Source organism: Streptomyces sp. NPDC058877 (assembly GCF_042742855.1).
Lineage (GTDB): Bacteria > Actinomycetota > Actinomycetes > Streptomycetales > Streptomycetaceae > Streptomyces.
In genome coordinates, this window is the sequence record NZ_JBHYMF010000041.1 from 1 (window position 1) to 47,059 (window position 47,059).

At 71.7% G+C, this 47,059-nt stretch carries 41 protein-coding genes and 1 pseudogene; 23 read left to right on the forward strand and 19 right to left on the reverse strand.

Annotated features, from left to right (window positions below; all coding sequences use genetic code 11):
* Positions 1 to 12 precede the first annotated feature (12 nt).
* A complete protein-coding gene (locus tag ACFW2Y_RS12655; protein WP_384877075.1) occupies positions 13 to 828 on the reverse strand; it encodes a pentapeptide repeat-containing protein in 816 nt (271 codons plus the stop codon).
* Positions 829 to 939: 111 nt separating this feature from the next.
* Here ACFW2Y_RS12655 and ACFW2Y_RS12660 point away from each other — a divergent pair, with 111 nt between their 5' ends.
* Complete coding sequence (locus tag ACFW2Y_RS12660) at positions 940 to 2,460, forward strand: alpha/beta fold hydrolase (protein WP_384877077.1); 1,521 nt, start codon at positions 940 to 942, stop codon at positions 2,458 to 2,460.
* A 99-nt stretch (positions 2,461 to 2,559) separates the two neighbouring features.
* On the opposite strand, the gene ACFW2Y_RS12665 is transcribed toward ACFW2Y_RS12660, so the two are convergent.
* Positions 2,560 to 4,242, reverse strand: a complete 1,683-nt coding sequence (locus ACFW2Y_RS12665; RefSeq protein ID WP_384877079.1) for an acyl-CoA synthetase — start codon at positions 4,240 to 4,242, stop codon at positions 2,560 to 2,562.
* Positions 4,243 to 4,415: 173 nt separating this feature from the next.
* Here ACFW2Y_RS12665 and ACFW2Y_RS12670 point away from each other — a divergent pair, with 173 nt between their 5' ends.
* The 8 genes from ACFW2Y_RS12670 to ACFW2Y_RS12705 all read left to right on the forward strand — a co-directional run bounded on the left by ACFW2Y_RS12670 (position 4,416) and on the right by ACFW2Y_RS12705 (position 13,321).
* Positions 4,416 to 5,216: a crotonase/enoyl-CoA hydratase family protein gene (locus tag ACFW2Y_RS12670; protein WP_384877081.1), complete on the forward strand. Its 801-nt coding sequence runs from the start codon at positions 4,416 to 4,418 to the stop codon at positions 5,214 to 5,216.
* 208 nt (positions 5,217 to 5,424) lie between these two features.
* The gene (locus tag ACFW2Y_RS12675) at positions 5,425 to 6,393 is read left to right on the forward strand and encodes a Zn-ribbon domain-containing OB-fold protein (RefSeq protein ID WP_384877083.1); all 969 of its coding nucleotides are present in this window, start codon (positions 5,425 to 5,427) and stop codon (positions 6,391 to 6,393) included.
* On the forward strand, positions 6,390 to 7,457 hold the full coding sequence (locus ACFW2Y_RS12680; protein WP_384877085.1) for a thiolase domain-containing protein: 1,068 nt from the start codon (positions 6,390 to 6,392) through the stop codon (positions 7,455 to 7,457). The genes ACFW2Y_RS12675 and ACFW2Y_RS12680 overlap by 4 nt, the downstream gene beginning before the upstream one ends.
* Positions 7,450 to 8,616, forward strand: coding sequence for a thiolase domain-containing protein (locus ACFW2Y_RS12685; RefSeq protein ID WP_384877087.1), 1,167 nt, complete (start codon positions 7,450 to 7,452; stop codon positions 8,614 to 8,616). The genes ACFW2Y_RS12680 and ACFW2Y_RS12685 overlap by 8 nt, the downstream gene beginning before the upstream one ends.
* A 31-nt stretch (positions 8,617 to 8,647) precedes the next feature.
* Positions 8,648 to 9,058, forward strand: a complete 411-nt coding sequence (locus ACFW2Y_RS12690; protein ID WP_384877089.1) for an ACT domain-containing protein — start codon at positions 8,648 to 8,650, stop codon at positions 9,056 to 9,058.
* A 565-nt stretch (positions 9,059 to 9,623) separates the two neighbouring features.
* Positions 9,624 to 12,383, forward strand: a complete 2,760-nt coding sequence (locus ACFW2Y_RS12695) for an ATP-binding protein (protein WP_384877149.1) — start codon at positions 9,624 to 9,626, stop codon at positions 12,381 to 12,383.
* Positions 12,384 to 12,439: 56 nt separating this feature from the next.
* The gene (locus tag ACFW2Y_RS12700; RefSeq protein WP_024757478.1) at positions 12,440 to 12,940 is read left to right on the forward strand and encodes a hypothetical protein; all 501 of its coding nucleotides are present in this window, start codon (positions 12,440 to 12,442) and stop codon (positions 12,938 to 12,940) included.
* Positions 12,941 to 12,955: 15 nt separating this feature from the next.
* Positions 12,956 to 13,321, forward strand: coding sequence for an RNA-binding S4 domain-containing protein (locus tag ACFW2Y_RS12705; RefSeq protein WP_384877091.1), 366 nt, complete (start codon positions 12,956 to 12,958; stop codon positions 13,319 to 13,321).
* 91 nt (positions 13,322 to 13,412) lie between these two features.
* Here ACFW2Y_RS12705 and ACFW2Y_RS12710 read toward each other — a convergent pair whose 3' ends face one another.
* The 3 genes from ACFW2Y_RS12710 to ACFW2Y_RS12720 form a co-directional block, all read right to left on the reverse strand.
* A complete protein-coding gene (locus tag ACFW2Y_RS12710) occupies positions 13,413 to 15,611 on the reverse strand; it encodes a germacradienol/geosmin synthase (protein ID WP_384877093.1) in 2,199 nt (732 codons plus the stop codon).
* 159 nt (positions 15,612 to 15,770) lie between these two features.
* The gene (locus ACFW2Y_RS12715; protein WP_384877095.1) at positions 15,771 to 17,744 is read right to left on the reverse strand and encodes an N-acetylmuramoyl-L-alanine amidase; all 1,974 of its coding nucleotides are present in this window, start codon (positions 17,742 to 17,744) and stop codon (positions 15,771 to 15,773) included.
* A gap of 297 nt (positions 17,745 to 18,041) precedes the next feature.
* Positions 18,042 to 19,169 carry an aminoglycoside phosphotransferase family protein gene (locus tag ACFW2Y_RS12720; protein WP_384877097.1) on the reverse strand — a complete coding sequence of 376 codons (1,128 nt, stop codon included), beginning with the start codon at positions 19,167 to 19,169 and terminating at the stop codon, positions 18,042 to 18,044.
* Between the two features lie 233 nt (positions 19,170 to 19,402).
* On the opposite strand from ACFW2Y_RS12720, the gene ACFW2Y_RS12725 reads away from it, so the two are divergent.
* On the forward strand, positions 19,403 to 20,893 hold the full coding sequence (locus ACFW2Y_RS12725; RefSeq protein WP_384877099.1) for a hypothetical protein: 1,491 nt from the start codon (positions 19,403 to 19,405) through the stop codon (positions 20,891 to 20,893).
* Positions 20,894 to 20,968: 75 nt separating this feature from the next.
* Here ACFW2Y_RS12725 and ACFW2Y_RS12730 read toward each other — a convergent pair whose 3' ends face one another.
* The gene (locus ACFW2Y_RS12730) at positions 20,969 to 22,432 is read right to left on the reverse strand and encodes a PP2C family protein-serine/threonine phosphatase (RefSeq protein WP_384877101.1); all 1,464 of its coding nucleotides are present in this window, start codon (positions 22,430 to 22,432) and stop codon (positions 20,969 to 20,971) included.
* A 253-nt stretch (positions 22,433 to 22,685) separates the two neighbouring features.
* Between ACFW2Y_RS12730 and ACFW2Y_RS12735 the strand changes: the two genes are divergently transcribed.
* Together ACFW2Y_RS12735 and ACFW2Y_RS12740 are read left to right on the forward strand one after the other, a co-directional pair.
* On the forward strand, positions 22,686 to 23,915 hold the full coding sequence (locus ACFW2Y_RS12735; protein ID WP_384877103.1) for a hypothetical protein: 1,230 nt from the start codon (positions 22,686 to 22,688) through the stop codon (positions 23,913 to 23,915).
* A gap of 119 nt (positions 23,916 to 24,034) precedes the next feature.
* Entirely contained in the window at positions 24,035 to 24,556 is a 522-nt protein-coding gene (locus tag ACFW2Y_RS12740) for a GNAT family N-acetyltransferase (RefSeq protein ID WP_384877105.1), read from the forward strand.
* 11 nt (positions 24,557 to 24,567) lie between these two features.
* Here ACFW2Y_RS12740 and ACFW2Y_RS12745 read toward each other — a convergent pair whose 3' ends face one another.
* On the reverse strand, positions 24,568 to 25,119 hold the full coding sequence (locus ACFW2Y_RS12745; RefSeq protein WP_384877151.1) for a YdeI family protein: 552 nt from the start codon (positions 25,117 to 25,119) through the stop codon (positions 24,568 to 24,570).
* 359 nt (positions 25,120 to 25,478) lie between these two features.
* Here ACFW2Y_RS12745 and ACFW2Y_RS12750 point away from each other — a divergent pair, with 359 nt between their 5' ends.
* On the forward strand, positions 25,479 to 26,423 hold the full coding sequence (locus ACFW2Y_RS12750) for a PfkB family carbohydrate kinase (protein ID WP_384877107.1): 945 nt from the start codon (positions 25,479 to 25,481) through the stop codon (positions 26,421 to 26,423).
* On the opposite strand, the gene ACFW2Y_RS12755 is transcribed toward ACFW2Y_RS12750, so the two are convergent.
* From ACFW2Y_RS12755 to ACFW2Y_RS12765, 3 genes are all read right to left on the reverse strand, one after another.
* Positions 26,401 to 27,690, reverse strand: coding sequence for an ATP-binding protein (locus ACFW2Y_RS12755; protein ID WP_384877109.1), 1,290 nt, complete (start codon positions 27,688 to 27,690; stop codon positions 26,401 to 26,403). The two genes, ACFW2Y_RS12750 and ACFW2Y_RS12755, sit on opposite strands and share 23 nt — an antisense overlap.
* A 187-nt stretch (positions 27,691 to 27,877) precedes the next feature.
* Positions 27,878 to 28,234 (reverse strand): DUF805 domain-containing protein, encoded by a 357-nt coding sequence (locus ACFW2Y_RS12760; RefSeq protein ID WP_384877111.1) that lies wholly within the window; start codon positions 28,232 to 28,234, stop codon positions 27,878 to 27,880.
* 211 nt (positions 28,235 to 28,445) lie between these two features.
* Complete coding sequence (locus ACFW2Y_RS12765) at positions 28,446 to 28,805, reverse strand: SPW repeat protein (RefSeq protein ID WP_384877113.1); 360 nt, start codon at positions 28,803 to 28,805, stop codon at positions 28,446 to 28,448.
* A 366-nt stretch (positions 28,806 to 29,171) separates the two neighbouring features.
* Between ACFW2Y_RS12765 and ACFW2Y_RS12770 the strand changes: the two genes are divergently transcribed.
* The 4 genes and pseudogenes from ACFW2Y_RS12770 to ACFW2Y_RS12785 all read left to right on the forward strand — a co-directional run.
* Complete coding sequence (locus ACFW2Y_RS12770) at positions 29,172 to 29,543, forward strand: cupin domain-containing protein (RefSeq protein WP_384877115.1); 372 nt, start codon at positions 29,172 to 29,174, stop codon at positions 29,541 to 29,543.
* A gap of 204 nt (positions 29,544 to 29,747) precedes the next feature.
* Positions 29,748 to 30,356, forward strand: a complete 609-nt coding sequence (locus ACFW2Y_RS12775) for an NADPH-dependent F420 reductase (protein WP_384877117.1) — start codon at positions 29,748 to 29,750, stop codon at positions 30,354 to 30,356.
* Between the two features lie 248 nt (positions 30,357 to 30,604).
* Positions 30,605 to 31,243: a flavin reductase family protein gene (locus ACFW2Y_RS12780; protein ID WP_384877119.1), complete on the forward strand. Its 639-nt coding sequence runs from the start codon at positions 30,605 to 30,607 to the stop codon at positions 31,241 to 31,243.
* Between the two features lie 444 nt (positions 31,244 to 31,687).
* Positions 31,688 to 31,777, forward strand: a pseudogene (locus ACFW2Y_RS12785) (flavin reductase); the annotation flags it as partial.
* Here ACFW2Y_RS12785 and ACFW2Y_RS12790 read toward each other — a convergent pair.
* The 3 genes from ACFW2Y_RS12790 to ACFW2Y_RS12800 form a co-directional block, all read right to left on the reverse strand.
* The gene (locus tag ACFW2Y_RS12790; protein ID WP_384877121.1) at positions 31,767 to 32,366 is read right to left on the reverse strand and encodes a hypothetical protein; all 600 of its coding nucleotides are present in this window, start codon (positions 32,364 to 32,366) and stop codon (positions 31,767 to 31,769) included. The pseudogene ACFW2Y_RS12785 and the gene ACFW2Y_RS12790 overlap by 11 nt on opposite strands.
* A 45-nt stretch (positions 32,367 to 32,411) precedes the next feature.
* Entirely contained in the window at positions 32,412 to 33,101 is a 690-nt protein-coding gene (locus ACFW2Y_RS12795) for a recombinase family protein (RefSeq protein WP_384877123.1), read from the reverse strand.
* Between the two features lie 169 nt (positions 33,102 to 33,270).
* The gene (locus ACFW2Y_RS12800; protein ID WP_384877125.1) at positions 33,271 to 33,801 is read right to left on the reverse strand and encodes an ArsR/SmtB family transcription factor; all 531 of its coding nucleotides are present in this window, start codon (positions 33,799 to 33,801) and stop codon (positions 33,271 to 33,273) included.
* A 105-nt stretch (positions 33,802 to 33,906) separates the two neighbouring features.
* On the opposite strand from ACFW2Y_RS12800, the gene ACFW2Y_RS12805 reads away from it, so the two are divergent.
* Both ACFW2Y_RS12805 and ACFW2Y_RS12810 read left to right on the forward strand, forming a co-directional pair.
* The gene (locus ACFW2Y_RS12805; RefSeq protein ID WP_384877127.1) at positions 33,907 to 35,163 is read left to right on the forward strand and encodes an MFS transporter; all 1,257 of its coding nucleotides are present in this window, start codon (positions 33,907 to 33,909) and stop codon (positions 35,161 to 35,163) included.
* Between the two features lie 3 nt (positions 35,164 to 35,166).
* Entirely contained in the window at positions 35,167 to 35,721 is a 555-nt protein-coding gene (locus ACFW2Y_RS12810) for a GNAT family N-acetyltransferase (RefSeq protein ID WP_384877128.1), read from the forward strand.
* Positions 35,722 to 35,806: 85 nt separating this feature from the next.
* Here ACFW2Y_RS12810 and ACFW2Y_RS12815 read toward each other — a convergent pair whose 3' ends face one another.
* From ACFW2Y_RS12815 to ACFW2Y_RS12825, 3 genes are all read right to left on the reverse strand, one after another.
* Entirely contained in the window at positions 35,807 to 38,851 is a 3,045-nt protein-coding gene (locus ACFW2Y_RS12815; RefSeq protein WP_384877130.1) for a Tn3 family transposase, read from the reverse strand.
* 42 nt (positions 38,852 to 38,893) lie between these two features.
* Positions 38,894 to 39,298 carry a hypothetical protein gene (locus tag ACFW2Y_RS12820; protein ID WP_384877131.1) on the reverse strand — a complete coding sequence of 135 codons (405 nt, stop codon included), beginning with the start codon at positions 39,296 to 39,298 and terminating at the stop codon, positions 38,894 to 38,896.
* 204 nt (positions 39,299 to 39,502) lie between these two features.
* Positions 39,503 to 39,868, reverse strand: a complete 366-nt coding sequence (locus tag ACFW2Y_RS12825) for a hypothetical protein (RefSeq protein WP_384877133.1) — start codon at positions 39,866 to 39,868, stop codon at positions 39,503 to 39,505.
* A gap of 201 nt (positions 39,869 to 40,069) precedes the next feature.
* Between ACFW2Y_RS12825 and ACFW2Y_RS12830 the strand changes: the two genes are divergently transcribed.
* Together ACFW2Y_RS12830 and ACFW2Y_RS12835 are read left to right on the forward strand one after the other, a co-directional pair.
* Entirely contained in the window at positions 40,070 to 41,506 is a 1,437-nt protein-coding gene (locus tag ACFW2Y_RS12830; RefSeq protein WP_384877135.1) for a carboxylesterase/lipase family protein, read from the forward strand.
* A 219-nt stretch (positions 41,507 to 41,725) separates the two neighbouring features.
* Entirely contained in the window at positions 41,726 to 42,418 is a 693-nt protein-coding gene (locus ACFW2Y_RS12835; protein ID WP_384877137.1) for an RraA family protein, read from the forward strand.
* Positions 42,419 to 42,462: 44 nt separating this feature from the next.
* Here the strand turns inward: ACFW2Y_RS12835 and ACFW2Y_RS12840 are convergent, their stop codons facing one another.
* The 3 genes from ACFW2Y_RS12840 to ACFW2Y_RS12850 form a co-directional block, all read right to left on the reverse strand.
* Positions 42,463 to 42,900: an OsmC family protein gene (locus tag ACFW2Y_RS12840; protein ID WP_384877139.1), complete on the reverse strand. Its 438-nt coding sequence runs from the start codon at positions 42,898 to 42,900 to the stop codon at positions 42,463 to 42,465.
* A gap of 94 nt (positions 42,901 to 42,994) precedes the next feature.
* Positions 42,995 to 43,678 carry a class I SAM-dependent methyltransferase gene (locus ACFW2Y_RS12845; protein WP_384877141.1) on the reverse strand — a complete coding sequence of 228 codons (684 nt, stop codon included), beginning with the start codon at positions 43,676 to 43,678 and terminating at the stop codon, positions 42,995 to 42,997.
* Positions 43,675 to 43,983 (reverse strand): class I SAM-dependent methyltransferase, encoded by a 309-nt coding sequence (locus ACFW2Y_RS12850; protein ID WP_384877143.1) that lies wholly within the window; start codon positions 43,981 to 43,983, stop codon positions 43,675 to 43,677. The genes ACFW2Y_RS12845 and ACFW2Y_RS12850 overlap by 4 nt, the downstream gene beginning before the upstream one ends.
* A gap of 125 nt (positions 43,984 to 44,108) precedes the next feature.
* Here ACFW2Y_RS12850 and ACFW2Y_RS12855 point away from each other — a divergent pair, with 125 nt between their 5' ends.
* Together ACFW2Y_RS12855 and ACFW2Y_RS12860 are read left to right on the forward strand one after the other, a co-directional pair.
* Positions 44,109 to 46,523, forward strand: coding sequence for a molybdopterin cofactor-binding domain-containing protein (locus ACFW2Y_RS12855; protein ID WP_384877145.1), 2,415 nt, complete (start codon positions 44,109 to 44,111; stop codon positions 46,521 to 46,523).
* Positions 46,524 to 46,537: 14 nt separating this feature from the next.
* A complete protein-coding gene (locus ACFW2Y_RS12860; RefSeq protein ID WP_384877147.1) occupies positions 46,538 to 47,017 on the forward strand; it encodes a (2Fe-2S)-binding protein in 480 nt (159 codons plus the stop codon).
* The last annotated feature ends 42 nt before the right edge of the window (positions 47,018 to 47,059 follow it).

The window sequence follows — 47,059 nt, forward strand, 5'->3', positions numbered from 1 at the left end:
GGGTCGGACGCCTCAGGCAGGCCAGTGCGCCGGGCGGTCAAAGCCCTCGGGAAGGCGGGTAGCGGCGTTCCCGCGTGCCGAGTTCAGCTGCGGCTGCGTCAGGAAGAGAGCGTCGGTGAGGTCCGCGCCCGACAGGTCGGCGTCCCGCAGGTCAGCACCGATCAGGTCGGTGAGGGAAAGGTCCGCCCCGGTCAGGTCCGCCGCGATCAGCAGCGCCCCGCGCAGGTCCGTGCCGCGCAGCTTCGCCCCGCGCAGCCGCTTCCCCATCAGGTCCGCCCCGCGCCGGCTCTTCGGGCGGCCACCGGCCGTGGCCCGGACCAGTTCGCTCGTCCTGAGGAGCAGCGGATTGACCTGCGTCCGAACGGCAGCCACGTCAAGCCGTTCCAGGTCCGCCGGGGTGCCCGCGGCCAGCCCTTCGACCCGGGCGAGCGCGGCCCGCAGCTCGGGGTGGACCGGGCGGGCCGTGCGCAACGCCAGGGCCCCCGTGAGGTAGCGCAGCAATTCGTGCAACTGGCGCACCACCGGAAACACCTCGTACATCCGGCGGGCCGTCTCCGGCGCCTCCCGCCAGGACACCCCGCCGAAGGTGACCTGGGAGACCCGCTGGCCGGCACCGAAGCAGTCGTACACCGTGCACCCCTGGTAGCCGCTCGGTCGCAGCCGCTCGTGGATCCCGCAGCGGAAGTCCTCCCGGAGGTTGCGGCAGGGTTCGCCCGAGGCCTTGCTCACGGGGAAGTCGGCGGACCTGGCGAAGGGGAGTGCCACGCAGCACAGGCCGAAGCAGTTCGCGCAGTCGCCGCGCAGTGCGGATTCCCGGGTGTCGGGCACGGTGAAACGGTTCCTTTGCGTCGGGGGAACACTCACCGTATCGCGCCCCGGTGACGTGCTCTCGGCGAAACCGTTTGCGGAGGCCCCGAGGGCCCGGTGAAGATCCGGAACATGCCGACGTTCACGACCCATGACGGAACCGAACTCTCCTACCGGCTGCGAGGAGAGGGGGAACCGCTGCTCTGCCACGCGGGCGGGCCGATGCGTGGTGCCGCGTACCTCGGAAACCTCGGAGGACTCGACGCCCACCGCACCCTCGTCCTGCTCGACGCCCGCGGCACCGGGGCGAGCGCCGTGCCCGTCGATCCCGGGACGTACCGCTGTGACCGCCAGGTCGGCGACGTCGAAGCCCTGCGCCTCCACCTCGGCCTGGAGCGGATCGACCTCCTCGGCCACTCGGCGGGCGGAAACCTCGCCCTCCTGTACGCCGCGGTCCACCCCGAGCGGATCCGCTCCCTCGTCCTCGTCACCTCCGCCGGGCGCGCCCTCGGCGTCGAGACCACCGACGAGGAGTGGGACGAGGCCGCCGAGGTCTTCGCCGACCGGTCCTGGTACCCGCGGGCCCGGGCCGAACTCGACGCGATCGGCCCGGACACCCCGCTGCCGCGGGTCCACGAGATCGCCGCCCCCTTCGCCTACGGCCGCTGGGACGCCCCCGCCCGCGAGCACGCGGCGGCTGCCGTGCGGGAGACGAACTGGGAAGCCGCCTCCCGCTACCACGGCGAGGGCGCCTACCACCCGGAGGAGGCCCGTCGCGCGCTCACCGCGCTCACCGCGCCGGTCCTGGTCATGGCGGGCGAGTACGACGCCGGACCGACGCCCGCCAAGGCCGCCGAAGCGGCGGCCTTCCTCCCGGACGCCCGGCTCGTCGTCCAGCGGGGCGCCGGACACCACCCCTGGGTGGACGACGCGAACGCCTTCGTCCGCGCGCTCGCGACCTTCCTCGACCCCGCCGTCCGCACGGTGTCCGTGGACGGGGTGCGGCTCGCGTACCGAGTCGCGGGACCCGAGGAGGCCCCGCCCGTCGTCCTCGTCCACGGTCGGGGCGAGGACGGCGGGTCCTGGGCGGGGATCACCGCGGACCTGGCCGCCGACCACCGGGTGTACGCGATCGACCTGCGGGGGCACGGACTCAGCGACCGGCCCGGCCGTTACGGCTTCGAGGACTTCCGTGACGAGCTCGGCGGCTTCCTCAAGGCCCTCGACCTCACCGGTGCCTCCGTCGTCGCCCATTCGATGGGCGCCGCCGCCGCGTACCTCCTCGCCGAGCGCGAGCCGGGTCTCATCGGCCGTCTCGTCCTGGAGGAGCCGCCCGCCTTCGTCCCGCTCGATCCGCCCCGGCCGGTGCTCCGGCGCCCCGAGGGCCCGCTCCCCTTCGATTGGGAGGTCGTCCCGACGACCGACGCCCAGTTGAACGCCCCCGATCCGGCCTGGCGTGCGGGGCTCTCCGCGATCACGGTGCCCACGCTCGTCCTCGCGGGCGGTCCGACCAGCCACATTCCGCAGGAGCAGCTGACAGGACTCGTCGAGGCCGTTCCCCGCGCCCGTCTCGTGACGGTCGGAGCCGGGCACCTGGTCCACCGTGACCGCCCGGCCGACTTCCTCGCCGCGATCAGGGAGTTCGGGGTCTAGTCGGCCGGTCGATCCTCCGGCTCCGCCGACCGGCGGAGCCGTGGTCCGGGAGCTGTGGCTTTTCGTCCGGGTCGGGTTCCCGCCGCCCGTCCGGTTCCGTCAGGCACGTCCTTCGGCGTCCGCCTCGATCGCCGTCGTACGGGCCCAGCGGTAGTCCGCCTTGCCACTGGGGGAGCGCTGGATGCTTTGGGTGAGGACCAGTTGGCGGGGGACCTTGTAGCCCGCGAGTTGTTGCCGGCAGTGGTTCTGGAGGTTCTCCAGGTCCAGTGGCGGTGCGTCCGGACGGAGTTGGACGACCGCGGCCACGTGGTTGCCCCAGCGGGCGTCGGGGACCCCTGCGACGAGGGCGTCGTACACGTCGGGGTGGGACTTCAGGGCCTGCTCCACCTCCTCGGGATAGACCTTCTCGCCACCGGTGTTGATGCACTGGGAGCCCCGGCCGAGCACCGTGACCACTCCGCTTTCGTCCACGGTCGCCATGTCGCCGAGGAGGACCCAGCGCACGCCGTCCCGTTCGAAGAAGGTCTCGGCGGTCTTGACGGGGTCGTTGTAGTAGCCGAGCGGGACGTGGCCGCGCTGGGCGAGGCGGCCGGTTTCGCCCGCGGCGACGGGGGAGAGGGCGACCGGGTCGACGACCTGGGTGCGTTCGTTGACGTGCAGGCGGAAGCCCTTGGCGGGGCCCGCGTCGTCGGTGGCGCGACCGTTGGAACCGGATTCGGTGGAGCCGAAGTTGTTGAGCAGCAACACGTGCGGCATGAGCTCCTGGAGCTGGGCCCGCACGGTCTCGGACATGATCGCCCCGGAGGACGAGAGGCTGAAGAGCGCGGACAGGTCCGTGTCCCTGAGCGGCCCGCGCAGCGCGTCCACGAGCGGACGCAGCATCGCGTCGCCGACCAGGGAGATGCTGGAGACCCTCTCCTTCTCCAGGGTGCGCAGCACCTCTTCGGGCACGTACTTGCGGTGCAGGACCACCCGCTGCCCGTAGTTGAGGGCGATGAACGCGGTCAGCGTGGAGGTTCCGTGCATGAGGGGCGGTGCGGGGAAGAAGGTGATGCCCGAACCGCCCGCCGCGACCCGCTCCGCCAGCTCCTCGGGGCGCTTCACCGGCTCGCCCGAGGGGTCACCGCCGAAGAGGCCCGCGAAGAACAGGTCCTCCTGGCGCCACAGGACTCCCTTGGGCATGCCGGTCGTGCCGCCGGTGTAGATGATGAAGAGGTCGTCGCCGGATCGGGCGCCGAAACCGCGCTCCGGCGAACCGGCGGCCTCGGCCTCCGTGAACGGCACGCAGTCGAATGCCGGAGCACCCTCGATGACGGAGCCCTGCCGTGCGGGCGCGTCCCCGGGGGGCGGGCGGTGGTCGGGCGGGGTCCCCACCCGCACGAGGTGTCGCAGCTTCTCCGTCTGCGGCACGGCCGCCGCGACCCGGTCGGTGAACTCGGCGTCGAAGACGAGTGCGGCGAGGTCGGCGTCCCGGTAGAGGTAGACGAGCTCTTCCTCCACGTACCGGTAGTTCACGTTGACCGGCACGATCCGCGCCTTGAGGCAGGCGAGGAGGGTCTGTAGGTATTCCACGCCGTTGTACAGGTGGAGTCCGAGGTGCTCGCCGGGGCGGATGCCCGCGCCGGTCAGGTGGTGCGCGATGCGGTTGGCGGAGGCATCGAGCTCGGCGTAGGTCAGGCGGCGTTCCGCTCCGGTGCCCGGATGGTCGACGTACACCAGCGCTTCGCGGTCGGGGACCACGTCGACGACGGATTCGAACAGGTCGGCAAGGTTGTACTCCACCGTTCCTCCTGACCCCGGTTCGCGCTGGTTCGCATGGACTCGGCGGTCATTAGAGCGTCGACGGGGCACCAGGGGAAGGGGGTGTGCAGAAGAATCTGACTGTCTGTCAGAAAACTATTGAACTGACCCCCACACTCCTGCAACCTGTTCCAGAACTGGAGACGGGAGACCCCATGGGCGGTACCGAACACCTCGATGTCCGACGCGAAGGCGCCACGCTCGTCCTCACCCTGAACCGGCCCGAGGCCAAGAACGCGCTCTCGCTGCCGATGCTCGTCGGCCTCCACGACGCCTGGTTGGAAGCCGATGCCGATGACGAGGTCCGCTCCGTCGTCCTCACCGGCGCGGGCGGGTCCTTCTGTGCGGGCATGGACCTCAAGGCCCTCGCCGGCAAGGGCATGGACGGCGAGCGGTACCGGGACCGCTTGAAGGCGGACCCCGACCTGCACTGGAAGGCCATGCTCCGCCACCACCGCCCCCGCAAGCCGGTCATCGCCGCCGTCGAGGGGTACTGCGTCGCCGGTGGCACCGAGATCCTCCAGGGCACCGACATCCGGATCGCGGCGGCCTCCGCCACCTTCGGCCTCTTCGAGGTGCGGCGCGGCCTCTTCCCCATCGGCGGCTCCACCGTCCGCCTGCCCCGCCAGATCCCCCGCACCCATGCCCTTGAAATGCTCCTCACCGGTCGCCCGTACGGTGCCGAGGAGGCAGCCCGGATCGGCCTCGTTGGCCGCGTCGTCCCCGATGGCACCGCACTGGACGCGGCCCTCGACCTCGCCGACCGGATCAACGCCTGCGGACCGCTGGCCGTCGAGGCCGTCAAGGCGTCCGTGTACGAAACGGCCGGGATGACCGAGGCGGACGGGCTCGCCGCCGAGCTGAAGAGGGGCTGGCCGGTCTTCGACACGGCGGACGCGAAGGAAGGGGCGAGGGCGTTCGCGGAGAAGAGGGCGCCGGTGTACCGCCGGGAATGACGCCCTCCCCACACCCTCCCTCCCCTCCGCGTCCGGCCGTGCGGAAACCAGCCCCGGGAACGGCGGCGAGCCGCCCGAATCCCCGTGCCGCGGGATTCGCCCCGCCGACCCGTCCGGTACACGGGGCCGGCCGTGGAAGGGACGGGGGCAGTCCCGCGCAGCGGACCGCCGCCGCCCCCACGCCCGCCCGCCAGGAAGGAACCGTCCCGTGAACGCTGCCGCACCCCCGCCGGAGGCGCTCCGTGCGCCCCTCGTCGTCGAGTTCCCCTTCACCCGCTCCCTCGGCCCCGTCCAGTCCGCCTTCCTCACCGGACTCCGCGACCGCACGGTGCTGGGCGTGCGGACCGAGGAGGGGCGGGTGCTCGTGCCGCCCGTCGAGTACGACCCCGCCACCGCGGCCGAACTCCGCGAGCTCGTCGAGGTCGCCGCCACCGGCACCGTCACCACCTGGGCCTGGAACCCCGACCCCCGCCCCGGGCAACCACTCGCGACCCCCTTCGCCTGGGTCCTGGTCCGCCTCGACGGCGCCGACACCGCCCTCCTGCACGCCCTCGACGCGCCCGGCCCCGAAGCCGTCCGCACCGGGCTGCGGGTCCGGATCCGCTGGGCCGCGGAACGCTCCGGTGCCATCACCGACATCGCGTGCTTCGAACCGTACGGCAGCGGGGCCGCGCCGGAAGTCGAACCTGCCCCCCACGAAGGCCGGTTCGACGAACCGGTGACCGGCATCGTCGTCCCCGCGCGCCTGGACTACACCTACGGCCCCGGCCGCGCCCAGAGCCGCTATCTGCACGCGCTCGCCGAACGGCGCACCGTCGGCGAGCGCTGCCCCTCCTGCGCCAAGGTGTACGTGCCGCCCCGCGGCGCCTGCCCCACCTGTGGCATCGCCACCACCGACCAGGTCGAGGTCGGACCCCGCGGCACCGTCACCACCTTCTGCATCGTCAACATCAAGGCGAAGAACCTCGACATCGAAGTGCCCTACGTCTACGCCCACATCGCCCTCGACGGGGCCGGCCTCGCCCTCCACGGACGCATCGCCGGCATCCCCTACGAGCAGGTCCGGATGGGCCTCCGGGTCGAACCCGTGTGGAGCGAGGACGGCCGCTACCCCGACCACTACCGGCCCACCGGCGAGCCCGATGCCGACTACGACGCCTACAAGGAGCTGCTGTGACGCCGCACCAGCCGGACCGGGAGGTGGCGATCGTCGCCTTCGCCCAGAGCGACCACCGACGGCACACCGACGAACTGTCCGAAGCCGAGCTGATCATGCCCGTCCTGCACGAGGTGCTGCGGCGGACCGGCCTCACGACCTCCGACATCGGCTTCACCTGCTCAGGATCCTCCGACTACCTCGCCGGGCGTGCCTTCTCCTTCACCATGGCGCTCGACGCCGTCGGGGCCTGGCCCCCGATCTCCGAGTCCCACGTGGAGACGGACGGCGCCTGGGCGCTGTACGAGGCATGGGTGAAACTGCTGACCGGCGAGGCCGACACGGCCCTCGTCTACTCCTACGGCAAGTCCTCGTCCGGCTCCGTCCGTGACGTCCTCACCCGCCAACTCGATCCGTACTACCTCGCCCCCCTCTGGCCGGATTCCGTTGCCCTCGCCGCCCTCCAGGCCCAGGCCCTCGTCGACGCGGGAGTCACCGACGAACCCGCCCTCGCCGCCATTGCCACCCGCAGCCGCACGGACGCGACGACGAACCCGCACGCCCAGGTACGGGGCGCCCGCCCACAGGGCGGATACGTGGTCCGCCCCCTCCGCGCCGGCGACTGCCCGCCCATCGGCGACGGCGCCGCCGCCGTGATCCTCGCCGCCGGCGACCGGGCCCGCGAGCTGTGCGGGCGCCCCGCCTGGATCCGTGGCATGGACCATCGGATCGAGGCCCACTCCCTCGGCGTCCGCGACCTCACCGACTCGCCCTCCACCCGCCTCGCCGCCGAACGCGCCGGAGCCTTCGAAGGACCCGTCGACACCGCTGAACTCCATGCTCCCTTCACCTCCCAGGAGGTCGTCCTGAGACGGGCCCTCGACCTCGACGACGGCGTGACGATCAACCCGTCCGGCGGAGCGCTCGCGGCCAACCCGGTGATGGCCGCCGGTCTCGTCCGGCTCGGCGAAGCGGCAGCCCGCATCCACCGCGGGGAATCCGACCGCGCCCTCGCCCATGCGACCTCGGGCCCCTGCCTCCAGCAGAACCTGGTCGCCGTCCTGGAAGGAGACCGCCGTGCCTAAGGAGCCCGTCGCCGTCGTCGGCATCGGCCAGACCAAGCACGTCGCCGCCCGCAGGGACGTGTCGATCGCCGGGCTCGTCCGCGAGGCCGCGCTCCGCGCCCTGGAGGACGCCGCCCTGACCTGGGCGGACATCGACGCCGTCGTCATCGGCAAGGCCCCCGACTTCTTCGAGGGCGTCATGATGCCCGAGCTCTACCTCGCCGACGCGCTCGGGGCCGTCGGCAAGCCCGTGCTCCGCGTGCACACCGCCGGCTCCGTCGGCGGCTCCACGGCGCTGGTCGCCGCCAACCTGGTCTCCGCACGCGTCCACCGGACCGTCCTCACCCTCGCCTTCGAGAAGCAGTCGGAGTCCAACGCGATGTGGGGACTCTCCCTCCCCGTCCCCTTCCAACAGCCGCTCCTCGCCGGCGCCGGAGGATTCTTCGCCCCGCACGTCCGGGCCTACATGCGCCGCACCGGCGCCCCCGGGAACATCGGATCCCTCGTCGCGTACAAGGACCGGCGCAACGCGCTCAAGAACCCGTACGCCCACCTCCACGAGCACGACGTCACCCTGGAGAAGGTCCAGGCGTCCCCGATGCTCTGGGACCCCATCCGCTACTCCGAGACCTGCCCCTCCTCGGACGGCGCCTGTGCCATGGTCCTCACCGATCGCGCCGGCGCCACCCGTGCGCCGCGACCGCCGGCCTGGGTGCACGGCGGTGCCATGCGCAGCGAGCCCACCCTCTTCGCCGGCAAGGACTTCGTCTCCCCGCGGGCCGGCCGGGACTGCGCGGCCGACGTCTACCGGCAGGCCGGCATCACCGATCCCCGGCGCGAGATCGACGCCGTCGAGATGTACGTGCCGTTCTCCTGGTACGAACCGATGTGGTTGGAGAACCTCGGGTTCGCCGAAGAGGGCGAGGGCTGGAAGCTCACCGAGGCCGGGGTGACCGAACTCGACGGCGACCTGCCCGTGAACCCGTCCGGCGGGGTGCTGTCCACCAACCCCATCGGGGCCTCGGGAATGATCCGCTTCGCCGAAGCGGCCCTCCAGGTACGCGGGGACGCCGGCGCCCACCAGGTCGACGGAGCCCGTCGGGCGCTCGGCCACGCCTACGGCGGCGGCGCCCAGTTCTTCGCCATGTGGCTCGTCGCCGACGCCCCGCCCACCGGCTGAGCCCTCCGGGGAGGACCTCTAGGCTGGGCCCATGACAGCGGAACGTGACCTGACCCGGCTCCTCGCCGGGATGCGCCCGGAACTCGACCCCGGCCGCTACGTCTTCACCACGGTGGACGGCCCCGCCCCGGCCGGGGTCGCCCCCGTCGTCACCGTCGTCGAAGACGAGGGCCTCACCCTCGTCGTACGGCAGGAGGAGGCGGACGCCGCCGCCCTGCCCTACGCGTACGTGGCGGGCAGGATCACCCTCCGGGTCCACTCCGCGCTCGACGCGGTGGGACTCACCGCAGCCGTCGCGAGCGAGCTCGCCGCTGCAGGCATGAGCTGCAACGTGGTGGCCGGATTCCATCATGATCACCTCTTTGTCGAACACGACCGGGCCGAGGAGGCGTTGGCCGTCCTGAACCGTCTCGCACGGCGGACGGCCGGCTTCGGTGAATGACGGTCACAAGCGGCGCCGACGGGCGTACGCTGAGGCCTTCGCGGGGCCAACCGCCCGGTGCCCCTGATCGCGCGCCGGGTGTGCGCCCTCGACCTGGGGGTGCAACGTGGCACGTCAAGGCGACCGGCCGACCCGACAGGGGGACAGCCTCTTCGAACGCGAAGCGGCACTCGACACAGCCGAAGAAGCCCTTGACCTCCTGATGGGCACGGCCGAAGAGCCACCCTGGTCCGTGCCCGCGCCCCGCACTCCCCGCGGTCCCCACCTCGTTGCGGTGCCGAACCGGCGACCAGCCGGGGACCGCACGTCGGGCCCCACCTCCCCTCCCGTACCTCCTGCCCGTCCGGAAACCGATCCTGCGCGCCGCCCCGGCAGGGTGCCGGGTCCCCGACCCGTGCCCGACCCCTCCCGCACCCAGGGGCCCGGTCCGCATCCGACGGACCGCGGTCGCGGCGCCGGCAGCCCCGTCGCCCCGGACCCCTCCGACGGCACGGGAGCTCCCGGCCCCTCCGTCGGGAACGGTGCCCCTCGCCGCTCCCGTCCCCCCGTCGCACGGCGCGGCGGAGTGCTCGCCTATGCCGCACCCGGCGGGCTCGGCAAAACCACCCTGCTCGCCGAGGTCCGCCGTCGAGCCGCCGCACGGGGCTGCACCGTGCTCTCCGCCCGCGGCGGCGACCAGGAGCAGCGGGTCGCCTTCCACGTCGCCCGACAGCTGCTCCAGCCGCCGCTGGCCCACGCCTCCGGCGCCGAGCTGCGCGAACGCCTCGGGTCCTGGTACGACATCGTCGGCCCCGCCCTGGGACTCCGGGTCGCCGGGGAGGGGGCGCCGCCTGACCCGCAGGGGCTGCGCGACGGCCTCGACTGGGTCCTCACCCACCTCGCCGTGCGGCGCGACCCGCTCGTCGTCGTCCTCGACGACCTCCACTGGGCCGACCCCGAGTCCCTCGGTTGGCTCGCCGCCTTCGCCCCCCGCGCGGAGGAACTGCCCATGCTGTTCGTCGTCGCCTATCGGCCCGACGAACTCCCGCTGGAAGGAATGGAGTTCACAGGGCGTCGGTCCGGTCGGCGACCCCTCGGGCTGGACCCGCTCACCTCTTCCGCCGTCGCCCACCTCGTCCGCGCCCACGTCGGCGCCCACGCCGACGACGCGTTCTGCCACGACTTCTGGGCCGCGACCTCCGGAAGCCCCTTCGAAGCGGTCGAGCTCGCCGCGAAGGTGCGTGCCCGCGGCCTCGCCCCCACCGCCGGCAGCGCCGGAGAGCTGCACGACCTCGCCGCCGCCCTCAAAGGCAGCGGACTTGTCGCCCGCCTCGAACGACTGGGCGCCGCCACCGTGCGCCTGGCCTGGGCCTGTGCGGTCCTCGGCGCCGAGATCTCGCCGCAGCTGGCCGGGGCCGTCGCCGGGCTCGGCAGCGAGGCGGTCGTCGACGGCGCCGCGCTTCTGCGGGAGGCCAGGGTCCTCGCCGAGGCCGAAGGGCCGGACGGACCGCTGGAATTCGTCCATCCGCTCATCGCCACCACCGTGTACCGGTCCATCCCCGCCGCCACCCGTGTCGCCCTGCACGGCCAGGCCGCCTGGTGCGTCGTGGACGCCGGCCTCGGTTCCACCGCCGCCGCCCGGCACCTCCTGGAGACCCACCCCGAGGGCGACCCCTGGGTCGTCCACCAGCTCCGCGCCGCCGCCGGGGAGAACCTCCGCGCCGGAGCCCCCGATGCGGCCCGCCGCTTCCTGGCCCGTGCCCTGCGCGAACCCCCCGCCCCCGACGACCGGGCCGCAGTCCTCTACGAACTGGGTTGTTCCTCCCTCCTCACCGAACCCGCCACGACCGTCAACCACCTGCGCGCTGCCCTGGAGGAGCCCGTTGCCGATCCGGCCCTCCGCCACGGCATCGTCTACCGCCTCTCCCAGGTCCTCGCCCACAGCGACCGCCTGGCGGAGGCGTCCGAACTCCTCGCCCGTGAAGCGGGCCGGACCACCGATGCCCGCAGCCGCCTGCGGATGCAGGCGGAGAAGTTCATGTGGGACGCCTTCCGCGCCGACGAACCCGATTCGCCCGCCCGCTCACGCCGCCTCGCGGCCCTCGCCGACCGGCTCACCGGACGCGACCTCACCGAGCGGTACGTCATCGGGCTGCGCGCCTGGGACGCCACCCTTCGCGCCGAGCCCTCCGCAGTGGCCCTCCGCCACGCCGAGCGCGCCCTCGAAGGAGGGCTGAGCTGGGCCGACGAAGGGCGGGGCTTCGAGGTGCCGGTCCTCGTCGCCCTCACCTTCCTCTATGCCGACCGTCCCGGTCGAGCAGAGGAACTCTTCGCCGTCGGCACGGCCGAGTTCGAGCACCAGGGCTGGCGCGGCGCCCACCTCTCCTTCGCCTACACCCTCCTCGGCTACATCCGTTACCGGCGCGGTCGGCTGGTCGAGGCGGAGGACTTCGTCCGTTCCGGGCTGCGCCTCGCCGAGCGCGTCGGCCCCCGCACCCCCGCACAGTGGTACGCGGTGGGGGTCCTCATCGAGGTCCTCCTCGCCCGCGGACGCCCCGAGGAGGCCGCCCGTATCGCCCACGGCCACGACTTCGGCGAACCCTTCCCCGCGGCCGTCACCTTCCCCGACTCCCAGACCGTCCACGCCGAGCTGCTCCTGGCCCGGGGACGCCCCGAGGAGGCCGCCGCGGAGCTGGCCTCCGTCGGTCGCCGCCTCGACCCGCGCGGCATGCGCAATCCGGCCTGGTGCCCCTGGCAGCTCCACCTCGCCCTCGCCGAGGCCGCCACTCCCTTCCAGGCCCGTCGCACGGCAGAGGGCGCGGTCGCCCGCGCCCGTCAGTACGGTGCGCCGTCCATGATCGGGCAGGCGCTCCGGGTGGCCGCGGAGGTGTCCGAGCCCCCGGCGCGCGTGAAGCTCCTGGAGGAGTCCGTGGACTGGCTCGACCAGTCGCCCGCCGCCTACGAGCTCGCCCGCTCCCTCGTCGCCCTGGGCGCCGCCCTGCGCCGCACCGAACGCTCGGGAGAGGCCGCCGAGCACCTCTACCGGGGACTGGAGGCGGCACAGGACTGCGGCGCCGACGGTCTCGTCGACGAGGCGCGGGCCGAACTGGCCGCGGCCGGGCTGCGTCCCCGTACGCTGCACCCGGCCGACACGGACGCGCTCACCACCCGTGAGCGCGTCGTCGCCGAGCTCACCGTCCGTGATCGGGACGCGGTCGCCGTGCTCGGTATCGATGCGACCACCGTCGGGCGGGCCCTGTCGTCGGTCTACCGCAAGCTCGGCACCGATCGCACGGGCCTCGACCGGGCCCTGGCGAAGGCGAAGGGGGCCGTCGAGCGGGGTTGAGCGGAGGTGGGCGCCCGGCGCGTCGCGCCGTGCGTCGGGGCACGTACCATGGCCCTATGTCCTTCCTCCGCCGCCGTAGCGCCGCCACACCCGCGGGCCCGGACTTCGACGTCCTGGCCATGGACCCGGGGGACTGGCCCGGCAATCTCGGCGCCGGTCTGCTGCCCGCACCCGACGGTTCCTGCCAGGGCGTCTTCCTCCGGTACGACCTGTTCGGCGGTCGTGGACCCGCGATGATCATTGGCAACCTCCCGGAGGGCTCCCCCGCCCGTGAGCTCGCCGACGGTCAGATCCCGTTCGAGGTGGCGCAGCTCCTCGCGGCTCTGGAGAACGACGAGCCGGTCGAGGTCCTCGACACCGAGGACGTCCCCGTCATGCAGGGCGACAACCTCCTCATCGTGCGCCGGCTGAAGCTCTCCGAGAGCAGGATCTCCTGCGTCCAGTTCGACCGCAGCGACAACGTCCTGGTGACGATCGCCAGTTGGGACCGACCGATCACCGATGACCTGTACGCACTGCTGAAGCCGCTGCCCGCCGAACTGTTCCAGCAGGGCTGACGGGGAGCGGGGCCGATGAGCGCGCGCGTCGACAGTTGGATCTGGGCGGTCCGCCTGACCAAGACCCGCTCGCAGGCGGCGGCGGCGTGCCGGGCCGGACACGTCAAAGTGAACGGCGAGCGGGTCAAGCCCGCGCAGGCCGTGAAGCCGGGTGATGAGGTCCGGATCTTCCACGCCGGTCGCGAGCGGATCGTCGAGGTCAAGGAACTCCACACCAAGCGGGTCGGTCCGCCGGTCGCCGTCGAGGCCTACGTGGACAACAGCCCGCCCCCGCCGCCGCGCGAGCACGTGGCGGTGGCCGCCGTGCGCGACCGCGGCGCCGGCCGCCCCACCAAGCGCGAGCGCCGCGAACTCGACGGACTCCGCGGCCGACGCTCCTGACGCACCCCGAGGCCCGTGCGTTCCGCACCTGTCCGGGCACGGGGACCCGGGCGCGCCCGAGGTCCCTCGGGTGCGCCCTCGTCCCGTGCCATCAGTGCGGGGCGGAGCCGATCAACCCGGCCACGCGTGCGGCCGAGGTCCCGATTCCGGTCGGTCCCCGACCGAGCAGCGGGGTGCCGCTGCCCGCGTGGACGTCCTCGGCGCCGTAGCGCCGCACGCTCCGATGCCAGTTGAGGATCCCGGCGAGCCAGTCCTCCAGTTCCCGCAGATACGCTTCGAAGGCCTTCCGGCCCGTCGCGTCGAGCGCGAAGTGTTCGTGGAGGAGCGGGACCTCACGTTGCTTCAGGTGCTCGTACTGGCGCAGCCGCCCCCGCATCAGGTCGTCGACCATCGACACCGCCGTCGGGTAGTCGCAGTCGAAGAACGTCTGCAACACCAGGACTCCGTTGTGCACTTCGCCCTCGACCTCGACCTCCTTCTGGTAGGAGAAGAGGTCGTTGAGCAGGGTGGCGTAATCCATGACGGCGTGTTCGAGGGCCTGTACCGTGCCCGTGCGGAAGAGCTCCGGCGGCAGCGTCCCGGTGTGCCGCAAGCGACACAGCAGCGTGGTCAGTTCCGAACCGAAGGTGCTCCGGCGCATCTCCACGTAGTCCACCGGGTCGGGCACCCGGTGCTGGGCCTGGTTGTGCAGTTCCCACAGCCAACTGTCCAGCATGGCGTCGAGCGCGACCCGTAGCTGTGCGCGGGACTCCGGAGCCATGGGCCCCGCGGTCCTCGCCCAGAGGTCGGCGAGCGAGCGCTCCAGGGGATTCACGGCGAGGGCCGTTCCCGCCGTCACGTCGGTCAGCGGCATGCAGGCCTTGAACCGCTCGGTCTGCTGCTGCGCCCCGAGCAGGTTGCGCGACCGCCCGAAGACGAACGGGTAGTAGTCGTCCCCGTACGTCCCCCAGGTCAACCACTCGGCGCTCAGCACCAGTTCTTCGAGGGTGGCGTCCGGGTCCAGCCCGGCCGAACACAGGGCCAAGTCGAAGCCTTCTGCCAGCGGCCGGTCCCACAGGTCGTCCAAGAGCCCCATCGACTCGGCCCAGTCGAGGGAGAGCCGGCGTGCTTCCGCATGGTGCGGGCTGAGTGCCAGCGGGTACGGAAGGTCGAACTCCGGCAGGAGCGAAGGGCCGACGCGCTGGTGCGGCACGTGCGTGAGTGCGCGCCTGCGGGCGGCGGCCGGCCGTCCGAAGAGGCTGCGGACGTCCAGGGCGGAGGTGCCGATGATGCCGTTCAGATGCGGGGGGCCGGAGGCCATGCCCTCGTTCATGTACCGACTGGAGCGCATGTGCCACTCGTGCCCGCCGGACTGCCAGTCCTGGAGTCCCTTCGTGTAGGCCGCGACGGCTGCGCACTCCTGGGGACTCAGCCCCTCCGTCGCGGCGAGCAGCGGCACCTCGGTGAGCGCCGTGTTCTCGAACTGCTGGAGCCGGGAGGTCAGCAGGTCGTTGACGGCGTCGGCCGCTTCCTGGGTCGTGCAGCTGAGGAAGCGCTCCAGGACCAGGACGCCATTGCTGTTCTCACCCTCGTCCTCGACCTCGCGCTGGTACGAGAAGAGGTCGTTGCGCAGGTGCACGGCGTCGGAGAAGGCGTCCCTGAGGACGCGCAGGGGACGGGCACGAGCCACCCGATCGGGCACCTCGGCCCCCGCCGCGAACTCGACGAGCCCGGCGGACCACGGCGCGCCGCCCACCTTGCGGCGCATCTCGATGTATTCGACGGGGTTGGCGACGCGACCGTCGTGGATGTTGTCGAGCTCCCAGAGCGACTCGTACAACAGGTGCTCCGTCGCCTCCGCGAAGCGCTTCCGCCAGGCTTCGGACATCGAGGGGACGGTCCGTAGCCACAGGTCGGCGAGGCCCGCCTCGACGGGATGGGTCGGCTCGGGCATGTTCCGCGCCGGGTCCGCCGGCATGAACAACGGCAGTCGGTCCAGGTAGGCCTTGCCGCCGGTCCTGTCCCGGGTGCGCTTGAAGACCTCCAGGAAGTGGTCGTCGAAGAAGAAGACCCAGGTGTACCAGTCGGTGACGAGGTCCAGTACCCCGGCGTCACAGTCGGGGTGGGTGTAGCCGCAGAGCAGGGCGTAGTCATGGGACGTGAGGTCGTGTTCCTCCCAGACGCCCGAGCCTTCCAGCATCCCCATCTCCCGTGCCCAGTCGCGCGTGTGGGTGCGGGCGGTCTCCACATGGGGATTGAGCCGTGCCGGATGCGGGACGTAGAAGTCCGGCATAACGAAGGGCTGAGGCATGTCCTGGCGGGCCTTCCGGTGGGTGCGGGCTGTGACCGGCCCAGCCTTACCCGCCCCCGGACGGCGCACGCGATCTTCTGGATAGTCATATGAACGACAAGGGGAGGGTGGCATGGGCGCGCGCCCGGCGGTGCTTCCCCGGAAGGGGCCCTCACCCCCTCAGGTCCGGAAAACCTGCACGTCAGCGGCCTTCACGAAGCCGATTCGATGGCCGAACTGAATCTGGTAGTACTCCTCCTGTCCCCGCACCACCGTGTGCCCGTCCGTCTCGAACGTCGGAGCGAAGTAGTACTCGCCCGAGGTGCGGCCCCCCACCACGTACCGCTGGCCCGCCGGCAAAACGTACGGCAGCGGTGACAGCGCCTGCACCGGCACGCCCGCCGGATACGCCGACGCCTCCGGATACGCCCGCCCGTACACCGGCACCTCCGACAACCCCGCCCGGGGCGTCAACACCGTGCCCCGTGCGTTCACCGACGTCGGTTCGGCGGCGGGATCGTGGAACCAGGCCCTTTGCCCCAGGTACCAGATCGCCGTCCAATCGTCCCTGCGCTCCGCCACCGCGAAGCTCTGCCCGGTCGACGCCCGCGCCCCGGTGTCGTTGACCCCGGTGGTGGACTCCTGCCCGCCCGGCCGCAGGCCGACGTCCTTCACCAGGGGCGCATCGGCGCTCGGCAGGGTGTGCAGTCGCACCGCACCGCTGCCGTGCGGCGCGCACGGCAGCCCCGCGGTCGCGCAGTCCGTGTACACCGGCCGGTGGACGCCGTAGTCGGGCCGGATCGTCACCACGTCCGCCCGGGGGCCGGCGCTCGGGGCGATCAGGCGGCCCAGCAGCCGGAAGTAGTGCGCCCAGTCCCAGTACGGTCCCGGGTCGGTGTGCATGCTCCTGACCGAGGACGCCGTCGGCCCCGGCACGTTGTCGTGCCCCAGCACGTGCTGCCGGTCCAGCGGGATGTCGAAGCGGGCGGCCAGGTAACGCACCAACCGCGCCGAAGCCCGGTACATCGCCTCCGTGTACCAGGAGTCCGGTGAGGTCAGGAACCCCTCGTGCTCCAGGCCCACCGACTTCGCGTTCACGAACCAGTTGCCCGCGTGCCACCCGACGTCCCTGAGCGGCAGGTGCTGTGCGACGTGCCCGTCCGAGGAGCGCAGCGAGTACTGCCAGGACACATAGGTCGGGTCCTGCACCAGGTCGAGGGTGGTCCTCCAGTCGGCCTCGGTGTCGTGGATCACGATGTAGTCGATCGACTGGGAGACGGGTCGGTCCGCCTGGTCGTGGTTGCCGTAGTCGCCGTCCCCGAACTGCTCGTACGGAGCGGGAACCCACTCGCAGGCCACTGTGGCAGGGCACTCCACGGGGCCGCTGGCCGGCTTGCGCAGGCCCAGTGCCTCCAACTGTCCGGTGGCGGGCACGATCGACGGGTCGGCCGGCAGGGTCACCGACCGTCCGCTGTCCGTCGTCCTGCTCGCCCCGACCCTGATCACGTCGAACACGTCGTTCGCGTACGCGGTCGCCGTTGCCGTGTCGTCCGCGCCGGAGTACCGCGCCACCGCTCCGTACCAGTCGGCCGGGTCCGCGCTCGCCGGAAGCCCGGCTTCCCGCTGTGCGGCCGCCAACAGCGCCGCCCCGCCCTCGATGTTCGCCGCCGTCGAAGTGCGCAGCTCCTCTGCGGGCAGGCCGGACAGCCGGGACGCCCGCTCCAAGGTCCGCAGCCGCTCGGGCGGGCGCCCGGCCCCGGACGCCGGAACGTCCGCGCCCCTGTGGGACGGACGGGAGGAGTCGCCGCGTGCGTCCTCCTCGCCCTCCACGTGGTGCGGCACGGTCCGCGCCCGCGCCGTCACGGCGTCCGTGAGGTGCATCGGTCCGTAGCCGCCGGCCACGCTCGGCGCACCACCGTGGGCGTCCCACCGGGACTGGAGGTAGGAGACGGCGAGCAGGACGCTCTCGGGCACGCCGTGCCGCGAGGCCGCACGGGCGAACTCCACCTGGAGGACGCCCGACCCCGGGGCGTCGGCACCGGCCGGCGGAGCGACCGACAGCAGCGGGACCAGCAGGGCGGCGGACGCCAGGACCGTCAGCGACCGCGGTGCACGGATCGGCGACGGACGTCTGCGCACGGGCGAACGGGACAAGGCGGCCTCCTGGGACGGGGGGCGTGCGGGGCCGAACCCGTACAGGGGTATCGGCTCGCGAACGTTCCGTCAATCACGCCCGTCCTCAGGGGTTTTCCCTCGTCGGAGCAGTAACGGCGACCATCGGACGAAGTTTCACCGAGACGGCCCCGGAGCCTGGCGGGCGTCACCGGAGTGGACCATTGGAGAGTCGGGGACAGCGATCCGGACGGGAACGCACCGGTGCGCCGCGTCCCGGTGTGTCGGCACCGGGCGCACGGCGCACCACCCCCCGTGTGGTCGGTCGGGCCCGCCCCTTCAGCGCGTCCCGACCGCCGCGCGCACGGCCCGCCGTGCCATGGCGCAGTCGTCGTGCAGCCGCCTCAACAGCAGCCGCTGCTCCTCACCGGGGGCGAGCGCCCCCGAGGGCACCGGCACGGAACCGGCCGGTGGTGCTTCCTTCATGGTGCGCTGCACCGCGGTCTCGTAGGTGCGGATCTCCCGCGTCAACACGATCATCAGGTTCACCAGGAAGGCGTCCCGAGAGGCCGTGCCCGCCTGCTGGGCGAGCTGACTGATCTGGCGCCGTGCCAGCGGCGCGTCACCGAGCACCGCCCACAAGGTCGCCAAGTCGTAGCCGGGCAGGTACCAGCCGGCGTGCTCCCAGTCGACGAGGACCGGCCCGGCCGGCGAGAGGAGGATGTTGGAGAGCAGGGCGTCGCCGTGGCAGAACTGCCCCATGCCCTGTCGACCGCCCGCGTGAGCAAGACCGTGCAGGAGCTTCTGCAGGTCGTCCCGGTCGCGGTCGGTGAAGAGCCCGAGCTCGTGGTACCGGGCGATCCGCGCGCCGTAGTCCAGCGGTGCGTCGAAGGTGCCGGCCGGGGGGCGCCAGGCGTTGAGCCGGGCGACGGCGCCGAGCGCGGCGCGCACGTCGGCGCGGGGCGGGGCCTCGACGGGGTGGCGCGAGAGCGCCGCCGCCCGCCCGGGCATCCGCTCGATCACCAGCGTGCAGTTGTCCGGGTCCGCGGCGATGAGCCGTGGCGCCCGCACCGGTGGACGGTGCCGGACGAAGGAGCGGTAGGACGCTATTTCGTGCCGGAACCGCTCGACCCACGAGGGGGAGTGGTCCAGTAAACACTTCGCGACCGCCGTGGTCCGTCCGGTCGTCCCGACGATCAGTACGGAACGTCCGCTGCGTCGCAGCACCTGCACCGGGTTGAACTCCGGGCAGATCCGGTGGATCGATGCGATCGCCTTCTTCAGCTGCGCCCCCTGGGGGCCGGACAGATCGATTCTTCCGCTGACCGGCTGGGTACCGGTGCCGCCCACCCAACGCCGTGGCCTCACGGCTTGGGTGGAGGGGGCGAGGTACGGTCCGGAGCCGGTCGGGACGATGCGGTGCTGCGGCCGGGGCGGGGCGGACACGGAGGACGATGCTGTGTACATGGAGGTGACAGATCCCTTCGTGCGCCGACGAGTTGCGTGCGTCGCCCCGCCCGCCCCCGGTCCGCACCCTGGGGAATGAGGGCCGGTCGACGGGGCGGGGTGGCGCACTCCTACCTGACACCCGGGCGCGGGTGGCGGAACATCGGGCGCACCCTGGCGAACCCTGGCGAATAGTCGCCAGCCCTATGACAGGGGGTTAGTGTCAACTCAGCCGAGAACCTGGGGGCTTAGACGTGACCGGACAAACCAACACCCGCCTGGCAGACCTGTTCGGCCTGGCCGGCTGGTCCAAGGGCGAACTCGCGAGACTGGTCAACCGGCAGGCGGCGGCCATGGGCCACCCCCAGCTGGCGACCGACACCTCGCGGGTGCGGCGGTGGATCGACAGGGGCGAGACCCCGCGCGATCCCGTGCCCCGGGTGCTGGCGGCTCTGTTCACCGAGCGACTCGGCCGTGTCGTGACCATCGAGGACCTCGGGTTCGTACGACACGGGCGCGCCGGAAAGAAGCAGGACGTCAGGAGAGCGGAGAACCCTGACGGGCTGCCCTGGGCACCCGATCGTACGGCGGCGGTCCTCACCGAATTCACGGGAATGGACCTCATGCTCAACCGACGCGGCCTGGTGGGCGCGGGTGCCGCACTCGCCGCCGGCTCCGTACTCAGCAACGCCATGCACGACTGGCTTCAGACCGACCCCACGCACAAGGGCGCCGCTCCGCGGGCCAGCGATCCCCTCCACGCCGACCCCGCTGGGTTCGACCGCTACGAGGCCGCCCCCATCGGGTCGGAGGAGATCGAGGCCCTGGAGCACTCGGTGGAGGTGTTCCGCGCCTGGGACGCCTCCCGGGGGGGCGGACTCCAGCGGAAGGCGGTCGTGGGCCAGCTCAACGAAGTGGGCGGGATGCTCGCCTATCGCCATGCCGAGCACCTCCAGCGGCGCCTCTGGGGCGTCGCTGCGAACCTCGCCGTGCTCGCCGGGTGGATGTCCCACGACGTCGGCCTCGAACCCACGGCGCAGAAGTACTTCGTCATCGCGGCCCACGCGGCCCGGGAGGGCGGCGACCGGCCCCGGGCCGGCGAAGCGCTGTCCCGCGCTGCCCGACAGATGGTGCACCTCGGTCGCCCCGACGACGCCATTGACCTCATGAACCTCGCCAAGGCCGGCTCGGGCGAACGGTTGCTCCCCCGGACGCAGGCGATGTTCCACACCATCGAGGCCTGGGCGCAGGCTTCGATGGGGCGGGGACAGGCCATGCGCCGGACCTTGGGCGAGGCCGAGGAACTGTTCGTCTCGGACCGGCAGGACGAGAAGCCGAGTTGGATGCAGAACTTCGACGAGGCCGACATGCACGGCATGCAGGCACTCGCCTACCGCACCCTCGCCGAGCACGACCCGGCCGCGGCGATCCCCGCCCAGCGTCACGCCAGGTTGGCGCTCGAACTGCGACGCGAAGGCCACGACCGCTCGAAGCTCTTCGACCACATCTCGATGGCCTCGGCCTGCTTCATCGCGGACGACCCCGAACAGGCGGACCGGTACGCCCGACTCGCCCTGATGTCGATGGGGGACACCTCGTCCCACCGCACCTGGGAACGGCTGCGGGAGATGTACCGGCTCACCGGCCAGTACGCGGGCTACTCCCGCATCGAGAACCTCCGCGAGGAGATCGAGACGGCTCTTCCACGGTCGCCCATCAACCGCCCCAGGACCGGGCAGGCCTGAGCCTCCCCCGCCCCACAGGGCGGGGGAGGCTCGGACAGGGTTTTCCCGGCGCGGTCAGGAGAGGGCCGGACGGTTTCAGCCGCCGACCCGGACCACCATCACGCAGGCGTCGTCCTTGCGTGCTTCCTCGCCGAACTCCTCCACCACCGCACGCACGCCGTCCTGCGCGTCCCGTGCCCCCGCGAGCCGGGGAGCGAGCGCCAGCAGCCGTCGGGCGTCGGCGTCGTCGTGGCCACCGCTGTTGCGGATCAGCCCGTCGGTGTACAGGACCAGCAGGTCGCCGGGGAGCAGCAGGCTCTCGGCCTCACCGTACGCGGCACCGGTCGTGGCCCCGAGCAGTACGCCCTCGGGGCGCCGGAGGGCACCTCCTTCCCCGCCACGGAAGAGCAGCGGGGCGGGGTGGCCAGCCTGTGCCCAGGTGAGGGTTTGGGTGACCGGGTCGTACCGGCAGCACATCGCACTGCCCAGCGCGGGTTGTGCGGAGGTCTCCAAGAGCTGGTTGAGGTGAGCCATCAGCGCGGCGGGGCGGATGCCCGCGACCGCCATGCCGCGCAGCGCGCCGAGCAGCATGGCCATGGAGGAGGTCGCGGCCACTCCGTGTCCCGTCAGGTCGCCGACGGTGAGCAGTGCGTCCCCGCCGGGCAGGGCGAGCGCGTCGTACCAGTCGCCGCCGATGAGGCCGGTGCTGGCGGCGGGCAGGTAGTGCGCGGCCACGTCGAGCGGGGCGGGGCCGTCGTGGGCGAAGCGGAGCGATCCGCGCCACGGGGGGAGGACCGCTTCCTGGAGCTCCACGGCGACTCGTCGCTCGGTGCGTTCGAGGTGACGGCTCCGCTCCAGGGAGTCCCGGCTCTCGCGGACGGCACGTTCGCTGCGTCGCAGCTCGCTGACGTCCCTGAGCACCGCCCACATGGAGGCGGTGCAGCCGTCGCTGTCGAGCACGGGCTCGCCCGTCATGTGCACGGTGCGCACCCGGCCGTCCGTCCGTACGATCCTGAACTCCCCGTCGATCGGTTTGCCGTCGATCAGGCAGTCCGTCACCAGCCCCTGCAGCACGGTCTGGTCCTCGGCGAAGACCAGCGTGGGCATCTCGTCGAGCGACAGCGGTCCGCTCTCGCGCGGACGGCCGAAGATCTGGTGGAGCTCCTCGGACCAGCTGACCTCGTCCGTGAGGAGGTTCCACTCGGCGCTGCCGACGCGGGAGAGGAGCGAACCGGTCCGGGGCGGAGCACCGTACGCCGTGCCCGGGTCGGTCGTCGGGGCGGAGGAGGAGCGTTCCCGCTCGGTGCCTCCGAGGACCACGTCCTCCGGGGCACCAGCCCTGAGGAGATCCAAGTGGGCGCCCAAATCATCGAGTTGATGTACTGCCAGATCGCACAGGGCGCGCTGCCACCGCTGCTGGGGATCGTCCTCGTTCGCCACGGCGTCCCGTCGCACGGCGTCGACCTGGCCGCGCAGGCGGCGGGTCTGTGAGATCAGTGCGTCCATCGCGCCCGACTCTGGCGGTTGGGCGGGACGGTCCGCGAAGAGGGGGGACGGCATGTCGTACTCCGATACAGGCGCGGCGGCCAGATGTGAAAGGGAGGCCCGGATACGACTGTTGCACAGCGGGGGACCGGCCGTAAGGGATTTGGCGACACTCGATCCGGTGGTGCTTATGGCATATGTCAAAGGCCCGGCGGTGGGCGGACCAGGTGCGACGCGTTACGGTGCTGGGGTGCTGAGCGACGACGGAAACGGCGCGGTGGGCGCGGGCTCGACGGCCACGAGGGGGACGGTTGCAGGAGGGGCGGACGTGAGTGCGGGCACATGGCGCCGGGATGCGGGCGACACCGCCACGGCCGTGGGCACCGCGGTGCTGCTGGCAGCTGCGCCCGCCGGTCGGGGCCGTGTCATGGATGCGGCCTCCGTCCTGCCGGCCCTCGCCGCCGTGCCGCCCGGGATCCTCACCGGCACCACGACCGCCACCCTGGTCGAACTCGCCGATCCGCTCGACCCGCAGGCCGTGCTCACCCGGCTCCGTGCGGCAGCCGCGAGCCCGGGCCCGCTGCTCGTCTGCCTCGCCGGACAGCTCCAGTTGGACCGCCGTCAGCAACTGCCCCACCTCGCACTCGCCCGCGCCACCCCGGCCACCGTCCGCTACACGGCACTGCCCTGGCACTGGCTCGTCGGCGAGCTCGGCGTGCGCCGCCCCGGCACCACGACCGTGGTCGCGGACCTCGCGGCGGACCCGGAGGTCTGGCAGCGCCTCACCACCGAGCCCGGGCTGCTCCACCTCGGCACCGGGCCCCTCCTGTACGGGCGCGTGGTGCCCGCTCCGCGCAAGGGCGGCCTCCTCAAACCCGAATACTTGAGGGCCTGGGCCGAGCTCTGGCGTTCGGAGCCCCGATGGACACCGCTCGCCCGGCACGCGGAAGCCGCCGCCCGAGCGGCGACCGCAGCGCCCGAGCCGGAAGCGGTCTTCTTCCCGCCCGCACACCCTCCGGCCGTCGCGCTGGTGCCCACCCTCACCCCCGCACCCGCCCCCGCACCCGCACCCGCCCCCGCCCCCGCTCCCGCACCCGCACCCGCCCCCGCTCCCGCCCCCGCTCCCCCCTCTCCTCCCGTGCCGGCGGCCGTGGCGGACCCGCACCCGGCGATCCTCGCCGCCGCTGCGGCCGGACGGCACGGGGAGGCGGCGGCGGTGGCGGCGGCCTGGGAACACGAAGCCCTGAGGCGGCACGGCCCCCGTTCCGTCGAGGTCGTGCACTGGACGGAGGTGCGGGCCGACCTGGCCCGCCTCGCCGGGGACTCCGCCCGCAGCTGCGAACTCTGGCTCGCCGCAGCCGAAGCCCGGCTCGCCCTGCTCCAGCGCGCGGACGATCCGGACGTCGAGGACGCCGTCGACCGTGCCCACCATCAGTGGGAGCAGATCACCGACCGCGACCGGGCACGTGCACTCGGCCCTGCCCTCGTTGCGCTCCGGCGGCGCGTCCCGGGGCGCAGACCCGGAGCACTGGCGGCGCTCACCCGCCGCATGGGCTGACGGCCGGTGCCCGGTTTTCGTGCGTCGCTCAGCCCTCCGTCCCGTGGCGCGGCGACCTCGAGTGCCGTCGCCCCTCCGCTCCGGTCCGGGAGGCTCCGGAACCTGGGATGATCGGAGGCGTGGCCGTTCCTCCCCACTCCGTCCCGATCCCGGTGCCGACCGCCTCCGCTGGGCGGTCCGCTACCGGACGACTGCTTCTGCGGCCCGTGCGGAAGGCGGACCTGGAAGTCGTGACCCGTCTGTGGACCGACCCCGAGGTACGGCGTCACCTCGGCGGTCCCGTCATCGAACCGGTCGTTCGGATCCGCCGGCAGCGCGTCGTCGGGGCGCCCGGGGTCCACGCGGTGACCAGGGCCGAGGACGGGGTCCTGGTCGGCCTGGTCACGGTGGACGAGGGGGCGCGGAACGGGGAGACGGAGATCTCGTACCAGTTCCTGCCCGAGCACTGGGGGCACGGGTACGCGCGCGAGGCGGTCGGCTCGGTCGTCGCCCGGCTCCTGGAGCGCACGCCCTGCGTGGTCGCGCTCACGCAGGAGGAGAACGACCGCTCGCGACGGCTCCTGGAAGCGCTCGGCTTCCAGCACGTCGAGTCCTTCGTCGAATGGGACGCCTGCCAGGTGCTGTACCGCCTGCGCCGATGACGCGCAGCCTCTCAGCGGGGTCGCCCGCCCGAGGCCAGCGTCGCCACGGCCCGTTCCAGGCGTGCCGTCCGCGTCTTCGCGGTGCGGGCCTGCCAGAGGCTGAGGATCACCAGGTAACGGTCGGTCTTGCTGAGGGCCTCGAAGGCCTCCGCTGCCTTGGGCTCGGCGGCCAGCGCCGCTGCGAGGTCATCGGGCACCGTGGCGTCCTTCTGGGAGGGGTACGCAGCCTCCCACCGCCCGTCCGCCCGGGCCGCCCGCACCTCGGCGAGGCCGGGCTCCCGCATCCGGCCGGCCGCGGTCAGCACTTCGACCTGACGCACGTTGACCTGGGACCAGAGGCTGCGGGGACGTCGTGGGGTGATCTTCTGGAGGTAGTACCGGTCGTCGCGTGCGATGCGCTTGCCGGTGATCCAGCCGTAGGCGAGCGTGCTGTCCAAGATCTCCTCCGCGTTCGGCGAGGCGAGGCCCGAGCCCTTGCGGGCGAGCAGCAGCCAGATCCCCGGGGTGTCCCCGTGGTGCTCCTCCAACCACGCCTCCAGTTCCTCCCCGCCGTCGAACGCCATGACCGAGAGCCCCTCGACCGTCTCCACTGCACGCCCCTTCCCCGTCGTCGGACATTCCTGGTGACCAACCTTATGGACGGCGACCCGAAGGTGTCCGTCGCTTTCCCCACGACACGGGACCCGTACGCATCACCGAGCGCACAACCGGGGACGCGGCGCCCGAGGGCGAGACCGTCCCCGTCCCGGCGCGGCAGCGCGTACGATCTGCGGACCGCCGACCGGGGGCGGGGCCAGGGGTCCCTGCGGGAAGCGGGACCATCGACCTCGAACCCGTCACCCGGGCCGACGGACGCGTCCGCTTCGCCGTCCGCGGCGGCCGGGTCGGCCACCAGGACCCCCACACCGAGGAGCTCCGAGCCATGTCCTTCCTGGTGATCGGCGAATGCGTCGCCGACGTCGTCCGTGTTCCGGCCGGCTCCGGCGCCGGCGACCGGGTCCACCCGGGCGGCAGCCCCGCCAACGTCGCCTACGGCCTGGCCCGTCTCGGCCGGGACGTCACCCTGCTCACCCAACTCGCTGCCGACCCCGCCGGACGGCTGATCGCGGACCACCTGGAGGGGGCGGGGGTCCGCATCGAGATCGGAGGGCGCCCCGAGCGCACCCCCTCGGCCGTCGTCGGATTGGACGTGCACGGACGGGCCACGTACTCCTTCGACTTCGCCTGGACCCTGGAGGCCGGCACGACGGCCGAGGAGCGGCCGTCCCATGTGCACATCGGCTCCGTCGCCGCCGTCACCGCTCCCGGTGCGGCCGTGGTCCTGGCCGAGGTCGAGCGGCTGCGGCATCGCGCCACGGTCAGCTACGACCCCAACGTGCGGCCCGGGCTGATGGGGGAGCACGGAGCGGCCGTCGCCCGCGTCGAGGGCTGCGTCGCCCGGAGCGACCTGGTGAAGGCGAGCGACGAGGATCTTGCCTGGCTGTATCCCGGAGAGGATCCGCAGACGGTCGCGGCCCGCTGGCTGGCCCTCGGTCCGGCCGTCGTACTGGTGACCCTGGGCGCGGCCGGCTCGTTCGCGCTCACCCGGCACCACCCCCGTGCGGTCGTCGTCGAGGCACCCGTGGTCACCGTCGTCGACACGGTCGGTGCGGGCGATTCCTTCATGTCCGCCGTTCTCGACGCCCTCGTCGGGTGGGGGAGGGCGGCCCTCGACGGACTCGGTCCCGAGGCTCTCGTCGATCTGTTGCAGAGGGCCGGTGCAGCGGCGGCCGTCACCGTGGCCCGGGCCGGCGCACAACCGCCCGACCGGTCCGAACTGGACGCGGCGAGGAAGGAGCACGCCGTCAGGTCCGGGCGTGCGTCGTGATGTCCGAGGCGAACTGTTCGATCATTTCCGGCGTGACCGTCGGCCGGCACGCGGCGATGGCCTCCAGGTAGTCCGTGGTGTTCGCGCCGGGCGTCGGATTCTCGCCGCCACGAGGTCCGACCGCCACCAGGTCCCGCTCGAAGGACGCCTGGGCGGCGACGCGGGCCGCGTGCTCGATGTCGGCGGGGGTGAACAGCTCGCTTGCGAGGACCAGTTCGTCGATGTCGACGTTCGCGCGCCCGTCCGCGTAGCGGGACCAGATCGCCGCCCGCGCCGCCTTGTCCGGGGTGCCGACCGGAATGAGGTAGTCGAACCTGCCGGGGCGGAGGAAGGCCGGATCGAGGGAGCGGATCGAGTTGGTCGCGCAGACGAGCAGCCGTTCGTCCCGTTCGCGGAAGCCGGGTATCAGCTTGAGGAGTTCATTGGTGACCCCGTGCATGCCACCGGACCGAGCGGGTTCGGAGCGGACCGGCGCGATCTCCTCCACCTCGTCGATGAAGACGAGCACCCGCTCCAGCTCGCCGATCCGTGCGAACGCGGACCGCAGGGCGGCGGCGAGGTTCCCCTCGTTGGCGAGCCGGGACGGCAGGATCTCCACGAAGGGCCAGCCGAGTCGGGAGGCGATGCCGCGTGCGAAGGTGGTCTTTCCGGTGCCGGGCGGGCCGAACAGACAGACCGCGCGCGGTGGTCGCACCCCGTGCCGGGTGGCCCGCTCCGGCTCGGCGAGCGGCAGTACCACCCGCCGCTCGATGAGGTCCTTCTCCCGTTCCATTCCGGCGACCTTCGCCCACAGGTCGCCGGGGAGCAGCCGGCCGCCCAGGTCGTCGAGGAGCCCGGCGGCGGGCCCGTGCAGGGGCTCGACCTTCTCGAAATAAGCGACGGCGGGCTGGCGGGTGTACCCGGCGTTCAGCAGGCCCTCGCCGAGGAGTTCCTCCTCCGGCAGTACGTAAGCGATCCGCCCGACGCGGGCGGCGACCAGTCGCCGTTCCAACTCCACGAGCAGGGCGCTGGCCAGACCGCGGCCCCGCCAGGCCGAGGAGATCGCGACCCGCATCACCCAGGCCCGCTCGCCGGAGACACAGGCCAGTGCCGCCCCGATGGGGGCGCCCTGGTGGACGGCGACCACGGCCGGCTGGCCGTTGGTGAGGGCGCCGATGCACTCGGCGAGCGAGAAGACGGACTCCTGCCCGAGCTCGGCGGTGGTGTCGATCAGATGGACGACGGCGGCGAGATCGCTCTCGCGGTAGTCGTGGATGTGCCAGTTCACCGGTGGTACCGCCCCTCGTTCGTGCTGTTGCGGCGAGGCTAGGCGGGGCGGCGGGAGCGGGTCGTGCGCCATCGCGCACAAGGGGGCGCGGGCAAACGCTCCGTACCGGCTCTATGCGACTGCCCCCTTCAGCGCGAAACCCCCGGAAGAAGAACTTCCGGGGGCTCCGGCGAAGGACTGCGGACCGTCAGTAGGCCGGGGCCAGCTTCGGGTTCGGGCCGTGGGCGTTCTGCTGCTGCTCGCCCTCGGAGGCCAGGAAGACGATCAGGATGATCAGGCCCACCAGCGGGATCAGGCCGATGAGGAGCCACCAGCCGGAGCGCCCGGTGTCGTGCAGACGGCGGATGGACACGCCGAGGCCCGGGAGGAAGACGGCCAGTGCGTAGACGCCGTAGAGCAGCGGGGAGGTCCCGATCGCCGAGTCGATGAGCGAGATGACGAGCGCGGCGATCAAGTTGAACAGGAAGTACATCCAGAATTCCTTGCGGCGCGCCCGGCCGCTGAACACCGCGTACTTCTTGAGAACGTCGAGGTACCAGTTCATTCCGTCCCCCCGAGCACTGGGTTGCGAGCGGGATCCCGTCCCTGTGGAGCAAGCTCTACCCAGAACTGATGTGGCCGAAAGAGTGCGGGGCAATTCGTTACCGGGTGGTTGCCGTTCGCCCGTGGAGCGCGGTGAACGGCGGCACCTCCGGGGGTGGAGGTGCCGCCGTTCCGAGAGAGGATCAGCAGGTCTGGGGGAGATGTTCAGGGTGTCACGTCCTCCGCTTGCTCATGAGGAGCCCGCCCGCCGTCAGGGAGAAGAGGCAGACGCAGGCGCCGGTGATGACATTGCTGAGGATCATGCCGGTGTCCGGATTCCGCGAGACCACCCACGGCGAGACGATCAGCCACGCACCCAACAGCAGGACGACGAAGTTCAGGTCCTGCGACCGTTCGGGAGCCATCGACATGCACAGGCCGAGTACGGCGAGGGAGATGCCGACGATCAGGTTGCTGATGGCGAGTTCCGGACGGGCGGCGGAGAAGTGGACCGTCCAAGCAGAGATCGCGGTGTACACGCCGGCGAGGATCACGAGCTCCTCGACGGCCGTGACACCTCGGGTCTGGAGCATGCGGGTGTATCGGTCCCGCATTTCCGACGCGTCGGGGTGTCCCGTGATATCACCGTGACGGTGAGAGACGTCGGCCATGTGACTCGCCTCCTTCTGGCGTCGTGCGTGTCAGGCCGCTCGGCGACTTTCGTGTCGCGGCTCCATTGTGCGCTTATCTGGCCTTTATGTGTAGGTCTACCCCATAAGTGATGTGCACAGAAAAGGAGGTGCAGATCTGGGGGGTTCGGGCAAAGGTGCATGCCGTCCCAGGAATTCCTTGCACGGGTGGACCGCCACCCGTGTGAACGTGTGCGGCTGGCGCCGAAGCCCCGGCGTAGCCTGGAGGCGGACTCGGGGAGCGAACTTTTCCACCGCCGGGAGCGTGAGATGGCCGGCATCCTGCGAAAGAGTTTCGACGCCGCGGACGAGACCCGTCCCTTCGAGGAGGGCAAGGGCAGACTGGACCTGCTCACCGGTGGGAACGGCTCGGTGGGACGTGCCGTCTTCGAGCCGGGCTGGCAGTGGTCCAAGCACGTCAAGCCGATCGCCGGCACCGACAGCTGCATGGCCCGGCACATCGGGTACGTGATCAGTGGCCGGATGAAGGTGGCCATGGACGACGGGGAAACGGCGGAGTTCGGCCCGGGGGACTTCATGGAGATCGAGCCCGGGCACGACGGCTGGGTCCTCGGTGACGAACCCTGCGTGATCCTGGACTGGGCGGGCTACTCCGACTACGCCCTCCCGTCCTCCTCCTGACGGTTGCCGTCCGACCTCGCCCGAGGCGTGGTGCACCCCTTCCGGTGGCGGAAGGGTGAGCGTAGGCCCCACGCTCCCCGCCGCTGGCCAGTGCCTCGGTTCACCCCGCTCGCCTGCGGCAGTGGAGTGCGCCCCCGCCGCATGACGGTTCACCCCGCCGTCGGTCGAGAGGTGCGCACGGCGAAAGCGTGTCACGGTGGGGCCATGAACGTAGGGATCATTGGCGCCGGCCGTCTGGGCACGGCGCTGGCCGGACTCCTCGTCCGAGCCGGACACCAGGTGAAGATGGCCGGTTCCAGGGAACCGGAAAGTTTGGCGCCGCTCGTCGAGGAGCTCGGCGCGAGCGCCTCGGCCGGGACTCCCCAGGAGGCCGCCGACTTCGGAGACGTCGTCGTCCTGGCCGTCCAGTGGGACCAGAAGGAGAGCGCCGTCGCCTCGGTCTCCTCGTGGCTGGGGCGGACCCTGCTCGTTCCGGTCAACCCGCTGCGGGAGACGGTGAACGGTCTGGAGATCGCCGACACCGGAGGGCGTCCGCCCACCGAGGTCATCGCCGCCCTCGTCCCCGGTGCCATGGTGGTCAAGGGCTTCAACACCTATCTCGCCCCGACCCTCGCCGAGGACCCGGCGGTCAACGGCGGGCGTCGCATCGTCCTGCTCGCCGGCGACGACGCCGAGGCCAAGCGCAAGGTGGCCGAACTGGCCGACAGCGCGGGTTTCCAGGCCGTCGACACCGGGACCCTCGCCGAAGGTGCGCCCCTGTTCGACAGCGGTGGCCCGCTCAACGGGCTCGGCAGGGACCTCGTCGCCCTCTGACGGCAGACTGGAGCCGCCGCGCCCGGGCCGCCGCGCCCGGACGGGGCCGCTCCGGCGCCGCGTGCTAGGAGCACGTTCCGGTGATCAGCGCCGGGTTGGTCCTGTCATCGAATGATCGTTCCTCGGGTTCGAAATGCCAGGTCGTATTTCCGCCGGTGCCAGTGGCCCGCTCACGAGAGGGTCAGCGAAGGCTCGCGTTCCCGATCGCGGGCCTGTCCGTCTGACCGCTTCGCGAAAGGGCACAGCGCATGCACGTCGTCCCCGGGCTCAAGGTCCTGTACTTCGGAACTCCGGTGGTGCTGATCAGCTCACTCAACGAGGACGGCACGGCAAATCTCGCGCCGATGTCCTCGGCGTGGTGGCTGGGACAGTCCTGCATGCTCGGTCTCGGAAACAAGGCCCAGACCACCGCGAACCTGCTGCGGGAGGGCGAGTGCGTGCTCAACCTGCCCTCCTCGGCGATGGTCGGTTCCGTCGACCGGATCGCGCTCACCACCGGAAAGCAGGCCGTGCCGGACTACAAGAAGGAGCAGGGCTACCGGTACGAGCCGGACAAGTTCTCGGCAGCTCACCTGACCGAGCAGGCATCGGACCTGGTCCGGGCCCCCAGGGCCGCGGAATGTCCGGTCCAGCTGGAGTGCAAGGTGGTCTCGTTCCATCCCTTCGGCGGCCCCAAGTCGCATGCCACCGCCTTCGAGGTCGAGGTCCTTCGCGCCCATGTGGCGGAAGACCTGGTCATCCCGGGGACGCACCACGTGGACCCGCTCGGCTGGGACCCGCTGATCATGAAGTTCTGCGAGTTCTTCGGCGGCGGCCACAACGTTCACCCGTCGAAGCTCGCCGAGGGCTGGAACATGCCGCACCAGCTCCGGTCCACGGCCACCTGAGCAGGCGGCCGGCGGCGACCCACCCGTATCTCCTGGTCATGCGAGTGGGATGTCCACGGCACGCGCCACAGGGACCGGTCGTTCGAGGCCGAGCCGATGGAGCCGAATCAGACGCGGGCACGCCGCGAGGGCGGTGGGCAAGTGGTTCCGGGCGTTCGGCCCGCACCAGGTCCTGCTGCTGCCCCCGCTGCTGGACGACCGGCTGCCCGAAGACCACCCGGCCCGCTTCGTTGCCGGCCCGACGCGACCCGGCCACTCACTTGGCAGGCACGGTTCATGCGACCGAACCGGTGCCGGCGGCCACATCATCCAGCTGGCGCCGGTTGCTGAGACGCGCTCCTGGTACTCCAGTAGGATTTCTGCCGTCTGACCTGCGGGTTTCGTCGGGCGGCTGGAGTGTTGCGGTCTGCGGAGGAGTCAGGGGCGGGCTGGGGCGGGCCGCCCGTCGTCGGCACGGTCGAGGCCCTGGGTGCGGAGGGCGACGCCGCGCCGCTCCTGTTCCACCGTGGACGCTTCGGCCGCCTCAGTCCCTGACGCGCTCCTGGCGGGGCTGGTCGTCGGGCTCCAGAACGTACAGGTCCCAGGCGTCGGGGTCGCCGACCAGCACGTACAGCTTCGGGTGCTCGGGGGTCCCGAACACCTCCCAGGGGCCCAGGCTCCCCTCACAGGCGTCGACGGAGACCTCCACGCGCTGGGTCCACGACCCGTCGCCCGGATGGTGGACCCAGGTGCCGGCACCTGTGCAGGGCTGCCCCGCGTCGTGAAGGTCGTCGTCGAAGCCGAAGGCCTCGACCCCGTCGGCCGTGACCTTGCCGTCCGCCGTGAAGGTGATCCTGCCGTTGTTCCCGTCGGACCACGTCCCGGCGAGCCGTTCCGCGGTCAGCCGCGGAGGCTCGTACCCGACCCCGGCGTACAGGGCGACACCGGCGAGCGTGCCGGTGACGGCGACGCCGAGCGTCCCGTACATCGCCACCCGGCCGAACATCGCGATGCCGGACACCCACGGGCGGTCCGGCAGCACCAGCCTGCGGACGACCAGCGCCGGGACGCCGAGCGCCGCAGCGCCCGTGAACCACCCGATGAGGCCCGACGAGACGTTCTCCGGGAACCCGGCGGGCACCATCGGCTCTTGGGGAGTATCGGAGCGGAATTTAGCGGTAGCCGCTGATCACTCCGCTGACTGTGCGGGGCGGGGTAGAGCCGGCGTGCTGTCCGTCTCGCCGAGCGTGGCCCGGCCGCCTTTCAGTTCGGGTACGTACTTGTAGATCGTGTTGCGGGAGACGTCGAGGAGCTTGGCGATCGAGGTGACGGTGTTCTCCGGGCGGGTGAGCAAGTCGCGGGCGTGACGGATCTGTTCCTCGGTCATGGCCGGCGGGCGGCCGAGGCGGGCGCCACGGGCGCGGGCTGCGTCCAGGCCCTCGTTGGTGCCTTGGACGATGAGTTCGCGGATGAACTCCGCCAGGGCCGCGAACACGTGGAAGACCAGGCGCCCGCCGGGCGTGGTCGTGTCGAGCGCCTCGTGCAGCGAGGTGAAGCCGACGCCGCGCTTGCGCAGGCCGGACACGATCGCGATGAGGTCCTGGATGGAACGGCCGAGCCGGTCCAGCGACGGGACGACGAGGGTGTCGCCCGCGCGCAGGTAGTCGAGGGCCTTCCACAGTTCCTCGCGTTCGGCGTTCTTGCCGGACTTCTTGTCGGAGAAGATCCGGATGCAGCCCGCTGTGTTGAGTGCATGGATCTGCCGGTCGAGCAACTGCCCTTTGGTGGACACGCGTGCGTATCCCACGAGGCTGCCGGTCCGTACGGCCGGAACGGGTGCGAGGAGATCGGAGGTGTCGTCGTCCTGGGGTGGCTGCACCTGCCAGATCGTACAGAAAACGGTGTCCCTCAAGTTCTTGAGCACATCGACTTTCTGACACCGTTTTATGGGCATGATCCGGCGCCGATCCAGTCGCGCGTCCCCGCGTATTGATCTTGCTCATCAATCGGTCGATTCCCGAACAAGATCAAGTGGAGGGCGGTGCTCGTCACGGTTCCCGATCAGCGTCGGCATGCGGGGCCTCTTGCAATGGGAAGGTCATCAGGCTCATGCCCACGGGGATCGTTCCGGGCGCGCGGGGCGGGCGCGCGGCGTCGTGGAGTTCGGCCGCGACATCGGCGAGCCGCTGCCTGGCCGCTTCCCACACCTCCGGCGCCACCCACAGTTCCGCGTCGACCGTTACTCCCTTGCCGTCTGGAGCCCGGCGTGCGGCGCGCTGTTGAAGGGTGTGCGCCAGGGTCGCTGCCAGCATCCGGGCCCCATCGTGGCGGTCGGACAGCGGGGAGCCGTGGACGGTTCGGTAGCGGCGCTCCCGGCCTCCGCGGCGGGTGCGTTCCTCGGCCAGTTCCACCAGACCGGCGGCATCCAGGCGCCGTAGGTGCCGGCTGGCCAGGGCATGCGAGATGTCCAGCTCACGAGCGAGTTCGGCGGCGGACATCGGTCCGGGCCACATGAGCGTGAGCATCCGCAGCCGTACGGGATGGGCGAGGGCCCTCAGGACGGGGTCTGCGTCGGTCACGCCAGTCAGTAAAGCGCATGTCGCCACCACGGCACCCTACTCCCAACCATTCTGTTGGGGGTAGGGTGCCGAAGCCTGTGGAGCGAGATCATCAAGGGGGGCCGCATGGCCATGGGACTGTTCACGGTGCTGCGGGACCGCAACGCCCGTGTCTACCTGACGGGAGTGATCGTCTCCGGTTTCGGGGACTCGGCCATGCTTCTGGCCTCCGGGGTCTGGGTGAAGGAGCTAACTGGTTCCGACAGCCTGGCCGCCCTGGTGGGTTTTTGCGCCTGGGCGCCGGCCCTTGCGGGACCGTTCCTCGGCAACGTGGCCGACCGGATGCGCCGCCGCACGCTCCTGATCGCCACGAGCCTGGTGCTGGCCGCTGTCATGACGGCACCCATCGCCGTGCGCTCTCCGGAGGATGTCTGGCTGCTCTTCGCCGTGCTGACCATGGTGGGCACGGGAACCGTGCTCATGGACGCCGCTGAGACCGCGTTGATCGCCTCCGCGATACCGGGCGACATACGCGGGGACTTCAACGGCCTGTCCCGGGCCGCGATCGAGAGCACCAGCCTGCTCGGCCCTCTGATCGGCGCTGGCCTGTTCACTGTTCTGGGCGGCCCGACCGTCGCCCTGCTGAACGCGCTGTCCTTCCTGCTGGGCGCGGCCGCCTTCAGCCTGATCCGCGTGCGTGAAGCCGCGCCCGCACATCGGCCACGGCGGAACTGGACCGCCGAGACCGCCGAAGGCATTCGCTACCTGTGGCGGCACAGGACGCTGCGAGCCCTGGTCGTCGCAGGCGGTTGTGCCATGGCGGCATCAAGCCTCAGCAGTACGGCGACCTACGCACTCCTCGATACCGGGCTGCGGCAGCCCGCGGCATTCGCCGGCGTTCTCAGCTCGGTCCAAGGGCTCGGGTCGGTCATCGGCGGTCTGGCGACCGGGGCGCTCATGCGCCGCGTCCCGGCCCGCCTCCTGTCAGTGCTCGGCCTCACGCTCTTCGCCCTCGGGGCACTGGCCCGGATCACCGGCTTCCTCCCCGTGGTGGTGGCCGGCAGCCTGCTCATCGGTCTGGGCCTGCCCTGGCCACTCATCAGCGCCCTGACCACGGTCCAGAAGGAGACACCGGACGAACTGCTCGGCCGGGTGGCGGCCACCGCGAACACGCTGGTATTTGCACCGACCGGGCTCGCCATCCTCGCGGGCACAGCACTGGTGGCCACCCTGGACTACAGAGTTCAACTCCTCGCAGCCGGTGTGCTCGGCCTGACGACGGCCGTACTGCTCGCGATCACCGGCCGTCCCCGCGCCGTACCACCCGCCGGGCCGAACGCGAATCACCGGCCGCACGAAGCCGACGCCGCCAAGAAGGGATGAACGATGCAGGACGACCCGAGGGCCGAGGAGTCCCACACGCTCCTCCCCTCCCCGCAGGTAGTGGCTCTCCAGGAGTACACGCCCGCCGACCTGTGCGACATCGCCGGGGACGACCGCGATCCGTTTGAAGTCTCCACTCTGGGGCTGACCTGGCGCCCCAAGGAACAGCACTTCGGCATCAGGGCGGAGAACCGCCTGGTGGCCCATGCCGGCTGGGTCGCCGTACCCGTCTCCGTCGCCGGCACCACTTTGCGGGTGGCCGGCCTGGGGGGCGTGATCGTTGCACCGGAACTGCAAGGCCGCGGCTTGGCGAGGCTTGTCGTGTCCGCAGCTATGGCCCAGGCATCGGCACAGGGCCTGGAGTCCGGTCTCCTGTTCTGCCGCCCGGATCGTATGCCTGTCTACCGAAAGATGGGATGGACTCCTCTACCCACCGACGTCACAGTCCAACAACCCGGCGGCAACCTCACCATGCCCCTGCCGGCCATGTGGACGTCCCTTGGCGCCGCAGTGCCGTGGCCTCCTGGGGCGGTCCGCCTCCTGTCGCTGCCCATGTGACCCTGACAGGGGCACACCCAGGACCAGAACGTCCCGGCGCGAAGAGCCGTTCCGAGTTCTGCAGCCCCCGCAGGGATCCAGCGCTCTATTGCTCCTCGAAGTCCTCATCTGTGGCACGGGGGTCACGCAGGGGGCGCAGGCCCGGCTTCGACGGCCGGGTGAAGGCGTAGCGGCCGAGGAAGTTGATGTGGTCGTACTGGAGCGGGGAGAGCCGGGCGAGCAGGTCGTCGGTGACGGGGAAGCCGTCGGCGGAAAGCTGCTTGACGGCAGCGTCGATGTAGAAGCTGTTGAACAGGACCACGGCGTTGAGCGCCAGGCCCAGCGCGCCAAGCTGGTCTTCCATGCCCTCGCGGTAGTGCTGGCGCAGTTCGCCGCGCTGTCCGAAGAAGATCTTCCGGGCGAGGCGGTGGCGGGCCTCGGTGACGTTGAGCTGGGCGCCGATCATCCGCCGGTATCCCTCGTCAGAGACGAACTGGAGCAGGTGCAGGGTCTTGAAGATCCGTCCGTAGTGGGCGAACGCGTCGCCCAGTCCGGTCGGCTTGCCGTCCCGGGAGAGCATGCGGATCAGGTCGTGGCCCCGAACCTCGCCGAGGGTCAAGGAGCCCGCCACACGAAGCATGTCGCCCCAGTGGGCGCGGATCCGGTCCAGACGGATGGTGTGGTTCGAGGCCGGCTGGAGCGGCCCGTAGTCGGCGGCGGTGTTGGTCCGCCACAGCCGGGCGTCGGAGATGTCGGCGATTCTCGGGGAGAACTGGTAGCCGCAGATCGCGAACAGGCCGAAGACGATGTCGGAATACGACGCGGTGTCCGTGATGACGGTCTCCGGCTTCGGACCACCGTCGCGGGCGTGGATGGCGTCCAGGATGAACAGCGAGTCGCGCAGCGTGCCCGGCACGACCACCCCGCCCAGCCCCATCACCTGGTCGTTGACCACGTTCAGCCAGGTGGCGCCCTTGTGCCGCAGGCCGAAGTAGCGGGGATTCGAGCCCGCGTAGAGCGTCTGCACGGGGACGGTGAAACGGACGCCGTCGGCGGAGGCGACCAGGCCGCCGCCCCACGCCCGCACGACATCAATCTTCGCCTGTGCCTCGATGAACAAGCCGCTGGCCGCCGAGATGTTCTCCGCCCGGAAGTAGCCCTGATCAACCTGGACCAGGCGGCCCCGTGTGAGCGCCGGGACGTCCGGCTTGACGACTGGAGTCATCCCGACGTTGCACGCCTCGCTCAGCAGCACCGCGCACAGGCTGGTGGTGAAGCCCTCCATGCCGGAGTCAGCGCCGGAGATGTGCGTGAACGCGTCCGCCATCCCGGTCAGCTCGGCGACCTCCAGCAGCAGCTCCGGGAAGTCGACCTTCGGCAACATGCCGTTGACCAGCTGACGGAACGGCGGCATGAGCTTGGGCTCCTCGGCCTTGCCGAGCTTGGCCAGCTTCAGCTTCCCGCCCACCACCTCCAGCGCACTATTGCCCGGCAGCCCTGCGGCGACCTGGACGTACGCGGCGTGCAGGGCGGAAGCAAGTTCGGCGAGGTGTCCGGCCGGTTCGCTCTCCAGACCGAGCGCGGTGAGCACCTTCGGCTCGGCCGTTCTCCACTTCTCCCCGGCCAACAGCTTGGCACGGGGGTCGCCCCAGCGGTCGCCGTCTCTGGCGAACACGTCCCGTCGCCGCAGGGAGCGGTGCAGGTGCTCCAGGACACAGAACGAGTACGCGGCCTTGTCGACCACGCCGTGCGGCAGATTGGGATTGGCGAACACCAGCCGCCGCCACGAGCCGGTCACCAGGTCGGAGGCGACTTCCTCGGCACTGACCTTCTTGCGGCCGATCAGGTCCGGCAGCTGCTTGAGGGCCTTCACGACCGGGGCGCCGGCCTCGACCGCGCCGAAGTCGATGACCTCGACCAGGAGGCGGATGAAGCCGCGCACGGTGCCGTAGCGGGCGACCAGTTCGGCCCGCCACTCCACGTCGTCGTCCCCGTCGGTGTCCGGGACCACCGCGGCGATGGTGGCGAGCGCCTCGGCCAGCTGCTCGCGCGGCACGACCTGCTCGATCGCCGACCACGCGTCGACCACGGAGACGAGTTCGCCGGTGTCGGTCGCGGGTGGCGTCGCCATCAGCACGTCTACCGCCGCGGCGACCTTCTTCGCGGCCTTGCGCAACTGAGGCAGGGCCCTGAGCTTGGCGTCGTTGCACATCCGCTCGGCCTTCGCGAGCAGTTTGGTGGCCATCAGCGCGTGCAGCAGGTCGAGCGCGTCGTCGACCGTCGCGGTCTCCAGGTGCCGCACGGTCGCCAGCAGGGTGGCGGTCTGCCGGGTCACCTCCAGCCGCTTGAGCGTCGGCGCCTTCGAGGTCAGACCGTAGCGGGCCAGCCCGGTCATCCGAGCGGCCGGCACCCGCCCGGCGTCGACTGCGCCGGCACCCAAGCCCCGCACCTCACGGGCGCGGTCCAGGGCCAGCTGCATGGCCTTGCCCGACACCTTCATCGGGCCCAGCCGCAACCGCTCCAGCTCCGACACCCGCTTCTTCTCGGGTACTTCGAGCAACCGGACCATCTCGGTGCGCAGATCGTACGGCACCGCCTCGTACAGCGCGGCGTGCAGCCGGTCGTTCTCCTCCTGGCGGACCGCGGCCACCATCCGGGCCAGCGTCGTGACCCCGGGCAGCAGCACCCGGTTGTTCACCAGCCACACCACCGCCCGGTCGAACAACGCGCGCGGCCCCTCCAGCGACGACCACACCCGCGCCGCCAGAAACTCCCGCAGCTCCTCCTCGCCCGCGGCAAACTCCCGGTAGTCGTACTCGTCCCGGATCTCCCACGCATGCTCGTACGCCGTCTGCGAGCGCGCCCCGTACTCGGCGAAGTGCTCGTCATCGATCCCGAGCTGCTCGGCGACGAATCGCACCACGGAGGCCGGGACCGCCGTGGGGTCCTCGGTCAGGAAGGTGCCGAGCATCCGCACCGTGCCCCATTGCACCGCCCATCCCAACCGCGTCGCCGGACGGCGCTTTGCCCACGCCAGACCCAGGGCCTTGGTGTCCAGGCGGAAGAACTGTTCCAGCTCGCCGGGCGACAGCTCCGTGGCGAACCGCCCATAGCGGGTCTCTTGCTCGACAGACAGGTACTCAACAGGCATGCCGAGGAACGTACGGCCCGCTGACCAGCCAAAACAGGCACGTCACTGAACCGGAATCAAGATCGCCCCGCTACCGCTAATTTCCGTTCCGATACTCCCCGAGGGCACCATCGACGCCGAGACGAGCCCCGGCAGGGTTCCGCCGCCGGCCGCCAGGAGCGGGATCCACCACCAGACGTCACGCCCCGAGACCGTGCGGCCGAGCCATCCGGCGAGGGCCACGAGCGGCATCACCACGGCGACCGACAGCAGCACGGCGCCGATCGCCCCGGCCGCCACTCCGATCAATCCCATGACGAACAGGAAGAGGATGTTGAACAGGTTGTAGCCGAGGGCCGGGACCTCCTGGGTCTCCGTCCACACGTAGAACACGATCGACCCGATCACGGCCTCGAAGAACAGCACCGAGACCGACGCCGTGAACGCCGAGCCGAACCGGTCTCTCACCCGCACCGGCGTCTGCGCTCGGGGCGGAACCCGTGTCTGCCACGGGGCCCCTGCCTGCACCTGATCCCGCATTTCTGAACGCATTCGAATCCCCTCCGCCGTGCATCATCCTTCATGCGCGGCGGAGCTGTGCCCCTGGGGTCGCCCAGCACTCCAGCTGCCCGGTGAAACCCGCAGGTCAGACATCAAACTCCGGCCGGATTACTAGCCGTAGGCGTCCGTCACGCAGTCGGTGCCGCAGTGCCCGTGTTCGAAGCGACGGCGGAGTGCCGCTGCTGCCTGGCGGCGTTCGACCCCGGTGTGTCCGTACCGCTCCTCGGTCATGCGCATCACCGCCTCGACGGTGACGATCGCCGGTTCGCCCTCGCCCGCGGACCTGCGGGCCGCCGCGATCACCTGGTCGGCCGCCCGTTGGAGGTCGCGGGCGTACTCGTGCTCGGCGAAGGAGCGTGCCCGTGAAGCGGCGAACGGTCGTACGGCCCGGCCCTTCCAGGTCACTCCGGCCGTCATCAGGCCCACGCCGAGCAGGGCGACGAACACCCCCACCAAGGCATCGGGGCCCCACTTCACTGCCGGTCGCCTCCCCCTCGAACCGATGGGTCCGGTACGCGGCCCGAGTCTAGCGGTCGGCGTGCTCCGGTCGGTCCCGTGTCCGAACGGTGTCCGGAAGCGGAGTGGGCCCATGGATCCACGTACTTTATTGACACGTGTAAGTGCACGATGGAAGGCTTCCCCTCCGGCCCCGTGTCCGCGCAGAAGGAGCAGCCCCCCATGAGCACCATCGTCACCACAGCCCGAGGGCCCGTCCGCGGCGAGCGCCGTGCCGACGGCAGCATGCGCTTCCTGGGAATCCCGTACGCACAGCCGCCGGTGAGCGAGCTCCGGTTCGCTGCCCCGGTGCCGCCGGAGCCGTGGTCGGAACCGCTGGACGCGACGGAGTACGGGCCGACGGCGCAGCGACGTCCCTTCGCGGAGGTGACGACGATCCCGGAGCCGTCGATCCCCGGTGCCGGGGTGCTGAACCTGAACGTGTTCACTCCGACGCCGGAACCGGAAGCGGCTCTGCCCGTCATGGTGTGGATCCACGGCGGGGGGTACGTGGCGGGTTCGGCGGCCAGTCCGTGGTACGACGGAGCGGCATTCAACCGCGACGGAGTGGTGCTGGTCTCGGTGGGGTACCGGCTGGGGATCGAAGGGTTCCTGCACCTGGAGGGTGCCCCGGACAACCGGGGGGTGCGGGACTGGATCGCGGCCCTGGAGTGGGTGCGGGACAACATCGCGGCCTTCGGCGGCGATCCGGCCAAGGTGACCATCGCCGGCCAGTCGGCGGGCGGCGGCGCCGTGCAGATCCTGCTCACCGTCCCGTCGGCGCAAGGGCTCTTCCGCGGCGCCATCTCCGCCTCCGGCGCGGTCGTGCGCCCGGACGGTCCCGAGGTCGCCCGGGCGGCGGCCCGATTGCTGACGTCCCGCACCGGGGTCCCCGCCACCGCCGCCGCCCTCCGCGACCTCACCGACCAGGAGCTCCTCGACCTCCAGCACCGCATGTCGGAACCCGGCCCCGACCTCGCGGGCCTGCCGCCGATGCTGCCCCTCGCACCCTTCGCCGACGGCGAGCTGATTCCCGTTCCGGTCCTGGAGGCCCTGACGGCTGGCGGGGCGGGAGCCGAGGTCCCGCTGATGCTCGGTTTCACCGAGGACGAGTTCACGATGTTCCCCCCGCCCGACGGCGTGCCGCTGCCCGTCCTCCTCGGCGGCCTCGGTCTCGACCCGGCCGGGACCGCCGCCTTCGTCAAGGAGTACGAAGCAGCGGGAGCGGACCGGCTCTTCGGTCAGGCGCTCACGGACACGATCTTCAGGGCCCCGAACCTTGCCGTCGCGGACGCCCGTGCCGCCCGTGAACACCCCACGTGGTTCTATGAGTTCCGTTGGTGCTCGCCGGCAGCAGGCCAGGCCTTCCACTGCCTGGACCTGCCCTTCGCCTTCGACCACCTCGACGCCGAAGGGGTCGTGGCCATCGCCGGGAACGAGCCGCCGCGTGCCCTCGCCGACGCCCTCCACCGCGCCTGGGTCGCCTTCGTCAGGGACCAGGACCCGGGCGCCGACTGGCCGCGCTACACCGCGGGGGAGCGCATCACGAAGATCTGGGACGCGGAGCCCCGGACCGCCGAGGACCCCCTGCGCGCGATCCGTGCACTCCAGCTCCCCTGAGTCCTCCGGTTGCCCCGGGAACCGTTCGACGCCCGTGGACCGGACGGGCCCCGCCCGCTCCTGAGCGGGGGAGCCTCACGCCGTGGCACGCGCCCCGGCCCGGGCCCGAAGCGCGCCCGGTGCGTCATCCGCCCGCCCCGTCAACGAATCGGCGCCCGGCCCGATGGCCTAGCATCGCGCGCAGCCCACCGCACCCGCTTCGGACGGATCGGAACGCCCATGACGAAGGACCTCGTCGACCTCTCCACGCCGCTGATCGCCGACGCCTGTCTGCGGCTCGGGGAACCGCTGCGTGCCGCGCCCGCCGGGATCGTTCCCGTCGTGGCGGGGAGTCGGGTCGCGGGCCGGGTGCTGCCCGTGCGTCACTACGGCAGCGTCGACGTCTTCTTGGAGGCCCTCATCGACGCCCGTCCCGGAGACGTCCTGGTCATCGACAACGCGGGCCGTCGCGACGAGGCGTGCATCGGTGACCTCGCCGTCCTGGAGGCCCGTGCGGCGGGAGTGGGCGGTGTCGTGGTCTGGGGACTGCACCGGGACACCCCGGACCTGATCGGGATCGGACTCCCCGTCTTCTCGTACGGACGCCACGCGCCCGGCCCCGTGCGCCTCGACGAGCGGGACCCGGACGCGCTGACCACCGCACGGTTCGGTGACCACCAGGTGACCACCGCCGACCTCGTGTTCGGTGACGACGACGGCGTGGTCTTCGTGGCGGCCGACCGCGCCGATGCCGTCCTGGAAGTGGCCGGGGCACTCTTCCGCACGGAGCGGGAGCAGGCCCGGCTGATCCGGGCGGGGGAGACCCTACGGACGCAGACCCGCTTCGACGAGTACCTCGTGCGCCGGGCCGAGGACCCCTCCTTCACCTTCCGCCAGCATCTGCGCCGGATCGGCGGAGCGATCGAGGAGTGACCGGGGAGTGACCGAGGAGTGCTCCCGCCGGCGGGCCGGGCGGCTCAGCCTTCGAAACCGACGGTGCCGTCCGGCAGGATCGCCTCCACCCGGGCGCCGTGCTCCACGGTCCGGCTCACCGTGCAGAACTTCTCGTGCGTCAGGCGCACCCCGCGGGCGAACACCTGGGCGGCCTTCGGGTTGTTGTCCGGCAGCTCGAACTCGTAACTGACCCGGATCCGGCCCAACCGGCCGGGCTCCTCCGGGTCCGACACCGCCTCCACCACGATCGCCAGGTCTTCGTGGTCCACGGCCCGGGCGGTCCGGTCGATGACGAGGCCGCCGCACCCTCCCATCGCCGCGAGCAGCAGTTCCACCGGGGTGAAGGAAGGCTGGGCGTCCGCGTCGTCGGCGGCGGCCATCAAGACCTCCGCGCCCCGGTCGTTGCGGGCGGTCCACTTCCGGTATCCGGTGCGGACGGTCTCGATCCGGTAGTCGGCCATGGCGGCGGAGCTCCTTCGTCGGCGTGCGTGTTCTCGTACGGTACGCGCCGGGAAGGCGCGGCCCGTGGCCGGTCGCCCCGTGCCGTGCGCACCGTCAGCTGAGTAGCACGGTACGGAGGGACTGAGTACGCCGACCGATGCGGTGACGACCGTCCGCCGGTGGAATGGGGCCATGCCCTTCGACGCCCGGCGCATCCGCCCCCTCCGCCACGTGGCCGCCACCGGAACGGCCCTCGCGGTGGCCCTCGGCCCCGTGGTGCTCGGCGCCCTGCTCGCCAGGTCGGTCGGTGGGGATCCGATGGCCTCCGTGAACGCTCTGATCGCGGGGGGCGGTCAGCGCGCCCGGATCTCGCGCGCCCAGCTCCGCTCGGGCGCCGGCCTCCGGCCCGGTGCGCGTCCGCGGGGCGGCGGCCCCACGAGGAGACCCGACTCGGCCACGCGCCTTCCGTGCCAGGAGGAAGGCCGGCGGGGTCTTCTCCGCGGGGTCCGGCTCCCGCACCAGGCGCGCCGACTCGACCGGGTCCGCCGACGCCAACAGGCCCGCGACGCGGTCGGGTGACCGGCGGTACACGTCGAGGCCGCCCCCGTGGCCGTACGCCTGCTCAAGCCGTACCCGCTCGTCGCCCACCTCGAAGGCCACCAGCGCGTACCCGCCCGGCGCCACGACCCTGTGGAACTCCCGGAACGAAGCGATGGGTTCACCTTCCGGCATGTGCACCGTCGAGTACCAGGCGAGCACCCCGCCGAGGGAACCGCCGGGCAGGTCGAGCGCGCTCATGGAGCCCACGTCGAAGCGCAGTTCCGGGTGGGTGTCCGGGCGACCGCGGTCATCCCCGGTGACAGGTCCACACCGAAGGCCTCGGCGCCGAGACGCCTCGGACGGGAGGTCACCCGGCCCGTACCGCATCCGAGGCCGGCGATCGTGCGGGGGCCGCCCGCGGCCTCCACCCCCTCCACCCAACCGGCGAGCACCGCCCGGCCCAGCGGCGTCCGCGCCAACTGGTCGGAGGGCAGACGCTCGTGGTCGACGGCGACGGTGTCGTACGAGCGACGGGTGGCGGTGAGGTACGCGGCTTCGGCCATGGGCGGCACCCCACGGCCCCGGTGTCCGGCGAACCGGCCCCGGAAGCAGCCGCCATGAGCGATGATCGTCGTCTCCGGGGCCTCCGGCGGCAGCGGGGCGGGCCCATGGCGAAGGGGCACACCGAATGGCGAGGCGGGACTCCACAGGGGACGGCCACCACACGAGTGGCACGGACGGAGCCGGCCCTCCCGTCCGGCACACCGGGCACGCCCCCGACACCGGGCACGCCCCCGACACCGGGCACGCCCCCGACATCGGACGCCGGCGGTTCCTCGGTTACGTGCTCGCCGCACCCACCCTCACCGTCGCCGCCCGGATCGGAGGAGAGGCCCTCGCACCGCAGGAGGCCGCGGCCCTGGTCCCCTCACCGCCGGGGCCGGCCGAACTCCTCGACCTCAACGAGCTGCTCACCGTTGCCGCCCTGCCCACCAGCAACCTCATCTCCGTCCGCGTCGACGCCGACGGCACGGCCCGCTTCGCCCTCCCGCGCGCCGAGGTCGGCCAGGGCATCACCACCTCCAGCGCCATGATCCTCGCCGAGGAACTCGACCTGCCCCTCGACAGGGTGAGGGTCACCCTGGCCGACGCCCGTCCCGAACTGCTCTTCAACCAGCTCACCGGCAGCTCCAACACCACCCACTCCACCTACACGCCCATCCGGGTCGCCGCCGCCCTCGCCCGGGCCCGACTGCTCCACGCCGCCTCCCTCGTCCTAGGCGAGGCCGTCGACACCCTCACCACCAAGGCCGGCGCCGTGGTCTCCCCGACCGGCACGGTGCTCGGCTACGGGGAACTGGCTGCGCGAGCCGCGGCCGTCACCGACACGGCGGTGGAGGTGACCCTCAAGGACCCCGGCGGCTTCCGGGTGATCGGCACCGGACAGCGACGGGTGGACGCCCTCGAAGCGGTCACGGGGCGGAAGCGGTTCGCCATGGACCTCCAGGTGCCGGACGCGCTGCCCACCATGGTCTGCCGTCCGCCCACCATCAACGGCACGGTCCGCTCCGTGACCAATCTCGCCGAGGTCCGGGCGATGCCCGGCATCACCGACGTCGTCACCGTCTCCACCGGTGTCGCCGTCCGCGGCCGGACCTTCGGCCAGTGCATCGACGCCGTCCGTGTCCTTAGGGTCGACTGGGGCCCGGGAACCGTCGAGGGGGCCTCGGACGCCACCGTCCTGGGGGAGCTCCATCGGGCCGAGCTCCCCCTGGTGGTGCCGCCGCTGCCGTTGCTCACCAAGGCCGTGGACGCCCGCTTCACCTTTCACTTCGCCAGCAACGCCGCCCTGGAGACCAACTGTGCGATCGCCGACGTACGGGCGGACTCGGCGGAGATCTGGTCCTCCCTGAAGTCCCCGATCGTCGCCCAGGAGCAGATCGCCCTCGCCCTGGGGCTGCCACCCGCCGCCGTCCGCGTCCACGTGACCGAGGGCGGTGGTTCCTTCGGCCGACGGCTGTTCTCCGACGCGGCTCGTGAAGCCGCAGAGATCTCGCGGGCCCTCGGCAAGCCCGTGAAGCTGATGTGGCACCGCAGCGACGACTTCCGCCAGGGCCGTACGCACCCGATGTCCACGTCGAGGGTGCGGGCCACGTACTCGCTCGGCGAGGTCCTCACCTACGAACAGCGCCACACCTCCGTGGCCACGGACTTCGGACACGGCATCGGCGAGGTGCTGACGGCGGAGGCGGCCCGACTGCCCGTCGCCGACCTCACCTTCTCCGAGACGATGTTCCAGCTCACCCAGGTCAGCCCCTACCACCTCGGCGTCACCACCCAGCTCCTCGCCGAGACCGACACGGGCTTCAACACCGGCTCCATGCGGAACATCTACTCGCCCAACGTCCGCTGTGCCCAGGAGCTCGTCATGGACGAACTGGCCCGGCGGACGGGGCAGGACGGTTACGAGATGCGACGGCGGCTCCTGAAGGACGCGCGCACCCGCGCCGTCCTCGACAGGGTCGCCGAGGCGGGCGCGTGGGGCCGGAGCATGCCGGCCGGCACGGCCCAGGGCCTCGCCGTCCACACCGAGTACCATTCCGCCCTCGCGGTCCTCGCCGAGATCGACTGCCGGCCCGGGACCGTCGGCCGGAAGGTTCCCGACGCCTACACCGGGCCGCGCGTGACGAAGGTGGTCTGTGCCGTCGACGTCGGCCTCGCCGTCAACCCGCGCGGTCTGGAGGCCCAGATGATGGGGGGCATCGCCGACGGCATCGCCCTCGCCCTGACCTCAGGACTCCACCTGCGCGACGGGGCCTTCCTGGAGGCCAGTTGGGACCAGTACTTCTACACCCGGCAGTGGAACGACCCGCCCGAGCTGGAGGTCATCGTGATGCCTCCGAGCAGCGACGAGCCGGGCGGCGCGGGGGAGCTCGCCGTCGCCGGTGCCATGGCCGCCGTCGCGTGCGCCTACGGCCGGGCGACCGGCACGATGCCGACGGTCTTCCCCGTCAACCACGAGGAGCCGCTCGCCTTCACGCCTCTGCCACTCGTTCCGCCCGTTCCGGCCTCGCCCACCGACGGCCGCACCCGCACCGTCTGAGACCTGGAGCCCCCGTGCCGCAGCACACCTTCATCCTGAACGGCAAGGCCGTCACCGCCGACGTCGAGGGAGACGTCCGGCTCCTCTGGGTCCTCAGGGACGTCCTCGGAGTCACCGGACCCAAGTACGGTTGCGGGGTCGGCGTGTGCCGGGCCTGTACGAGTCACCTCAACGGCAGGGCCTTCACGCCCTGCGCCGTGCGCGTCGGGGACGTGGCCCCCACGGACGAGATCACCACCATCGAGGGGCTCGCGGACACCGTGGCCAGCGAACTCCACCCGATGCAGGAGGCATGGCTCGATCTGGACGTCGCCCAGTGCGGCTACTGCCAGCCGGGTCAGATCATGGCTGCGGTGTCGGCGGTGCACCGGGCCAGAGAGGCCGGCCGCGAAGTCACCGAGGCCGATCTGGACGTGCTCCGGAACATCTGCCGGTGCGGCACCTACCACCGCATCCGGCAGGCCGTCCTGGAGGGCGCCCGCCGGATGGAGTGACGGACGGCTCCGCCGCCGTGCCCCCACTCGGTTGCGCATCAC

What these genes read in the sequence shown, in the direction of transcription:
- ACFW2Y_RS12660 (WP_384877077.1), top strand. Translation starts at nt 940, where the DNA reads ATGCCGACGTTCACGACCCATGACGGAACCGAACTCTCCTACCGGCTG.
- ACFW2Y_RS12670 (WP_384877081.1), top strand. Translation starts at nt 4,416, where the DNA reads ATGGGCGGTACCGAACACCTCGATGTCCGACGCGAAGGCGCCACGCTC.
- ACFW2Y_RS12690 (WP_384877089.1), top strand. Translation starts at nt 8,648, where the DNA reads ATGACAGCGGAACGTGACCTGACCCGGCTCCTCGCCGGGATGCGCCCG.
- ACFW2Y_RS12700 (WP_024757478.1), top strand. Translation starts at nt 12,440, where the DNA reads ATGTCCTTCCTCCGCCGCCGTAGCGCCGCCACACCCGCGGGCCCGGAC.
- ACFW2Y_RS12705 (WP_384877091.1), top strand. Translation starts at nt 12,956, where the DNA reads ATGAGCGCGCGCGTCGACAGTTGGATCTGGGCGGTCCGCCTGACCAAG.
- ACFW2Y_RS12710 (WP_384877093.1), bottom strand. Translation starts at nt 15,611, where the DNA reads ATGCCTCAGCCCTTCGTTATGCCGGACTTCTACGTCCCGCATCCGGCA.
- ACFW2Y_RS12720 (WP_384877097.1), bottom strand. Translation starts at nt 19,169, where the DNA reads ATGTACACAGCATCGTCCTCCGTGTCCGCCCCGCCCCGGCCGCAGCAC.
- ACFW2Y_RS12730 (WP_384877101.1), bottom strand. Translation starts at nt 22,432, where the DNA reads ATGCCGTCCCCCCTCTTCGCGGACCGTCCCGCCCAACCGCCAGAGTCG.
- ACFW2Y_RS12745 (WP_384877151.1), bottom strand. Translation starts at nt 25,119, where the DNA reads ATGGCGTTCGACGGCGGGGAGGAACTGGAGGCGTGGTTGGAGGAGCAC.
- ACFW2Y_RS12750 (WP_384877107.1), top strand. Translation starts at nt 25,479, where the DNA reads ATGTCCTTCCTGGTGATCGGCGAATGCGTCGCCGACGTCGTCCGTGTT.
- ACFW2Y_RS12760 (WP_384877111.1), bottom strand. Translation starts at nt 28,234, where the DNA reads ATGAACTGGTACCTCGACGTTCTCAAGAAGTACGCGGTGTTCAGCGGC.
- ACFW2Y_RS12765 (WP_384877113.1), bottom strand. Translation starts at nt 28,805, where the DNA reads ATGCTCCAGACCCGAGGTGTCACGGCCGTCGAGGAGCTCGTGATCCTC.
- ACFW2Y_RS12770 (WP_384877115.1), top strand. Translation starts at nt 29,172, where the DNA reads ATGGCCGGCATCCTGCGAAAGAGTTTCGACGCCGCGGACGAGACCCGT.
- ACFW2Y_RS12775 (WP_384877117.1), top strand. Translation starts at nt 29,748, where the DNA reads ATGAACGTAGGGATCATTGGCGCCGGCCGTCTGGGCACGGCGCTGGCC.
- ACFW2Y_RS12780 (WP_384877119.1), top strand. Translation starts at nt 30,605, where the DNA reads ATGCACGTCGTCCCCGGGCTCAAGGTCCTGTACTTCGGAACTCCGGTG.
- ACFW2Y_RS12790 (WP_384877121.1), bottom strand. Translation starts at nt 32,366, where the DNA reads ATGGTGCCCGCCGGGTTCCCGGAGAACGTCTCGTCGGGCCTCATCGGG.
- ACFW2Y_RS12805 (WP_384877127.1), top strand. Translation starts at nt 33,907, where the DNA reads ATGGCCATGGGACTGTTCACGGTGCTGCGGGACCGCAACGCCCGTGTC.
- ACFW2Y_RS12810 (WP_384877128.1), top strand. Translation starts at nt 35,167, where the DNA reads ATGCAGGACGACCCGAGGGCCGAGGAGTCCCACACGCTCCTCCCCTCC.
- ACFW2Y_RS12815 (WP_384877130.1), bottom strand. Translation starts at nt 38,851, where the DNA reads ATGCCTGTTGAGTACCTGTCTGTCGAGCAAGAGACCCGCTATGGGCGG.
- ACFW2Y_RS12830 (WP_384877135.1), top strand. Translation starts at nt 40,070, where the DNA reads ATGAGCACCATCGTCACCACAGCCCGAGGGCCCGTCCGCGGCGAGCGC.
- ACFW2Y_RS12835 (WP_384877137.1), top strand. Translation starts at nt 41,726, where the DNA reads ATGACGAAGGACCTCGTCGACCTCTCCACGCCGCTGATCGCCGACGCC.
- ACFW2Y_RS12840 (WP_384877139.1), bottom strand. Translation starts at nt 42,900, where the DNA reads ATGGCCGACTACCGGATCGAGACCGTCCGCACCGGATACCGGAAGTGG.
- ACFW2Y_RS12845 (WP_384877141.1), bottom strand. Translation starts at nt 43,678, where the DNA reads ATGAGCGCGCTCGACCTGCCCGGCGGTTCCCTCGGCGGGGTGCTCGCC.
- ACFW2Y_RS12850 (WP_384877143.1), bottom strand. Translation starts at nt 43,983, where the DNA reads ATGGCCGAAGCCGCGTACCTCACCGCCACCCGTCGCTCGTACGACACC.
- ACFW2Y_RS12855 (WP_384877145.1), top strand. Translation starts at nt 44,109, where the DNA reads ATGGCGAGGCGGGACTCCACAGGGGACGGCCACCACACGAGTGGCACG.